We start from the raw sequence: 45,055 nt of genomic DNA on the forward strand, positions 1-45,055 counted from the left end.
TCCTGATCAAGCAGGCCCGCGCCGAACATCACGGTGACAATCAGCGCCAGCTACACCACGCTATGGGACAGCATCCGCTCGCGGCCCTCGCGGCAGGCTTCCCTGCGGAAAGTTGACGACAGCTGAGGAGGCTGAGCATGAACCCGGATATCAGCGAGATCGACGGAGCCTGCCACTGCGGCGCGGTGCGGTTTCGGGTGCGGCTCAGCGACGGGCTGAAGACCGCGCGGCGATGCAATTGCAGCTTCTGCCGGATGCGCGGCGCCGTGGCGGTCAGCGTGCCGCTGGACGGCCTGAGCATCCTTCAGGGCGGCGAGGATCTGGTCCTCTATCAGTTCGGCACCCGGCAGGCCGAGCACTATTTCTGCCGCCACTGCGGCATCTATACCCATCACCGCCGCCGCTCGAACCCGAACCAGCTGGGGATCAATGTCGCCTGCCTCGAGGGGCTGAGCCCGTTCGACTTCGCCGAGCTGACGGTGATGGAAGGCGCGCACCACCCCAAGGACGGCGGCGGCGGCGTTGCCGGGACGCTGCGCTACGTCTCCTCGACCTGAGCCTGCGGCTTGCGGTTGACCCGGCAAGCAATCCCGGCCATATGCGCGCTTGCGCGGAGGGCTGGATGACCGCGTGGGTCGCAAGGCCCGCGAGGAAAGTCCGGACTCCACAAGGCGACGGTGCCGGGTAACGCCCGGCGGGGGCAACCCCAGGGAAAGCGCCACAGAGAACAGACCGCCCGCGTCCGCGCGGGTAAGGGTGAAACGGTGGGGTAAGAGCCCACCGGGGGGCTGGCAACAGACCCCGCATGGCAAGCCCCACCGGGAGCAATGCCGAATAGGGATCTCGCGCCCCGGTAACGGGGCAGGGCGGTCTTGCCCCAGAAGATCCGGGTTGGCAGCTAGATCCCGTCGGTAACGGCGGGGGCAGAGGAATGGTCATCCAGAGGGGGCGACCCCTTGGACAAAATCCGGCTTACAGGCTCTCCGCGCGTCTCTGGAATTAACAAGAGTTTCATATCCATTGCGGCATGAAACTGCTAACCTGCATGAGATTGCTGCTGCATCATCCAGTGAACCGGGGGAGAGAGGCCATGAGCCTGTCAGGTGCCGATGGGGCGAATCTGCATGTCATTTCGGGGACCGACGACAGTTCTCTGCGGTCGGCGCGATCGGGCGACGATGGCGGTCGTCTGGTCGGGGCTTCGCTGGCCCTGGCGCTGCTGCGCACCATCCGCGAGGCCGCCTATGTGATGGATTGCGATGGCCGCGTGACCTTCATCAACGCGGCCGGCCTGACGCGCCTCGGCAATCTGAACCATCCGCAGCGGGTCTATGGCAGCTTCCTCTGGGATCTCTGGCTGGACGCGCCCGCCGAGGATCTGCGGCGTGCCGTCGGCGAGGCCGCCGAGGGCGAGGCGACGCTGCTCGAGGCGGTGGACTGCCCCGGTTCGGGCACCTGCAGCGTCGCGGTCAGCCCGGTCGAGGATGCGACCGGACGGGTGATGAAGATCCTGGTGCTGGTGCGCGAGGACTAGGACGACAGGGCTGCCACAGCCGGCGGGAATGCGGGGTTTTGCTGTTGACTCTGCCGGTTCGGGCTGTAAAAGGCGGGCTTCAATCGAATTCCACGGGGCCGCCATGCGCGCGCTGCCGCAGCAGGAGCAGATGATATGGCGAAGCCGACGACGATCAAGATCCGCCTGAACTCGAGCGCGGGCACCGGGCATTTCTACGTGACCAAGAAGAACGCCCGCACCATGACCGAGAAGATGACGGTCAACAAGTACGACCCGGTCGTGCGCAAGCATGTCGAATACAAGGAAGGCAAGATCAAGTAAGATCGCCTTTCGAGACAGACAGGATAAACCGCGCCAATGGCGCGGTTTTTTCATTTCCTGGTGGCTTGCAACTGGGCAGAAAAAAGGCCGGGCGATCTGCCCGGCCTTTCCTCGGTCAACTCACCAGTTCTCGGCGGTTCTGCTTGTGTCGCACCGCCAGCTTGCGGGCCATGCGCCCCGAAGTCAGCGGCCGGGCTGCGCGCGGCGGATCAGTTCGGAAATCGCGGTCGCGCAATTCAGGGAACAGCATCAGGATCTCGTCGCGGGCCGCCGGCCCGACGGATTTCAGCGCCTCGGGACCAGTATAGAGCGATTCCGTCTCGGCCCCGTCCGACACGATGATCTCGTGCTGGTCGAACAGCAGGTGGAAGTAATCCACCTCTTCCAGATCCTCAGCGATGTCGATCCCGTCGAGCTGCAGCAGCTGCTTGGCTGCGACCAGCACCTCGAAGGTGCCGAACAGCCGCTGCGCGATCTTCGAGCGAACCAGGATCCGGTGCTGCGGCGAGACCACCAGGTCGCGCAGCGGCAGGTTCCGGCCAAGCGCACCGGCGCGGATGCGGATCGGGCGCAGGTTCGGATAGGCCTGCAGATGCAGCGCGCCCAAGTGCCGCGACCCGGTCCAGACCAAGGGCTTGAGGCCGTTGTCGCGGGTCCAGACCTTCATCTCGGGGCACAGCTTCTCGACCGGCAGGGGGCCGAACTCGGTCTCGATCAGCGTGCCGCGGCCGAAGCAGGGAAAGCAGCTGCGATCGGTGAAGACGCTCTTGGTGCAGAGGTCATAGCAGTCCGGGTCCTTGGGGAACTCGACCGAGACGATGGGCTTGCTGGTCATCGCCTCGATCTCTTCGCGCGAGGCGCCTTCGGGGGGCGGCATGATGAAGGTATTGCCGGCATCGTCCTGCATCACCCGGACGGTGGTGCAGATCGTGCTGGTCGTGCCATCCTCGTTCAGCACCGTGACCTCGGTGTTGCGGGCGAGGAAGCTGGTGTCGATCTTGTAGTCGCGGCTTTCCGCCGCCGCGTCATGGGTGATGGTCTCGGATTCGCCGGCATTGTCGGGCCGGATGACGCCATCGCCGTTCTCGTCGTTCATCGTGACCTGCACCAGGTCGTGATACAGCGGGTCGCTGGCACTGCCATAGGTCTGTCCGCCAACGGTCTCCACGGCCCGATCGGCCAGCAGGTTGCTTTCATCCGCATCCATGTCTGGCAGTTTCCCGATATAGATCATCTTCTCGCAGCCGGGCCCCTCGGGACCGCAGGTGCAGCCGTCATGCGGGGGTGTCGGATTGTCGTTCATGGTCATCACTCGCTACTGACTGAGGGGCGCAAGGCCCGGTTCCAAGCCTGAACCCGTGCTTCGCCCAACACGGGCTGAAGCCGGGTGGCAGCCCTGTCGTCCCGGCTCTGCGGGACGCGGTGATTGGCTGCCTTGGAGCCAGTAGAACGCGAATGGTTAACGATTTGTAGGGATGGTTTCCGAACTTGTCAGTTTAAAATGATATAAATCAATAGTTTATGTAAATTGACGAGTCGATGACGGCAAAAAACCGTTAACCTTTTGGCCGCCACTGGGCGAGGTCTCGCCGAACCGTCCGGTCCAGATACAACAAGGCCGGGCGATTGGCCCGGCCTTGTGATTCGGTTCAGTCTGGTCTGCGGCGGGCGATCAGTCGCGCGACTGGCCCATGAACTGCATCAGGAACATGAACAGGTTCAGGAAATCCAGATACAGGGTCAGAGCACCCATGATGGCCGACTTGCCCAGGAAATCCTGGTTCGAATTGGCCAGCGCCAGATAGGTGTTCTTGATGTTCTGCGTGTCATAGGCGGTCAGCGCCGCGAACAGCAGCACACCGATCGCCGAGATCGCGAATTGCATGGCCGAGGACTGCAGGAAGATGTTCACGATCATCGCGACGATCAGGCCGATCAGGCCCATCATCAGGAAGGTGCGCATCCCCGACAGGTCGCGCTTGGTCGTGTAGCCATAGAGCGACAGGCCGGCAAAGGCGATTGCGGTGATCAGGAAGGTCTGGACGATCGAGACCGAGGTGTAGACCAGGAAGATCGAGCTGATGGACAGGCCCATCAGCGCGGCGAAGCCATAGAACACCAGCGTCGCGGTCGCGGTCGACATGCGGTTGATCATCGCGCCGAAGGCAAAGACCACCAGCAGCGGTGCGAACATGATCACCCATTTCAGCGGCGAGTCATAGATCGCGTAGCCCAGCTGCGTCACCTGCCCGTCGGGCCCAACGGCCATCGAGCTGATCCCCCAGGCAAAGGCGGCCGTGACCGCCATGCCCACGGCCATCAGACCATAGACCTTGCTCATATAGGCCCGGAGGCCCTCATCGATCGCCGCCGAGCGGGTCGCATGGCCCTGCGCGGTCCGGATCGTGTTGTAATCTGCCATCGATGTCTCCCCTGGCGGTTGCCGGATGGCCTGTCCGCCACCCAATCATTCATCTCGGAATATTGGCAGAGACAGGCCCGGATTCAATCCTGCGAGGGCGAAAAACGACAGCAAACCGCTAAAATCGGCGTCATCTACAGCCGGATGATGATCTTGCCGACCGCCTTGCGCTCGGCCAGCAGGCGATAGCCCTCGGCGATCCGGTCCAGTTCCAGCACCTCGCCGACATGGGGATGCAACTTCCCGGCGGCATAGAGATCGAAGGCCGTGGTCAGGCTGTCGCGCAGGGCGGCGAGGTCAAGCTGGCGGTAGCCGCCCCAGTAGAAGCCGTGGATGGTGATGTTCTTGACCAGCGCATGGTTCAGCGGCAGGCGCGGCGGCTTGCCGCCGGCAAAGCCGATGACCAGGAAGCGCCCGCCCCGGTTCAACGCACCGAAGGCCGCCAGCCCCGGCTCGTCGCCCACCGGGTCATAGACCACATCGACGCCGCCCAGTTCGCGCAGCCGTGCCTTGAGGTCGGGGGTGGCGTCACTGTCGATCATCTCGTCGGCGCCGGCCTCGGCCACCACGCGCAGCCGCTCGGCCCCGCGCGCCACCGCGATCACGCGCGCGCCCATCGCCTTGCCGATCTCGACCGCCGTCAGCCCGACGCCGCCGGCCGCGCCCAGAACCACCAGCGTCTCGCCGGGGGCCAGCTTGGCGCGGTCGGCCAGGGCCAGATGGCTGGTGCCATAGGCGATCTGCAGCCCCGCAGCCTCGTCAAAGGACATCGCATCGGGGATCCTGAGGCAGCTCCTGGCCGGGACTGCGACGATTTGAGCCATGGTGCCCGGCTGCCAGACCGCGACGCGATCTCCGGCCCGCAATCCGCTGCCCTCCGGCGCCGCGATCACCTCGCCCGCGCCCTCGAGCCCGGGGACGAACGGAAAGGCCTCGGCCTCCTGATACTGTCCCCGGCTCTTGAGAATATCAGCAAAGTTCAGGGCTGCGGCGCGCATCCGCACCAGCACCTGTCCTTTGTCAGGGTGCGGCGCCGGGGCGCTGCTGACCACGGGCAGTGATTCGCGCTCGGGAACATGTGCGATTCGAATGTCTTCCATCATCGATCCTCTCGGCTGTCCTTTTGGACAAGTGCAGCAAAGGCTGCGTCAGAAAGCTTGCAGACTGCGCAGTTTCAAACCTGTCTTTTTGGTCAGAAACAGGGTGCTCCCCCATCATCGGTATCGAAAAGTGAGCGCCATTAAGCTACTGCCCTCATAGATTGAGTGAGGTGAGTTATGAAGCATGGTGTAGATGTTCACGTCGGAAAACGTATCCGTCATCGTCGCTGGATGATTGGTATGACCCAGCAGCAGCTGGCCGAAGCTGTCGGAATCAAGTTCCAGCAGATCCAGAAATACGAGACCGGCATGAACCGCGTCTCGGCCTCGCGCCTGTGGGATATCGGGCGGGCTCTGGAAGTGCCGGTCAGCTTCTTCTTCGATGGCCTGCATGAAGAAAGCATGGCCGCCGGCGTCGAGGGCGACATCCTCGGTGACAAGGAGGCGCTGCAACTGGTGCGCGCCTATTACGCCATGCCGGTCGCACAGCGCCGCCAGATCTTCGAACTCGCGAAGGTGCTGTCGGACGCGGCTTGAATGAGCCGCGGCGCATCTGACGAATAGGGCGCGAACTCCTCGCGCCCTGCGTCTTCCCTGATGCAGCCGCTTGCACTATGGCTGCCCGTGACCGGAAAGCGGAGGCGGGCATGACCGACAGCACTGACATCGTCGCAACCGCCCATCTGATGGCGGAGGCGGCCCGGGCGGCGATCCTGCCGCATTTCCGGGCGCGCGACCTGCAGTCGGACAACAAGCGCGCGGCTGGCTTCGATCCGGTGACCGAGGCCGACCGTGCCGCCGAACGCGCCATGCGCGCGGTGCTGGCCGAACGACGGCCTGATGACGCCATCATCGGCGAGGAATATGGCACGGAGGCGGGTCGCTCGGGGATCAGCTGGATCCTCGATCCCATCGATGGCACCCGCGCCTTCATCTGCGGTGCGACCAGTTGGGGCGTGCTGATCGGCGTCAGCGACGGCGATCGCCCGGTCTATGGTCTGATCGATCAGCCCTATACCGGCGAACGGTTCGAGGGTGGCTTTGGCATCGCCCGACTGACCGGGCCGCGCGGGGTCGAACCGCTGCGGGCGCGGACCGGCGTGACGCTGGACCAGGCCAGCCTGATGACCACCTTTCCCGAGGTCGGCACGGCCGAGGAGGGCGCGGCCTTTCGCCGGGTGGCGGCCGAGGTGCGGCTGACCCGCTATGGCCTCGACTGCTATGCCTATGCGCTGCTGGCGCTGGGGCAGATCGACCTGGTGATCGAGGCCGGGCTGCAAAGCTATGACATCGCCGGGCCGCTGGCGGTGGTGCAGGCGGCGGGCGGGATCGTCACCGACTGGCAGGGCGGGCCGGCGCATCAGGGCGGGCGTGTCATTGCTGCCGCCTCGCCCGAAATTCACGCCGCAGCATTGGATTTGCTGCGCGGCTGACATAAACCCCCGGAAAACCAGTCCCACAGGAGGCCGTCGCATGACCGATCAGACCACCGATCAGCCGACCGAACCCGGGGATGACGAGGATTTCACCCCCCGCCGCGAGCTGTTGCGTCAGATCGACGAGGCGCTGGACGCCGGCGATGCCGCCCGGCTGGAAGCCCTGCTGGAACCGATGCACGGCGCCGACATCGCCGACATCATCGAGCGACTGACGCCGGCAGAACGTCGCAAGTTCCTCGAGCTTTACTCGATCGAGATGGACGGCGAGATTCTGTCCGAGATCGACGAGGCGATCCGCGACGAGGTCATCGACGCCCTGCCCAAGGAGGTGCTGGCCGAAGCCGTCCGCGAGATGGACAGCGACGATGTTGTCGACCTGGTCGAGGACATGGACGAGGGCGAGCGCGAGGAAATCCTTTCCGCGCTGGACGATGCCGACCGGATGGCGGTCGAGCAGTCGCTGACCTATCCCGAATATTCGGCCGGCCGTCTGATGCAATCCGAGGTGGTCACTGCCCCGGAGCACTGGACAGTGGGCGAGGCCATCGACTTCCTGCGGGCCGAGGAGTGGCTGCCGGAACAATTCTACCACGTCATCCTGGTCGATCCGCGCCGGCACCCGGTCGGCTATGTCGCGCTGGGGCGGCTGCTTTCGGCCAAGCGATCGGTCAAGCTGAAAGACATCACCGAAGACAGTTTCCGCACCATCAGCGCCTATGCCGACGAGGGCGACGTGGCCTATGCCTTCAACCAGTATCACCTGATCTCGGCCCCGGTGGTGGATAATGACGACCGGCTGGTCGGCGTCATCACCATCGACGATGCCATGTCGGTGCTGGACGAGGAGCACGAAGAGGACATTCTGCGCCTTGCCGGTGTCGGTGATGAATCGGCCATCACCGACTCGGTCATGGAGACGCTGTGGCAGCGGCTGCCCTGGCTGATGATCAATCTGGTCACCGCAGTAATTGCGTCGCTGGTCATTGCCATCTTCGAGGGCACGATCCAGAAGATCGTGGCGCTGGCGGTGCTGATGCCCATTGTCGCATCGATGGGCGGAAATGCCGGGACGCAGACGCTGACCGTGGCCGTGCGGGCCTTGGCTACCAAAAGTCTGTCGGGCAGCAATGTCTGGCGCGTGGTCCGACGCGAGGCCATCGTGGGGCTGCTGAACGGGCTGGCTTTCGCCGTGGTCATGGGCGTGGTGGCCTGGGTCTGGTTCGACGGGCTGAACCTTGCTGCGGTCATCGCCATTGCCATGGTGGTGAACCTTTGTGTCGCCGCGCTGGCCGGTATCCTCATCCCCTTGGGGCTGGAAAAGGCCGGAGCAGATCCGGCGCTGGCCTCGGGCACTTTTGTGACGACGGTGACGGATGTGGTCGGCTTCTTCGCCTTCCTGGGCCTCGCCTCGGCGGTGCTGGTATGAGCGCGGCGGAAAAGGCGGCACTGCGCAAACAGGCGCTGGCCGCACGCGGGCAGGGCGGCGACCAGTCGGCTATCGACCGGCACCTGATGCAGGTTCTGGCCCCGTTCGAAGGGCAGGTGCTGTCGGGCTATGTCGCCATGCGCGGCGAGGCTGATCCGGGTGCCGCCATGGCCGCGCATCGCGGGCCGCTTTGCCTGCCGGTGGTGACCGGCAAGGCGGTGCCGCTGGTGTTTCGGGAATGGGATGGCGGGCCGCTGGTCCCCGGTCCCTTCGGCACCTCGCATCCGGCCGAAAGCGCGGCGGTGCTGACCCCGCATGTGCTGATCGTGCCGCTGGCGGGCTTTGACCGTCGGGGCAACCGCATCGGCTATGGCGGCGGTTACTATGACCGCACCTTGCAGCTTCTGCGTGGCATGGGGCCGGTGGCCGCCATCGGTCTGGCCTTCGGGGTGCAGGAACTGCCGGATATCCCGGCCGAACCCTTCGATCAGCCGCTTGACCTGATCGTCACCGATCGCGAGATCATCCGCTTCTGAGCGGCGCCCCTTCCGGCCACCTACCAGATTTTGTGTCTGCCCCTGTCACCTTGCCGTCACAGGCCGATTCCAGGGTGATTCCCCGACTTATCCACCGATCCCCGTGGATAAGCCTGTGGAAAACGCGTGAATCCCCCGGCGGAAACCCGCCAAAACATTGAATTTTCCAATCAGGTTAAGGGTTTATTAACAGCTTCGATGCGGCGGCGCAGCATCGTCCGGGCCTCGCGAAGCCCCCGTGATGTCAACAGAAAAGAGTGGTCACGGGGTGTAAAATAACTGTTGAAACGGGGCGAAACACGCGTCAGTTTGTGTGATGCGGCCAAGGCGCACACAAGATGTGGTGGCACCCTCAAGGATCACCAGGCGCGGCACGGCCTATCACGAATTGAGTTCGGATCAGGCGCGATGGTGTCTGAACGGCCCCGGCTTTGCGGGCCGATGGGCCGACTCGGCAGCGCGCGACACACCCGGCAAACGGGACAGGGACAAAGAGGGCAGGCATGAAGATCGAACGGCGTTTTACCACCGAAGCCAGCGGCGCCTATGGCGACATCGAGTTTCGGACCACGGTCAGCGAGATCCGCAATCCCGACGGCAAGATCGTGTTCCAGAACGAGAACGTGGAAGTGCCGAAAAGCTGGAGCCAGGTCGCCAGCGACGTGATCGCCCAGAAATATTTCCGCAAGGCCGGCGTGCCGGCGGCGCTGAAGCGGGTGAAGGAAAAGGGCGTGCCCGAATTCCTCTGGCGTTCGGTCCCCGACGAGGACGCGCTGGCCGCGCTGCCCGCGGATCGGCGCTTCGTGGGCGAACAGAGCGCGCGGCAGGTGTTTGACCGTCTGGCCGGGGCCTGGGCCTATTGGGGCTGGAAGGGCGGCTATTTCACCACCGAGACTGATGCCCGCGCCTATTACGACGAGATGCGCCACATGCTGGCCCGGCAGATGGCCGCGCCGAACTCGCCCCAATGGTTCAACACTGGGCTGCACTGGGCCTATGGCATCGACGGTCCGGGGCAGGGGCATTTCTATGTCGACTACAAGACCGGCAAGCTGGTCAAGTCCGACAGCGCGTATGAGCATCCCCAGCCCCATGCCTGCTTCATCCAGTCGGTCAGTGACGACCTGGTGAACGAGGGCGGCATCATGGACCTGTGGGTCCGCGAGGCGCGTCTGTTCAAATACGGATCGGGCACCGGCACCAACTTCTCGAGCCTGCGGGCCGAGGGCGAGAAGCTGTCGGGCGGGGGCAAGTCCTCGGGCCTGATGGGATTCCTCAAGATCGGCGACCGGGCAGCCGGGGCGATCAAGTCGGGCGGCACCACCCGCCGCGCCGCCAAGATGGTGATCTGCGACATGGATCACCCCGATATCGAGGCCTTCATCAACTGGAAGGTCATCGAGGAACAGAAGGTCGCCAGCCTTGTCGCCGGCTCGAAGATGCACGAGCAGAAGCTGAACGACCTCTTTGCCGCGATCCGGGGCTGGGATGGCAGCATCGAGGATGCCACCGATCCGGCCAAGAATGACGCGCTGAAAACCGCGATCCGCGCCGCCAAGAAGGTGATGATCCCCGAGACCTATGTGAACCGGGTTCTGCAATATGCGCGGCAGGGCTTTGATTCGATTGAATTCCCGACCTACGACACCGATTGGGACTCGGAGGCCTATATCACCGTCTCGGGCCAGAACTCGAACAACTCGGTCCGAGTGACCGATGCCTTCCTTGACGCCGTGCGCGGCGACAAGCCGTGGGAGCTTCTGCGCCGGATCGATGGCAAGGTCGCCAAGACCGTCTCGGCCCGCGAGCTCTGGGACCAGATCGGCCATGCGGCCTGGGCCTGTGCCGATCCCGGCATCCAGTTCCACGACACCGTCAACGCCTGGCACACCTGCCCGGAAGACGGGGCCATTCGCGGCTCGAACCCGTGCAGCGAATACATGTTCCTCGACGATACCGCCTGCAACCTCGCCTCGATGAACCTCTTGACCTTCTATCACGGCGGTCAGTTCGACGCGGATGCCTATGTCCATGCCACCCGGCTCTGGACGGTGACGCTGGAGATCAGCGTTCTGATGGCACAGTTCCCGTCGAAGGAAATCGCGCAGCGCAGCTATGACTATCGCACGCTGGGTCTGGGCTATGCCAATATCGGCGGCCTCTTGATGAACATGGGGCTGGGTTACGACTCGGTCGAGGGTCGCGCGCTCTGCGGTGCGCTGACCGCGATCATGACCGGCGTGTCCTATGCGACCTCGGCCGAGATGGCCGGCGAGCTGGGCGCTTTCCCGGGCTATGCGCGCAATGCCGAGCATATGCTGCGCGTCATCCGCAACCACCGTGCCGCCGCGCATGGCAAGGGCGGCTACGAGGGCGTGAACGTCAATCCGGTGGCGCTGGACGCCGTGAACTGCGCCGACAAGCGGCTGGTCGCCATGGCCCGCGAGGCCTGGGACGAGGCGCTGCGTCTGGGTGAGAAGCACGGCTATCGCAATGCGCAGGCCACCGTCATCGCGCCGACCGGCACCATCGGTCTGGTCATGGATTGCGACACCACCGGGATCGAGCCCGATTTCGCGCTGGTGAAGTTCAAGAAGCTGGCCGGCGGCGGTTACTTCAAGATCATCAACCAGTCGGTCCCGGCGGCGCTGGAAACCCTCGGCTATGGCTCCGCCCAGATCGAGGAAATCGTCGCCCATGCCGTCGGTCATGGCAGCCTTGGCAATGCGCCGGGCATCAACCACACCGCGCTGGCCGGCCACGGCTTCGGCCCGCGCGAGATCGAGAAGGTCGAGGCGGCGCTGGCCACGGCTTTCGACATCCGCTTCGTCTTCAACCAGTGGACCTTGGGCGAGGATTTCTGCAAGGGCACGCTGGGGATCCCGGCGGCCAAGCTGAACGATCCGAGCTTTGACCTGCTGCGCCACCTGGGCTTCACCAGGGCCCAGATCGATGCCGCGAACGATCATGTCTGCGGCACCATGACGTTGGAGGGCGCACCCTTCCTGAAGGCCGAGCATTACGCCGTCTTCGACTGCGCCAATGCCTGCGGCAAGACCGGCAAGCGTTACCTCTCGGTCGACAGCCACATCCACATGATGGCGGCGGCGCAAAGCTTCATCTCGGGCGCGATCTCGAAGACGATCAACATGCCCAACAATGCCAGCATCGCCGATGCGCTGGCGGCCTATGAACTGTCGTGGTCGCTGGGGATCAAGGCCAATGCGCTTTACCGCGACGGCTCGAAACTGTCGCAGCCGCTGGCTGCCGCGCTGGTCGAGGATGACGAGGAGGCCGAGGAAATCCTCGCCACCGGCAGCATCGAAGAAAAGGCCGTGGTCATCGCCGAGAAGGTGGTCGAGAAGATCATCGTCAAGGAAATGATCCGCCACCACCGCGAGAAGCTGCCGCAGCGCCGCAAGGGTTACACCCAGAAGGCCATCGTCGGCGGGCACAAGGTCTATCTGCGCACCGGCGAATATGACGATGGCAAGCTGGGCGAGATCTTCATCGACATGCACAAGGAAGGTGCCGGCTTCCGCGCGATGATGAACAACTTCGCCATCGCGGTGTCCGTGGGGCTGCAATACGGCGTGCCGCTGGAGGAGTTCGTCGATGCCTTCACCTTCACCCGCTTCGAACCGGCGGGGATGGTGCAGGGCAATGACAGCATCAAGAACGCCACCTCGATCCTTGACTATGTCTTCCGCGAACTGGCCGTCAGCTATCTGGACCGCACCGATCTGGCCCATGTGAAGCCGCAGGGCGCCAGCTTTGACGAACTGGGCGAGGGCGAGGGCGAAGGCCGCCCGAACGTGAGCCCGGTCAGCGACAGCGCCGAGCTGAAATCGCTGACCATGCTGAAGCAGATCAGCAGCGCCGGCTATCTGAGAAAGCGCCTGCCGCAAGAGCTGATGGTGCTGCAGGGCGGGGTGTCGTCCGCCGCCGTGGCGACCGGCATGGCCGAGGGTGCCGCCAGCTTCCAGGCGGTCGAGGTTGCCGCCGTCACCACGATGGATGCCCGCGCCAAGGCCAAGATGCAGGGCTATGAGGGCGATCCCTGCGGCGATTGCGGCAACTACACGCTGGTCCGCAACGGCACCTGCATGAAGTGCAACACCTGCGGCGGGACGTCGGGGTGTAGCTGATCCAGACGGGGCCGGGAGACCGGCCCCGATGATTTTGTCAGGCCAAGGTCGCGGTGCCCCTTTATTCCGCGCCCCTATCGCAGCAGCCAGCCGCCCGGCAAGAGGCGCAGCCTGACCCAAGCCCCCCGCCGCGTGGCAGCGCAGCGGGGGGCGATTTTTTGGGGTGACGCGAAGTGCCCGGCCCGGAATCAAGCGCGAGGCGCGCCGGGCCAGCGTCCGACCGCCCCCTCGGGCGGACGCTCTTTCACCGGTCAGCGCCGAACAGCCGTTCGATATGCTGGTGCGATAAAGCGCAGCTGTCCAACCGCCCCAGCGTCCACCCGGCGGTCGCACGCTGACCCTCTGCCGCGACTATGCCCACCGATCCGGATGCGCCGCCGCAAAGGCCGGGATCGCGGCCAGCGTCTCCGCCACCCGCCGGATCTTCGGCATCTCGGACATATCCACCTGCCAGCGTTCCGCATTATAGACCTGCGGCATCAGGCAGAGATCGGCCAGCGTCACGCCCTCGGCCCAGCAGAAATCACCGCCAGGCAGCATCGCCTCGACCGCAGCCAGTCCCCGCCCGATGAAATGCTGCATCCAGCCCTCCATGGTGATCGCGCCATCCGAGGCGCTGACGGCATGGCGCCCGGTGCCGAGATTGCAGATCGGGTGGATGTCCATGGCGACGGCATGGGCGATGGCGCGGACCCGCGCGCGGTCGGCGGGCCTGGCGGGCAGCAGGCCAAGGTCGCGCGTCTCGTCGAGATATTCGACAATGGCCAGCGATTGCGTCAGGCGCAGCCCGTCGATCTCGAGCACCGGCACCAGCCCTTGCGGATTTCGGGCCAGATGCTCGCGTGTCTTGTGCTGGCCCTCGACCAGATTGACCGCCATCGCCTGCCAGTCGAGCCCGGCCAGCCCCAATGCAATCCGGACGCGATAGCTGGCGGATGAGCGCCAGTAGTCATAGAGCGTGATCATGGCGTCTCGGTCTCCAGCCTCGTCAGCGCGGCGTTCAGTGCGGCGAGATGCGGCCCCAGGGCCGCTTCCAGCCGCGCCTGGTAGGCGATGGCGAGCGGCAGCAACTCGGCCATCAGTGCACGGCCCCGGTCGGTCAGCGCGAGGCTGACCAGCCGCCGGTCGGTCTCGTTCACCGTCTTCGAGATCAGCCCGTCATCGGCCAGCCGCGTCGTTGCCCGGCTGACCTTGGATTTCTCGAGGTTCACCCGCGCCCCCAAATCGCCGACCGAGACCTCGCCCGAATCCGACAGGTGCACCAGCACCCGCCATTCCGGGCCCGAAATGCCGTGCCGGTCGCGATAGGCCTGCGCCAGCCCGGCGCTGGTGCGCTGCGCCGCGACCGAGAGGCGATAGGGCAGGAAGGCGGAGAGGTCGAAATCCGGCAGGTCCTGGCTCATGTCGGGCGCATCCTTTCCCTTGGTCTTGGCGGCAGAGTCCCGCGAATTCATCTCATCTGCAACAAATATCTTGACTTCATTGCAAATGCAACGAATACTCGCGGCAACAGATTCAGGCCCGTTCCCGGGCCTCGTGAGGGGGAATCAGGATGACCAGACAGGAACTGCCCTCGGGCATGGTCCGCGCACCGGGCATTGCCGGGCCGCATGACGGCTACATGCCGGGATTCGGCAACGATTTCGAGACCGAGGCATTGCCGGGCGCGCTGCCGCAGGGGATGAACAGCCCGCAGCGGGTGAATTACGGCCTCTATGGCGAGCAGCTGTCGGGCACCGCCTTCACCGCGCCGAGCCATCAGAACGAGCGCACCTGGTGTTATCGCATCCGCCCCTCGGTGAAGCATTCGGGCCGCTATCGCGCGATCGATCTGCCCTATTGGAAGACCGCGCCCCATGTGCCGCAGGGGGTCACGTCGCTGGGGCAGTATCGGTGGGATCCGGTGCCGCTTGGGGCTGAGAAGCTGACCTGGCTGACCGGTATGCGGACCATGACCACGGCGGGCGACGTGAACATCCAGGTCGGCATGGCGAGCCACATCTATCTGGTCACGCAATCCATGGTCGACGCCTATTTCTACTCGGCCGACAGCGAGCTTCTGGTGGTTCCGCAAGAGGGTCGCCTGCGCTTCTGCACCGAGCTGGGGGTGATCGATCTGGAACCGCAGGAAATCGCCGTGATCCCGCGCGGTCTCGTCTATCGCGTCGAGGTGCTGGACGGTCCCTGCCGCGGTTTCGTCTGCGAGAATTACGGCCAGAAGTTCGAACTGCCCGGCCGTGGCCCGATAGGCGCGAATTGCATGGCGAACCGCCGCGACTTCAAGACCCCGGTCGCGGCCTTCGAGGACCGCGAGGTGCCCTCGAAACTGACCATCAAGTGGTGCGGCCAGTTCCACGAGACCGAGATCGGCCATTCGCCCCTCGACGTGGTAGCCTGGCACGGGAATTACGCGCCGGTCAAATATGACCTGAAGACCTATTGCCCGGTCGGCTCGATCCTCTTCGATCACCCCGATCCCTCGATCTTCACCGTGCTGACCGCCCCCTCGGGCGTCGAGGGCACCGCGAATATCGATTTCGTGCTGTTCCGCGAGCGCTGGATGGTGATGGAGAATACCTTCCGTCCGCCCTGGTACCACAAGAACGTGATGTCCGAGCTGATGGGCAATATCTATGGCCAGTATGACGCCAAGCCGCAGGGCTTCGTGCCCGGGGGCATGAGCCTCCACAACATGATGCTGCCGCACGGCCCGGACCGCGACGCCTTCGAGAAGGCATCGACCAGCGCGCTGGAGCCGGAGAAGCTCGACAATACCATGTCCTTCATGTTCGAGACCCGCTTTCCCCAGCACCTGACCGAATTCGCCGGACGCGAGGCGCCGCTGCAGGATGACTACGTCACCTGCTGGGACGGGATCGAGAAGAAGTTCGACGGCACCGCCGGGTTGAAGTGAGCGAAGCCGGGGGGCCTTCAGCCCCCGTCGACGACTGGCGCTTGAACCAATGGCGCGCCAGCCGTCGACCCCCGAGGATATTTTTGCCAAGATGAAAGGGGACAGCATGTCCTTGATCCGGTCATGGGTCGCCAGTGCCAACGGCGCAGACACCGACTTTCCGCTGAACAACCTGCCTTACGGCGTCTTCGACGACGGGCAGGGCGCGCGGATGGGCGTCGCCATCGGCGATCAGATCCTTGATGTCTCCAAGGTCGATCACGGGCAGGACCCGGCGCTGTTCGCGGAACCCGCATGGAATGCCGTCATGGCGGCGGGTCCGGCGGTCTGGGCGGCGCTGCGGGCGCGGCTGACCGGGCTCCTGTCGGACGAGGCCCATCGCGCCGCCGTCGAGCCGCATCTGGTGCCGATGGCCGGGGCCCGACTGCTGATGCCCTTCCGGGTCAGCGAATATACAGATTTCTACGCCAGCCGGCACCATGCCACCAATGTCGGCACAATGTTCCGCGGCGCCGAGAACGCGCTGCCGCCGAACTGGCTGTCGATCCCCATCGGCTATAACGGGCGGGCCTCCTCGGTGGTGGTCTCGGGGACGGATGTGGTCCGGCCCTGGGGTCAGGTCAAGGCACCCGATGCGGACCTGCCGCGCTTTGCGCCCTCGGCCCGCTTCGATCTGGAGCTGGAGATGGGGGCGATCATCGGGAAACCCTCGTCGGGCATGGTCTCGGTGGCCGAGGCGGGCGAGATGATCTTTGGCTATGTGCTGCTGAACGACTGGTCGGCGCGGGATATCCAGGCCTGGGAATACCAGCCGCTCGGGCCTTTCCAGTCAAAGGCCACGGCGACGACGATCAGCCCCTGGATCGTGACCCGTGCGGCGCTGGAGCCGTTCCGCGCCGCGACGCCCGAGCGCGAGCGCCCCCTGCTGCCCTATCTCGGCGAACCGGGGCCGATGCTCTATGACATCGCGCTGGAGGTCGGGCTTCAGCCCGAGGGGAAGCCCGAGACGGTGATCGCCCGGACGAATTACAGCCAGATGTACTATTCCGCCGCCCAGCAGCTGACCCATCACACCACCAGCGGCTGTTCGATGCGGGTGGGCGATCTGCTGGGATCGGGCACGATCTCTGGGCCGGAGAAGGACGCCCGCGGTTCTCTGTTGGAACTGAGCTGGGGCGGGAAGGAACCGATCACGCTGGAAACCGGCGAAAGCCGCAGTTTCCTTGAGGATGGCGACCGGTTGACCCTGCGCGGCGCGGCCATCGGTGACGGCTATCGGGTGGGTTTCGGCGAGTGCACGGGCGTGCTGCGTCCGGCAGTGGACCTGCCGGACTGGGCCAAGGCGTAACGCTCACGCCGCCTGCGTTTCCGCGCGACGCCAGCGCGGGAAGGGGTCGGCCATGCCGGCCCAAGCCTTCGGGTCCTCGCCGGCCTCTTCGCCGATCAGGCAGTCATCGAGACGATGGCGCAACCGGTCCTCGTCCATGTGGTTGCCGATGAAGGCGATCTCGCGCCGGCGATCACCCAATGGCGCGGCCCAGTTCTGCCGGCCGATCTCGACGGCTTCCGGCCCGGCATCGCCGGCCTTGTTCAGCACCACCACATCGGCAAATTCGATCTGTTCGGCCAAGAGCGACACCAGTTCGCGCCGGTCATCCGGCCCTGCCACCTCGCCGCGATCGGCCAGCAGGTCGTGACTGGCGAGGTCCCGTGGCAGTTGGATCGCGTCGACGACAGTGACCATCGTGTCCAGCCGGGCCACATCCGACAGGCTCTCGCCATCCTCATCGGTGAACTCGAAGGTGGTCGCCACCGGCAGCGGCTCCGAGATGCCCGAGCTTTCGATCAGCAGGTAGTCAAAGCGTCCGGTCCGCGCGAGGCGGCGAACCTCGACCAGCAGGTCATCGCGCAGCGTGCAGCAGATGCAGCCGTTCGACATCTCGACCAGCGTTTCCTCGGTCCGGGACAGGTCGCTGTCGGCGCGGATCAGGTCGGCGTCGATATTCACCTCGGACATGTCATTGACGATGACCGCGACGCTCAGCCCGGCGCGGTTGTTCAGCACATGGTTCATCAGCGTGGTCTTGCCCGCCCCCAGGAAGCCCGAGAGCCGGTGACGGGAAGGCGGTTGAAGGTGGTCATGGGATATCCTGTGACTGGGGCGGTTGGGTTATGGGTCGATATCAATATGTGATAATATAACATAACTCGAGATCGAGCGTGACCCACAGGCCAGAAGGCGCCACGGGCCATTGACGACCTGCGCCGCTTCAGCCATGCCCCGACCATCATGTTGCGCATCGACGATATCTCTTATTCGATCTCCGGCCGGCCGCTGTTCGACGGCGCCACGGCCACGATTCCCGCTGGTCACAAGGTTGGCCTTGTCGGTCCCAATGGCGCCGGCAAGACCACGCTGTTCCGGCTGATCCGGGGCGAACTGTCGCTGGACGGCGGGTCCATCAGCCTGCCGAACCGCGCCCGCATCGGTGGCGTGGCGCAGGAGGCACCGGGCACCGAGACCTCGGTTCTCGAGACCGTGCTCGAGGCGGATGAGGAGCGCGCCGCGCTGCTGATCGAAAGCGAGACCGCCACCGATCCCCATCGCATCGCCGAGATCCAGACCCGGCTGGCCGATATCGATGCCTGGTCGGCCGAGGCGCGCGCCGCCTCGATCCTTGACGGGCTGGGCTTCTCCACCGCCGATCAGGCCCGGCCGAGCGGTGATTTCTCGGGCGGCTGGCGGATGCGGATCGCGCTGGCCGGCGTGCTGTTCAGCCAGCCCGACGTGCTGCTGCTGGACGAACCGACCAACTACCTGGACCTGGAAGGCGCGCTCTGGCTGGAAGGCTATCTGGCGCGCTATCCCCACACGGTCATCGTCATCAGCCATGATCGCGGGCTTCTGAACCGCGCCGTCGGCCATATCCTGCATCTCGAGAACCGCAAGCTGGTGCTTTATACCGGCGGCTATGACAGCTTTGCCAAGCTTCGGGCCGAGCGGCGGGCGCTGCAGGCGGCCGAGGCGAAGAAGCAGCAGGCCCGGCGCGATCATCTGCAAAGCTTCGTTGACCGCTTCCGCGCCAAGGCCAGCAAGGCCCGTCAGGCGCAGTCGCGGGTGAAGATGCTGGAAAAGATGACGCCGATCACCGCCCCGGAAGAGGCGAAATTCCATCGCTTCAGCTTTCCCCAGCCCGAGGAGCTGTCGCCGCCGATCATCGCCATGGAGGACGTGGCGGTCGGCTATGGCACCCGCGCGGTGCTGAAACGGCTGAGCCTGCGCATCGACCAGGACGACCGGATCGCGCTTCTGGGCCGGAACGGGCAGGGGAAGTCGACCCTGTCGAAACTGCTGGCCGAGCGCCTGCCGGTGATGGAGGGCACGCTGACCCGGTCGAGCAAGCTGCGCATCGGCTATTTCGCCCAGCATCAGGTCGACGAGCTGTATCTCGACGAAACCCCGCTGGATCACATCCGCCGCCTGCGTCCCGACGAGGCGCCGCCGAAGCTGCGGGCGCGGCTGGCGGGCTTCGGGCTGATGGAGGCGCAGGCCGGCACCAAGGTCGGGCAATTGTCGGGCGGGCAGAAGGCGCGGCTGTCGCTGTTGATCGCCACCATCGACGCGCCGCATATCCTGATCCTCGACGAACCGACCAACCACCTCGACATCGAAAGCCGCGAGGCGCTGACCGAGGCGCTGAACGACTATACCGGCGCGGTGGTTCTGGTCAGCCATGACATGCACCTGCTGGGTCTGGTCGCCGACCGGCTATGGCTGGTCAAGGATGGCGCGGTCAGCCCCTGGCAGGGCGATCTGGACGATTACCGCCAGTTCCTGCTGCAGGGCGATGGCAATGGCAAAACGCGCGCGGCACCGCCGCAACCCGTTGCCGCGCCTGCGCCGAAACGCGCCAGCCGCGACGAGGTTCTGGAGCTGCGCGCCGAGGCGCGCCGGGCCGAAGACCGGGTCGGCAAGCTGACCGAGATGCTGGAGAAGCTGGACCAGAAACTCGCCGATCCGGTCATCTACCAGAACCCGGTCGAGGCCGAGAAATGGGGCCGCAAGCACGCCGAGGCGGTCGAAGCCATGTCACGGGCGGAAAACCTGTGGCTGAAGGCGATCGAGAACCTCGACGTGGCGGAAAAGGGCTAGGGATTGTTGCTAATTTGCGCCGCTGGTCCACGGATCGTGTAAACTGTCGGGGCTGACCTTGCGCGTGTGCCTGATTCGCTTCTAGGACGATTTCAAGTTGCGTAAGACCTTTGCGGGGATAGCCCTATGAAACAGATCCTGATGCTTGCCCTGCTGGCCGCTCCGCTGGCCTCGGTCGCGTCGGCGCAGGACATGAGCCTGGGCAATCGCTGGGGCACGCTGTCGGCCGATGTCGGCCTTGGCGTCAGCTATGGTCCCAAATATCCCGGCGCCGATGATCACGAGGCGAGCCCTTGGCTGATCCTGCGCAATGCCAGCTTTGGCGATCCGGGCAAGGGCAATCTCGACGGCTTCTCGGTCCTGCCGGTGTTCGGCCTTGTGGGCGAGCGCAACGAGGATGACGATGCCGCGCTGGCCGGCATGGGCGATATCAGCCGCGCCTACGAGCTTGGCGGCCAGCTGAGCTATGGCCAGGGTCCAGTGAACGGCTATCTGCGCGCCCGTCAGGGCTTTGGCGGCCATCACGGCGTGACCGGTGAACTGGGCGTGCGCTATCGCAGCGAGGTCAATGACAAGCTGACCATGTGGTCCAGCCTCGAGATGACCTATGGCGACAGCGAATATGTCGAGACCTATTTCGGCGTGACCCCCGACCAGTCGGCCTCGAGCGGCAATGCCGCCTACAGTCCGGGCGGCGGCTTCACCAAGGCGGCGGCGAAGCTGTCGGCGCGCTATTCCCTGAACGACAAGACCGCGCTTCTGGGCGAGATCGAATATGGCCGCCTCGTCGGCGACGCCGCCGACAGCCCGCTGGTGCAGGACAAGGAACAGCCCTCGGTGCGGCTTGGGATCGTGAGGAACTTCAGCTTCGGGTTCTGAGCCGGGCTGAGATTGGGTTGAGAGGGGCGCTTGGCGCCCCTTTTTGTTGCGGTGACGCAAGAAGATCCTAGGCTAAGCTTTTGATCGTGCTTCTGTTCGATCCGGCAGCCCTGACCCGGAACAAGGCGCATTGCGCCGCCGGGTCAGCAGACTGCCGTCCGGGCGGCTGGCCGCTTTGGCGACCATCCACGCCGAACGGCCGTTCGATATAATGGCGCTACAACGCATTCCGAACAAATCGTGGCAGCGGCCATCCAAGGCAGGCCGCTGACCCTCTGTTCCTTGAATGGGGAGGCTCGCAGAAGGCCCGCGCCTCGAGCCAAACGAAAAGGCCGCCCCGAGGGACGGCCTTTCGTAGCTCGCGCAGAGGAACCGGATCAGTTCTTCGCGTAATATTCGACGACCAGGTTCGGCTCCATCACGACGGCATAAGGCACGTCGCCGAGGGCCGGGGTGCGCACGAAGGTGGCGGTCAGCTTGTTGGTGTCGACTTCCAGATAGTCGGGCACGTCGCGCTCGGCCAGGCCCACGGCTTCCAGCACGATCGCCAGCTGCTTCGAGCGGTCGCGGACGGCGATCACGTCGCCTTCCTTGACGCGGTAGGAGGCGATGTTCACGCGCTGGCCGTTCACGGTCACGTGGCCGTGGTTCACGAACTGGCGGGCGGCGAAGATGGTCGGGACGAACTTGGCGCGGTAGACGACGGCATCCAGGCGGCGCTCGAGCAGGCCGACCAGGTTCTCACCGGTATCGCCCTTGACGCGCTCGGCCTCGGCATAGATGCGACGGAACTGTTTTTCCGTCAGGTCGCCGTAATAGCCCTTCAGCTTCTGCTTGGCGCGCAGCTGGGTGCCGAAATCCGACAGCTTGTTCTTGCGGCGCTGGCCATGCTGGCCGGGGCCGTATTCGCGGCGGTTCACCGGGGATTTGGCGCGGCCCCAGATGTTTTCGCCCATGCGGCGGTCGATCTTGTACTTGGCAGACGTGCGTTTGGTCACGGCTGATCTCCTTTTGTGTGTTTCAAAAGGGCGTTGTCCTTTGGGTTTCCCCCGACAGGCATCCCCTTGCAGGGGCCACCAACACCAATGAAGGCTGCGCTTATAGAGGGGATTCGGGTGGTGTCAAGATGCTGCGGCTGCACGGTAAACCGCGTCAGCCGCGCAGCTTCGGCAGATCGGCCAGCGCATCTGCCCAGGACCCGGTCAACGCCGGGTCGGGCTGGAATTCGGCGGCGGTATCGGGCGGGGTCAGCACCTCTTCCCCGGCGCCGGTCGCTGCCATCAGGCCAAGACGGGCGGCACCGAAGGCGCCCCCGGCCTCTGCCCCGGCGGGGCGCAGGATCGGCAGGCCGGTCGCCTGCGCCAGCATCGACAGCCACAGGTCGGATCGCGCGCCGCCGCCCATGGCGATCAGCGCATCGGCACCGCCGCCTGCAGCCTTCAGCGCAGCCATGTTCTCGGCCAGCGCTAGCGCCACGCCTTCAAGCACCGCGCGGGTCAGGTCGTTGCGGCGATGCGCGGCGGCGAGGCCCTGGAACTGGCCGCGGATCGCGGTGTCGTTCAGCGGCGTCCGCTCACCCGAGAGATAGGGCAGGAAGCGCACCGCACCCGGCGCGGCCACCGGGCCAAGCCCGGCCAGCAGATCGCCGGGCTTGCCGCCCACGATCCGCGCCCACCAGTCCAGCGCCGAGGCGGCGGACAGCATCACCCCCATCTGGTGCCAGCGCCCCGGCAGGGCATGGCAGAAGGCATGGACGGCGGTTTCGGGGGCGGGGCAGAAGCGGTCGGTCGCGGCGAAGATGACGCCCGAGGTGCCAAGCGAGACAAAGCCGAGACCGGGGCCGGAGATGCCGGCGGCGATGGCGGTGGCGGCATTGTCGCCCGCACCTCCCGCGACCGGGATGCCGGCGGGCAGACCCAGCTCGGCTGCCAGATCGGCGCGCAGCCGGCCCGAGGGCGCGCTGCCCTCGACCAGCGCCGGCATTTGGGCGCGGGTCATGCCTGTGGCGGCAAGCAGTTCGTCGGACCAGTCGCGGGCGGCGGGATCGAACCAGGCCGTGCCCGAGGCGTCCGACATCTCGCCCACATGTTCCCCGGTCAGCCACAGCCGCAGGTAATCCTTGGGCAGCAGCACCCGGGCGGTGCGGGCAAACTGGTCGGGCTCGTGCCGGGCCATCCAGACCAGCTTGGGCGCGGTGAAGCCGGCAAAGACGATATTGCCGCTGATCCGGCGAAAGCGCGGGTCGGCGTCCAGCGCCGCCGCCTCGGCATGGGCGCGGCCATCGTTCCACAGGATCGCCGGGCGCAGCACCGTGTCGCCCGCGTCGAGGCAGATCGCGCCATGCATCTGGCCCGAAAGGCCGATGCCCGCGACCCGGTCCAGCGCCACGCCCAGTTCCGCGATGGCGCTGCGGCAGGCGGCGATCCAGTCGGCAGGGTCCTGTTCGGACCAGCCGGGTTGCGGATTGCTGACGGACAGCGCGGCGTGGCCGGTGGCAATGATGGCCTGATCGTCACCGATCAGCGCCGCCTTTACCCCCGAAGTGCCAAGATCAAGACCCAGAAACATGCTGACGGTTATCGGCGATTTGCGCAGCCTGCGCCAGAGGGTGCGGCAGCGACAGCGCGCCATCGGGGAGGAAGACATGCGACAGGGGCAGGGCCGCCGCGCCCAAGGTTCGGGCAGCGCGGCCAAGCGTGCCGGTCAACACCGGCAGCGGGTCCAGGCCGGCCGCAGGCAGGCGAGTGATCGCCGCGCGGGTTTCCTCGACCAGCAGGGTTCGCGTGTCGGGCGGAAGAGCGCCATCGAGCACCACCGCGCCCAGATCGGCAAGCGCGGCGCTGGTCACGGCGGCCCAGGCCATGGCCTCGCCCGCCTGCCGCGCCCAGTGCCGTTCCGCTTCGGGGGGGGCACTCCAACCGGCATTGTCCGGGGGCAGGTGATGCCCGATCATCCCCTCGAGTTGCAGGACCGAGGCATGGTCCAGCACCTGTCCGCCGATCGGTGAGGGCATCGAGCCGATGGCCCCGGCATTGCGATGCGGGCCAAAGCGCAGCTTGCCATCCAGCACCAGCCCGCCGCCGGCGAAATGGGCGATATAGATATAGAGGAAATCCTCGGGCAGATCGCGGCGGCCAAAGGTCAGTTCGGCCGCGCAGGCGCAGGTGCCGTCATTTTCCAGCCAGACCGGGAAGGGCAAGCCTGCCGCCAGCTCGGCCCGCAGGTCGCGCCCGCGCCAGCCCGCCATTTCCGCGCCCCAGTCCCACAGCTGAAAGGGACTAGCAATGCCAAGACCGGCGATCCGGCCTCGCTGATCCGGGGGCAGGGCGTCGATGAAGCTGGCGATGGCATTGCGGGCGAAGCCGGCCACTCGGTCGGGGTCGGGATGGGGATGCACCTCTTGCCGGTGCATCCGGATGGTGCCGGTGAAATCGACCAGCGCCAGTTCGGCCAGCCGCCGGCCAACCTTGAGGCCTAGGAAGAAGGCGCCATCCGCCGCAAGCGACAGCGGCGTCGAGGGTTGGCCTACGCGACCGCGAATCGCCGCGCCCTCGCCAATCAGACCCAGATCAATCAACTGTCTTGAGATATTTGTTGCAGACTGCGCGGAAAGCCCGGTGGCTGCGGCAATTTCCGCGCGGGATTTTGGACCTTCGCGGCGCAGCAAAGCCAGAACAAGCCGTTCATTATTGCTGAATTTTGCCTCTGTCATGGTCGCTTGCGGCATGGTCTGTCCTCCTCTCAACATTAATTCAACCGAATTGATTTATTGACAAGAGGGAATCGAATGTGGTTGCTTGTTCCTGTCGCGGGACAACGATTCCCGTATCGGGTTGGAGGAGAGAACATGACCCTGAAGACGATTTTCCGCGCCTCGCTGGCCGGTTCGATCCTGGCTTTCACGGCCAGCGGCGCCTTTGCGCAGGATGCGGTGAAGGCCTGCCTCATCACCAAGACCGACACCAACCCCTTCTTCGTGAAGATGAAGGAAGGGGCCGAGGCCAAGGCGGCCGAGCTGGGCGTCGAGCTGAAATCCTATGCCGGTCAGGTCGATGGCGACAACGAGGCGCAGGTCGCCGCGATCGAGGCCTGCATGACCGATGGCGCCAAGGGCATCCTGATCACCGCCTCGGATACCGCCGCCATCGTCGACTCGGTCAAGGCCGCGCGCGATCAGGGTATACTCGTTATCGCGCTCGATACGCCGCTTGACCCGATCGATGCGGCTGACGCGACCTTTGCCACCGACAACTTCGCCGCCGGCGAGCTGATCGGCAAATGGGCCGCCGCCACCATGGGGGCCGAGGCCGCCAATGCCAAGATCGCGCTGCTGGATCTTGCGATCTCGCAACCCTCGGTCGACGTGCTGCGCGACCAGGGCTTCCTGCAGGGCTTTGGCGTCGACCTGGGCGATGCCTCGAAATGGGGTGACGAAACCGATCCGCGCGTGGTCGGCCATGAAGTCACCGCCGGCAACGAAGAGGGCGGGCTGAAGGCGATGGAGGCGCTGCTGGCCAAGGATCCCGAAATCAACCTCGTCTATACCATCAACGAACCTGCCGCTGCCGGTGCCTACGAAGCGCTGAAGGCCGTGGGCAAGGAAGGCTCGACCCTGATCGTGTCGGTCGATGGCGGCTGCCCGGGCGTCGCCAACGTCAAGGACGGCATCATCGGCGCCACCTCGCAGCAATACCCGTTGCAGATGGCCTCGCTGGGGATCGAGGCCATCGCCGCCTATGCCAAGGACGGCACCAAGCCGGCACCGACCGAGGGCAAGGACTTCTTCGACACCGGGGTGACGCTGGTCACCGACAAGCCGGTCGATGGCGTCGAGTCGGTCGATACCGCCAAGGGCACCGAACTCTGCTGGGGCTGAGCCCGGCGGACCGCGCAAGCGGTCGCGCATGAATCGATGAAAGGGCGGCCATCGCGCCGCCCTTTGCACAGGGTCCGGGGTGCAGAAGAAGGAGGGCTCCCATGACGGATAATACCAAGCCGGCGACAGGGTTCGAGGAGGGGCTGAAAGGCGCCTCGGAGACCGTCGCGGAATTTCGCGAGGAGAAATCCCTCGTCAAGAAGATCCAGCACTGGCTGCACCAGACACCCTCGGCCGTGCCGATGATCGTGCTGGTGGTGTCAGTCATTGTTTTCGCTCTTTTGTCGGATAACTTCTTCCGCGCCACCACCATGTCGACCATCCTGCAGCAGATCGCCATTGTCGGCATCATCGGCTGCGCCCAGACCATCGTGATCCTGACCGCAGGCATCGACCTGTCGGTCGGCGCCATCGCGGTGTTTTCCTCGGTGCTGATGGGGCAACTGACCTTCCGCTTCGGCATTCCCGCGCCGCTGGCCATCGTGATCGGGCTGGCGCTTGGCACGGCGATGGGGGCCTTGAACGGCTATCTCATCTCGCGTCTGAAGCTGCCGCCCTTCATCGTGACGCTGGGGACATGGCAGATCTTCCTGTCCTCGAACTACATCTTCTCGAAGAACGAGACCATCCGCAGCCAGGACATCGCCGAGGCCGCACCGGCCCTGCAATTCTGGGGTAACGCCATCCAGCCGGGCGGGGTCAAGGTGCTCTATGCCGTGTTCCTCTTGATCGTGCTGGTGGCGGTGATGGCCTATGTGCTGCGCCATACCGCCTGGGGCCGTCATGTCTATGCCGTGGGCGATGATGCCGAGGCCGCGAAGCTCGCCGGGGTGCAGACGAACAAGATCCTGTTGCAGGTCTATGCGCTGGCCGGGCTCTTCTGCGCGATCGCGGGCTGGGTGATGATCGGCCGCTTCGGTTCGGTTTCGCCCACCGCCTCGACCGGGGTTCTGGGCAACATCCAGTCGATCACCGCCGTGGTGATCGGGGGGATCTCGCTCTTCGGCGGGCGCGGCTCGATCGTCGGCATGTTCTTCGGGGCGCTGATCGTCGGCGTCTTCGAGATGGGCCTGCGGCTGGTCGGCACCGACCCGCAATGGACCTTCTTCCTGATCGGCGTGCTGATCATCTTCGCCGTCGCCGTGGACCAGTGGATCAGAAAGGTGTCGTCATGACCGAACCCATTCTTTACGCCCGCAATCTCGTCAAGCGCTATGGCAAGGTGACGGCGCTGGATCATTGCGACTTCGACCTGATGCCGGGCGAGATCCTTGCCGTGATCGGCGATAACGGCGCGGGCAAGTCCAGCCTGATCAAGGCGCTGTCCGGCGCGGTCCAGCCCGACGAGGGCGAGATCACGCTGGAAGGCCAGAAGGTGCAGTTCGGCTCGCCCATCGACGCCCGCGCCCATGGCATCGAATGTGTCTATCAGACGCTGGCCATGTCGCCCGCGCTGTCCATCGCCGACAACATGTTCATGGGCCGCGAACTGCGCAAACCCGGCATCATGGGCCAGTGGTTCCGCCAGCTTGACCGCCCGCGGATGGAGGCCTTTGCCCGGGCCAAGCTGAACGAGCTGGGGCTGATGACCATCCAGAACATCAACCAGGCGGTGGAAACGCTGTCCGGTGGTCAGCGCCAGGGCGTGGCGGTGGCGCGTGCGGCGGCCTTTGGCTCGAAGGTGGTGATCCTCGACGAGCCGACGGCGGCGCTGGGGGTTAAGGAAAGCCGCAAGGTGCTGGAGCTGATCCGCGATGTGCGCTCGCGCGGCATTCCGATCATCCTCATCAGTCACAATATGCCGCATGTGTTCGAGGTGGCGGACCGCATCCACATCCACCGGCTTGGTCGGCGCTTGGCGGTGATCCGGCCGAACGATTACTCGATGTCGGACGCGGTGGCGTTCATGACAGGTGCCAAGGTCCCGGAAGAGGTCGCGGCATGAGGCAGGCGGGGGACGGGGGGCAGGTGCCCCCGTCCCTCGGACTTGCCTCGGATTATTTCGAGCAAGGCGAGGGACAGTCGCTGCTGGCGCGGCTCGGGCACATGCCCGGGCCGCGTTCGGTCATCGCGCTGGCGGGCGCACCGGGTTCGGGAAAATCGACCCTGGCCGAGGCGCTGGTCGCGCGCCTGCCCGGCGCGGTGCTGCTGCCGATGGACGGGTTCCATCTGGATGACCGGGTGCTGGACGCGCGCGGTCTGAGGTCGCGCAAGGGCGCGCCCGAGACCTTCGATGCGGCGGGCTTTGTCGCGCTGCTGGGCCGGGTGCGGGCCGGGGGCGAGGTGGTGTTCCCGATCTTCGACCGCAGCCGCGAAATCGCCATTGCCGGGGCGGGGGTGATCGAGGCCGACACCCGGCTGGTGGTGGTCGAGGGGAACTACCTGCTGCTTGATCGCGACCCGTGGCGGGGGGCCAGCTTTGACCTCACGGTCATGCTGGACGTGCCCGAGGCCGAGCTGCGCCGACGGCTGACGGCGCGCTGGCAGGGTTATGGCGCGGATGTCGAGGCACATCTGCAGAATGACATGACCAATGCGTTGACCGTCATCCGCGAGTCGCGGAAGGCCGATCTAGTCCTCTAGCCGGGTCATCAACAGCCAGGCCAGCCCCGAACAGATCAGCGTTGCCGTCATGATCGGCAGCGCCGTGCCGTTGTAGAGCAGGCCGATCGGTGCCGCGATCAGCGTGGCAAGGATGGTCGAGATCGCCGCGACGATCGAGGCCGCCATGCCGGCGATATGGCCCATCTGTTGCAGCGCCAGCGCGTTGAGGTTGCCGAAAGTCACCCCGGCCATCGAAAAGACGCTGACTGCCCAGAAGAAGAAGAACGGGAACTCCAGCCCCGGTGGCAGCAGTCCACCGGCGAACAGGACCAGCATGACCGAGGACACGATGGTCTGCATGACATAGGCCCATTTCGCCATGCGCCGCATGCCGACCTTGACCACATAGACCGCGTTCAGCACCGTGCCGAGGCCCGAGATCAACGCCATGGCCGCAAACCAGGCGGGGAACTGGTCGCCGCGCCCGTAAGCCTCACCGAACAGCTGCTGGGCGCTGCTGAGCAGGCCGAACATCTGGCCGAAGCCGAGGGTCATGATGATCGTGGCCAGCATCACCTGTCGGTTCGACAGCACCTCGCGCGCGGCGCTGGCCAGCGTCGCGACCTTCAGCGGGCGGCGGCGGGAGGGCGGCAGGGTCTCGGCCTGACGCAGGTTCAGCCACAACCCGCCGACCAGCGCAAAGACGAGGAAGGCGCCGAAGACGCCATGCCAGCCGGCGAACCAGATGATCCCCTGGCCCATGGCCGGGGCCAGCGCCGGCACGATGATGAAGATCATCATGACGAAACTGGTGATCCGCGCCATCTCGCGCCCCTCGTAGAGGTCGCGCACCAGCGCCAGCCCGACGATGCGCGGACCGGCCGCGCCCAGACCCTGCACGAAGCGGCAGATGAGCAGGAATTCCAGCGAATTGGCGAAGATCGCGGCAATGGCGGCGGCGGCATAGATGATGAAGCCGAGCGTGATCGCCCGCTTGCGGCCAATGGCGTCCGAGATCGGGCCGGCAAACAGCGTGCCGATGCCCATGCCCGCCACGAAGGAGGTCAGGATCAGCTGCGCGCGGTTCACGTTGTCGGGTGTCAGCGCCGTCGCGATCTCGGGCAATGCGGGCAGCATCGCGTCGATGGAAAAGGCGATGGTGGCGAAGAGAAAGGCCAGCATCGCGATGAATTCAGGCAGCGGCAGCCGTTCGACCGGATGCGCCTCGAAATGGGTTTTATGGGACGAGTCCATGGCAATCGCCTTTCGGATAGACCGCGGCACTTACTTCCGGATTGCAGATTCTGCAAGTCCTGTCGTGTCAGCCGGGATTTTGGGCCGTCTCGGACAGCTCGTCGATGACATTCTGCCAAAGGCTCGCAGGCTGGGCACCGCTGACCGCGTGGCTGTCGGCGATGATGAAGGTGGGGACCGAGTTGATGCCACGCTCACGGGCATGCATCTCGCGCGCGGCGACCGTGTCGCGGTCGGCATCGCTGGCCAGAAGCCGGGCCAGCATCTCGCCGTCCATGCCGGCCTTGGCACCGATCTCGGCCAGCACGCCCGCGTCGCCAATGTCGCGGCTTTCCTGCCAGTGCGCCCTGAGAAGCCCCGACATGACCCGGCTTTGCGCGCCCTCGATCCCGGCCCAGTGCATCAGCCGATGCGCGTCGGTGGTGTCGGGCTGGCGCAGCACCGGGGCGAGGTTGAGGCCCAGTGCCGCCGCGCGCTCGGCCACCGGACCCATGACCTCGGCGGCCCGGTCGCCGAACTTGGCGCGCAGGTAATCGCCCCGGTCCATGCCCTCGCGCGGGAATTGCGGGTTCAGGCGGAAGGGATGCCAGATCAGCTGGAACGGGTGATCGGGGCGCGATTCCAGCGCCCGGTCCAACTCGGCCTTGCCGATCAGGCACCAGGGGCAGACGGGATCGGCGAAGATGTCGAGGGTGACGGGCTGGGTGGTCATGACAGGGCCTTGCTATGGGCGTCGCGCAGGGCGCGGCGGTTGATCTTTCCGGTCGGCGTGCGGGGCAGCGCGTCGAGATGGATATATGCGCGCGGCTGCTTGTAGCGGGCGAGGGCGGATTGTGCCAGTTCGCGCAGCTCGGCCTCGGGCGCCGGGCCTGTCCAGAAGGCGGCGATGATGGAACTGCCGGGGCCGACGGCCAGCTCGGCTGCGGCCAGATCACCGGCGCCGGGATGGCTGGCCAGCAGCTCCTCGATCTCGGGCGGGGCGACGCGGAAGCCGCCGGCATTCATGATGTCATCGGCCCGGCCCAGCATGGTGATGGCCCCGTCCGCATCCATCTGCGCCTGATCGCCGGGAATGAACCAGTCGCCGCGAAAGCGGGCGGCGGTCTCGTCGGGCTGGTTCAGGTAGCCGAGAAACAGGCCCGGATCGTCGCGCGCGACCGCCAGCAGGCCGGGTTCTTCGGCGGGCAGGGGCTGGCCGCCCTCATCGACCACGGCGACCTGTCGGCCGGGCTGGGCAAAACCCGCCGTGCCGTCGCGCGCGGGCCTTGCGGGGCTGCCCGAGATGAAGGTCGACAGTTCCGATGCCCCCATCGCTTCGTGCAGATCGGTGCCGGTGCGCGCCTGCCAGTCGCGGCGCAGCCCCGGATCCAGCCGCTCGCCCGCCGTCAGCCCGTGGCGCAAGGCGGCGGGTGTGGCCCAGTCTGCGCGCAGCATCCGGCGGAAGATGCCGGGCGCACCGGCAAGGATGGTCGCCCCGTGGCGCGCCGCCAAAAGCGGGATCTGTTCGATCGCCACGCCCTCGGCCGGGATCAGCGCGGTGGCGCCAAGCGTCCAGGGATCCATCAGCCCGGTGCCGAGGGTGAAGGTCCAGTTGAAGGCGCCGCCATGCATCAGACGGTCCGAGGCGGTCAGCCCGTACCAGCCATCGAACATCATCTGCCGGGCCAGAATGGCGCGATGAGCGTGCATCACCGCGCGGGGTTTGCCGGAACTGCCCGAGGTGTAGATGATGTAGGCCAGCCGCTCGGGATCGCCCTCAGCAAACTCGGCCGGGGGCAGCGTGGCGAATTCGGACAGCGCGGCTTCGGTCAGGACCGGGGCCGGATGGTCGGGCAGGGCGACACCCTCGCCCGCGACGACCAGCGCGGGGTCGATCTCGGCAGCGAGCTTGGTGATCTCGGGACCGGTCAGCATGGCCGAGGTCGGCACCGGCACGATGCCGGCGGCGATGGCACCCAGATAGGCAATGGGGAAAGCGGGGCGATTGCCAAGGCGCAGCAGCACCCGGTCGCCGGGGCGCAGACCCGCCTCAAGGAACCCGGTCGCCGTGCCGCGCACCGCCGCGATCAGCCTTGTATAGGACCAGCGATCGGCCCGCGACAGCCCCACCACAGACAAGGCCAGCTTGTCAGGCGTTGCGGCGCCGGCGCGGAGGACATGTTCGGCCAGGTTCATGCGTGATCATCCCGTTGACTGCGCCGCGACCTTGGCAAAGATTTTCGCGGCCTGCAAATGCACCCGGCTGCAGAGGCCCCCAAAAGCGAACGGCCCGCGGGGGGGCGGGCCGTTCAGTGTGAAGAATTCGGCTGGTTTGGATCAGAGCAGCTGAAGATCGCTGGCCGAGGCCCGGCCATCGCGGCCCGCCTGCAGCTCGTAATTGACCTTCTGATTGTCCTGCAGTCCTTTCAACCCGGCGCGCTCAACCGCCGAGATATGAACGAACACATCCTTGCCGCCATCATCAGGGGCGATGAAACCATAACCCTTGGTGGCGTTGAACCATTTCACAGTGCCGGTAGCCATTACCCGTCTCTTCCTTTTCAGTGTTCCCCCGGCGAAATTGCCGAAGGCCGTGCAGCCAGTCTTTCGATCGTCCGGCTGCCCAGTCAAACGGGAGGCGGTATGGTAGAAAGGCGCTCACAGGGCCGCAGGATGACCGAATCGTGATAAAACGCAAGCAATAATGGCGCCGCGAGTTACCTCGCGACGTTAACAACTGTTCATCTCGGCGCAATTCAGCGCAGGTCAGGCGGCGTGGCCTCGGACGCAAGCTGATTTGTAACTTCTTCCAGGGACAAGTTCTGACTGCCCTGATTATCCAGCCGGCGCATCGAGACAGTGCGAGTCTCGACCTCTTTCATTCCAATTGCAAGAATTACAGGAACTTTCGCTACGGAATGTTCACGCACCTTGTAGTTGATCTTCTCGTTCCGCGTGTCAGCCTCGGCCCGGATGCCCTTCGCCTGCAATTGGGCGACGATCTCGTGAACGTAGTCATCGGCGTCCGAGACGATCGAGGCGACCACCACCTGACGCGGTGCCAACCACAAAGGCAGCTTGCCGGCGAAGTTCTCGATCAGGATGCCGATGAAGCGTTCGAAGCTGCCAAGCGTGGCCCGGTGCAGCATGACCGGGCGGTGCTTGGCCCCGTCCTCGCCGATATAGCTGGCATCCAGACGCTCGGGCAGGACGAAATCGACTTGGTGCGTGCCGCATTGCCAGTCGCGGCCGATGGCGTCGGTCAACACGAATTCCAGCTTGGGCCCGTAGAAGGCGCCTTCGCCGGGATTGATCTCGGGTTCGATGCCGGCGGCGCGGGTGGCCGAGAGCAGGGCGGATTCCGCCTTGTCCCAGGTTTCATCGCTGCCGGCGCGGTGTTCCGGCCGCGTCGCGAATTTCACCCGGAAACTGTCAAAGCCGAGGTCGCGGTAAATCGCCGAGAGGAATTCAATAAACCGTTTCGTTTCGGCTTCGATTTGGTTCTCGGTGCAGAAGATATGCGCGTCGTCCTGCGTAAACCCGCGCACCCGCATGATGCCGTGAAGCGCACCCGAGGGTTCGTAACGGTTGCAGGATCCAAACTCGGCCATGCGCAAAGGCAGGTCGCGATAGGATTTCAAACCGACATTGAAGATCTGCACATGGCAGGGGCAGTTCATCGGCTTCAGCGCATTGACCGTCTTGGTCTTTGCGTGTTCCTCGTCCACCTCGACGATGAACATGTGGTCCTGGTAGTTTTCCCAGTGACCGCTTTCCTCCCACAGCTTGCGGCTGACCACCTGCGGCGTGTTCACCTCGACATAGCCGCCGGCGCGCTGGCGGCGGCGCATGTAATCCTGCAGCGCCACGTAGATGTTCCAGCCGTTCGGGTGCCAGAAGATCTGGCCCGGCGCCTCTTCCTGCATGTGGAACAGGTCCATCTCGCGGCCCAGCTTGCGGTGGTCGCGCTTGGCGGCCTCTTCCAGCATGGTCAGATGGGCCTTGAGGTCATCGCGGTTGCGGAAGGCCACGCCGTAGATGCGCTGCAGCATCGGCCGCGTGGCATCGCCCAGCCAATAGGCGCCGGCCAGATGCGTCAGCTTGAAGGCGTCGGCGGGCAGTTGCCCGGTATTCTGCAGATGCGGACCACGGCAGAGATCCTGCCAGTCGCCATGCCAGTACATCCGCAGATCCTCGCCCTCGGGGATGCGATCGATCAGCTCGAGTTTGAACGGCTCGTTCTGGTCCTCGTAATAGGCGATGGCGCGGTCGCGGTCCCAGACCTCGGTGCGGACGGGGTCACGGGCGGCGATGATCCACTTCATCTCGGCCTCGATCGCGCCCAGATCCTCGGGCGTGAACGGCTCGGCGCGGTCGAAATCATAGAACCAGCCGAAATCGCGGACCGGGCCGATGGTGACTTTCGTGTCCGGCCACAGCTTCTGCACCGCGCGGGCCATGATATGGGCGAAGTCGTGCCGGATCAGTTCCAGCGCCGGGGCCTCGTCCTTCATCGTGTTGATGGCGATCGTGCCGCTGGACGTGATCGGCCAGGCCAGGTCGATATGCTTGCCATCGAGGCTTGCGGAAATGGCGCGCTTGGCAAGGCTGGGCGCAATGCTTTCAGCCACTTCGGCGGCGGTGATGCCAGCCGGATAGTCGCGCGCATTGCCATCGGGGAAAGTCAGGGAGATCTGGGACATGAAAGTCCTCCTCGTCGGTTTGGCGCCCACGGAACGCCCGGTTGCGGGTTATGTCGGCGGGCGTCTTGCGCGCTGCGGCGCGGAAAGTCAACATGACCGAAAGACGGGGCGGGCTGGCGCGGAACAGCCGGAGGCGCGAGACAGAGGATGGACGATGGTTGATTTCCTGAACGGACCCGAGGGGCGGCGCATCGCCCATGAGCATATGCCGGGGCAGGGGCCGGGCGTGGTGTTCCTGGGCGGGTTCAAATCCGACATGGAGGGGACCAAGGCGCTGTTCCTGAAGGACTGGGCCGCAGCGCAGGGCCGCGCCTTCCTGCGCTTCGACTATTCGGGCCACGGGCAAAGCAGCGGCGATTTCGAGGCTGGCAGCATCGGCGACTGGTTTCAGGATGCGATGGCGGTGATCGCGGAGCGGACCGAGGGGCCGCAGGTTCTGGTCGGCAGTTCCATGGGCGGCTGGATCAGCCTGCTGGTGGCGCGCGCCATGCCGGACCGCATCGCCGGGTTGGTCACCGTGGCAGCGGCACCGGATTTCACCGAGGACGGCTATTGGGCAGGCTTCTCCGAGGCGCAGCGCGAGGTGGTGATGCGCGATGGCCGGATCGAACTGCCAAGCGAGTATAGCGACGAGCCCTATGTGATCACCCGCCGGCTGATCGAGGATGGCCGCGACCAATTGGTTCTGCGCAGCCCGCTGTCATTGCCCTTCCCGGTGCGCTTCCTGCAGGGCACGGCGGACGAGGACGTGCCGATGGGCTGGGCGCTGCGTCTGCTGGACCATGCCGAGGGGCCGGACCTGCGGCTGGCGCTGGTCAAGGGCGCGGATCACCGCTTCTCGACCCCGGACAACCTGGCGCTGATTGCCGCTTCGGTAGAGGAGGTGCTGGCGCGTGGCTGACCGGCGGGGCAGGTCGTGACCAAGCTTATCCTGCTGCTGGCGCTGGTTGCGCTGGCACTGTGGCTCCTTGGGCCGCGCGAGCCGGTCCAGCTCGAGCCGGTGTCGGTGGACTTGCCGGGTGATCTCGATGGCTGGCTGAGCGCGCGCGAGGCGGGGATCCGGCCGGATGTTGCCGCAAGGCTCATCTGGGCCGGTGAGCCGGGGATGCAAACCGATTTGTCGATCGTCTATCTGCACGGCTTCTCGGCCTCGCCACGGGAGCTGTCACCGGTGCCCGAGCGGCTGGCGGCGGAAATCGGGGCGAACCTCTTCATCACCCGGCTGACTGGGCACGGACAGGATGGCGCGGCACTGGCCGGGGCCAGCGTGGCCGACTGGTGGCGCGACACTGCCGAGGCCATTGCGGTCGGCCAGCGGCTGGGGCGGCGGGTGGTGGTCATCGGCACCTCGACAGGCGCGACGCTGGCGGCGGAGGCCGCGCGCGATCCCGCGCTGGGGCAGGGGATTGACGGCGTGGTGCTGATATCTGGCAATTTTCAACTGAAGGCACGGGGGGCGCAGCTGCTGACCTGGCCTTTCGCGCGCTGGTGGCTGCCGCGGGTCGCCGGCGAGACGCGCTGTTTCGAGCCGCGCAGCCCCGATCACGCGGCGGCCTGGACCAGCTGCTATGCCACGGTCTCGGTCCTTCCGATGGCGGCGCTGGTGCGGCACGCGCGGGGCCGAGACTACGCCGCGGCCAAGCAGCCCGCCCTGTTCATCTGGGCCGAGCAGGATCAGGTCGTCGATCCGGCGGCGGCGATGCGGGTGGCGCAGGGCTGGGGCGGGGCGGTCACAAAGGCGCCGGTGGTGCCGGGACCGGGTGACGATCCCTCGCGGCATGTGATCGCGGGGGACATCATATCGCCCGGCATGACCGGGCCGGTCACGGCGATCATCGCTGACTGGCTGCGCGCGAACCTGAACTGAGCCGCGCTGGCCGCGCAAAAGAAAACGGGCGGCCCGAGGCTGCCCGTTAAATCTGGCAGTCCGAAATCCTGTCAGATCGCCATCTTGTGGGTATCGGTCGGGCCGCCCGGGCCGGTGCCGTCCTTGCCGGAATCGATCGGCCGCAGACCGGCGCGGCGGCGATGGGGACGCCCCATGTTCTCGTCGATGAAGTCGAGAACCAGCGGGCGGATGTTCAGCCGCCAGCTCTTGCCGGCGAAGATGCCGTAATGGCCCGCGCCCTCTTCCAGGTGCTGGACCTTCTTGGCCGCCGGCACCCCGGTGCAAAGCTTCAGCGCCGCAACGCATTGACCCGGCGCCGAAATGTCATCTTCGGCACCCTCGACGGTCATGATGGCGACATCGGTGATCTTGCCGATATCGACCTGCTTGCCATGGACGGTAAAGCGGTTCTCGGCGATCTCGAGGTTCTTGAAGATGCGCTCGACGGTCGAGAGGTAGAACTCGGCCGTCATGTCCATGACCGCCAGATATTCGTCATAGAAGCGGTTGTGCTTGTCGCTTTCGCTGCCCTCGCCGCGCGCATCGGCCAGAACCTTGTCGGTAAAGGCCTTGGCATGGGTCTCGGCATTCATGGCGATGAACGAGGTCAGCTGCGCCAGACCCGGATAGACCATGCGTCCGGCACCGGCATATTTGAACCCGACCGACTGGATCGCCAGATGCTCTAGCTGGCCCATGGTCAGGCGGTTGCCGAAATCGGTGACTTCGGTCGCGGCCGCGTCGGGATCGACGGGCCCACCGATCAGGATCAGTGCGCGCGGCTGCGACTTGGGGTCTTCCTCCGCCAGGATCGCGGTCGCGGCCAGGGCCAGCGGGGCCGGCTGGCAGACCGCGATGACATTCGTGTCCGGGCCCAGATGGCGGATGAAATCAACGAGGTAGCCGGTATAGTCCTCGATGTCGAACTTGCCCTTGCTGACCGGGATGTCGCGGGCATTGTGCCAATCTGTCACATACACATCGCAGTCCGGAAGCAGTGATGTGACGGTCGAGCGAAGCAGGGTGGCATAGTGACCCGACATCGGTGCGACCAGCAGGACCTTGCGCGGCATCGGGTTGCGGCGGGCAACGCGGAAATGGACCAGATCGCCGAAGGGACGCCGCAATTCCGGCTCCACATAGACGATATGATCCTGCCCGTCCTCGCCGGCGATCGGCGGGATTTCCCAATCGGGCTTGACCACCATGCGCGAGAAACTGCGCTCGACCACGCTGCCCCAGGCGCTGAGCACGCGGAACATCGGGTTGGGGATCAGCGCGAAGGTGGGGTAGGACGCAAAGGCTCGGGTGGTCGCACCCAGCCATTCATTGGTATTTCGAATCGTTTCCAATGCGTCGTAGGAAACGATCCCTTTGATGTTCTTGGTCGCCACGTCGTCCCCTTTCTGCGCTGCAGAGCCGGATTCGCCGCTGTTTTGCCGGGTTTCGTTGCGGAAACCCGCCTTTACGGTTCCTGCGCTCTGCGCATATGATCCTAGAGAGGTTAGGGGGGAGTTTGTTCCATGGCAAGCAAGCGCGACGGGTCCAGTACTAAAGTGTCGCGGCAGCGCGGCGTTGCCGCAACATCCGCAAAGCCCCTGAAGGAAAAAGTGAAAAATTCGGACAATAGTGACGTTGCGTCACAACGCCGCGCTGCGGCGAAGCCGGCAGAATCATCTGCCGAGTCTGCAAGCAAATCCGCTCGAAGCGCCCGCTCGACCGCGAAGGCCGGGGCGAAATCGGCCTCCGGGGCCGGTGCGGCACCTGAAGCCAAGGCTGCGACTGCAGAAAAAACCGGCCGTAGCGGCGTGAAGACACGGGCAGCGGCCGCCCGCAAGCCGGCCTCGCCGGCCGCCAGCAAGGCGGCAGAGGCGAAACCGGCGCGGAAGACGGCCGCCAAGACCGCCGAGAAACCGGCCAAGACCAGCGCCCAGCCAAAGCCCCGCGCCGCGAAGCCGGCCGCGCCCCGGGCAGCTGCGACCAAGGTCGTGGCTGCGCCGGAGAAAGAGGTGGCCGAAGCCGCCTCGACCCGCGCCAGCGAGGCCGTGACCGAGCAGGCCAAGCCCGCCGCCGGGGCCAGGGCTGAAGCCGCCGCCTCCGCGACCGATGCGGCGACCGATGCGATGGAATCGGCCTTTGCCCGGCTGATGCCCGGAAACGGCTCGCTCGCGGCACAGAACCTGACCCAGAACCTCGAGCGGATCGAGACGCTGAGCCAGCGGCTGGTCAGCGCCATGTCGCAGCGCGGTATGCCCAACCCCTCGGTCGAGATGCCGGGGCCGGATCTCTATGTCGCCACCGCCGGCGCCTTCATGAAGACGCTGACCGAACAGCCCTCGCGGATCATCGGCCAGCAGGTCAACTTCTGGGGCGAGACACTGAAGCATTACGCGCAGGCTCAGGCCGCGCTGGCGCGGGGTGCCGCACCGAGCGAGGACGAGGACGGGCCGAAGGACAAGCGCTTCAAGAACCCGCTCTGGCGCAGTCATCCCTTCTTCAGCTTCGTGCGCCGGCAATACGAGATCAACGCCAAGGCCATGTCCTCGGCCACAGCCGATCTGGACATGCCGGACGAGACCGCGCGGCGGCGGCTGAACTGGCTGACCGGGCAAATCATCGACATGATGGCGCCGACCAATTTTCTCGCCACCAATCCCGACGCGCTGGAAAAGGCGGTCGAGACCGAGGGCGAGAGCCTGGTGAAGGGGCTGGAGAACCTGGTCCGCGATGTCGAACAGAATGGCGGCGAGATGCTGGTCTCGCTGGCCGACCGCGACGCCTTCACCGTGGGCGAGAATATCGGCACCGCCGAGGGCACGGTTGTGCACCGCACGCCCCTCTTGGAACTCATCCAGTACAAGCCCACCACGGAATCGGCCCATGCCCTGCCGCTGGTGATCTTCCCGCCCTGGATCAACAAGTTCTACATCCTCGACCTGAAGCCGCAGAACAGCCTGATCCGCTGGCTGGTCGATCAGGGCCATACGCTGTTCGTGGTCAGCTGGAAGAACCCCGATGCCAGCTATGCCGAGACCGGCATGGATGACTATGTCTCGGCCTATCTCGACGTGTTCGAGAAGGCGCTGACCCTGACCGACCAGAAAAAGCTGAACGTCGTCGGCTATTGCATCGCCGGCACCACCCTGTCGCTGACGCTGGCGCTGATGGCCAAGCGCGGCGACACGCGGGTGAACAGCGCCACCTTCTTCACCACGCTGACCGATTTCTCGGAGCAGGGCGAGTTCACCACCTTCCTGCAGGATGATTTCGTCGACGGGATCGAGGCCGAGGTGCATCGCCACGGCATCCTGCGCTCGCAGATCATGTCGCGCACCATGAGCTTCCTGCGCGCCAATGACCTCGTCTGGGGTCCGGCGATCCGCAGCTACATGATGGGCGAGACGCCGCCGGCCTTTGATCTTCTGTTCTGGAACGGCGACAGCACCAACCTGCCGGCCAAGATGACCATCGAGTATCTGCGCGGCCTCTGCCAGCAGAATGCCTTTGCCGGCGACGGCTTCCCGGTGCTGGGCGAGATGGTGCGGCTGTCGGATGTGACCCTGCCGCTTTGCTCGGTCGCCTGCGAGACCGACCATATCGCGCCGTGGAAGGATTGCTGGCGCGGCGTGGCGCAGATGGGCAGCCCCGACAAGCGCTTCATCCTGTCGGAATCGGGCCATATCGCCGGGATCGTCAACCCGCCCTCGAAGAAGAAATACGGTCATTATGCCGGGGGCAGCGATTTCAGCCATGACGACCAGGGCTGGAAGGACAGCGCCACCTTCCGCGAGGGCAGCTGGTGGCCGCTCTGGGGCGAATGGCTGGACGAGCGTTCGGGCGAGATGATTCCCGCGCGCGACCCGGGCAAGGGCTATGGCCCGGCGCCCGGCACCTATGTCCACGAGCGGGGCGGGGTAAAAAGCGACGACTGATCAGGGGGTTGGTCCGTGGCGACCGCGGTATCGGCAAGATTTTGCTGCGTTGCAGCGAAAAAAACTTGAAATGCCGCGGCGCAGCATTCATATTGGCCTCACAGACGAACAACCCCCCGCGGTTTAGGGCAGTGACCCGGTCGAACCGCACCTCTAATGGAGACCATCATGGCCAAGACCACTGATTACACCAAAGCCTTCCAGGACATGTTCGCCAACTTCCCGGTTGACACCTCGTCCTTCACCGAAGCCTTCAAGTCGCAGAGCGCGCTGGGCGAGAAACTGTCGAAAGTGGCTCTGGAAGCTGCCGAGCGTTCGACCGACATCTCGGCTCGCTGGGCCAAGGACAGCATCGCCCGCGTTGGCGAGCTGGCTGCTTCGAAGCAGGAACCGGCCGAGTACACCAAAGCCGTGACCGACTTCGCTTCGGCCTCGGCCGAACTGGCCGCCGAGCACCTGGCTGCCTTCGCCGAAGTCGCCAAGAAAGTCCAGATGGACACCGTCGACCTGATGCTGTCCTCGGGCAAAGACTTCGCTGCCGACGCTCAGAAAGCCGCTGAAAAAGCGACCAAAGAAGCCCAGTCGGCCGTCAAGAAAGCCACCGCCGCTGCCAGCAAGTAATCGCTGCGCGAGACGGATGTTTCGGGAAAAGGGGTGCGCAAGCGCCCCTTTTTCTTTGTGCTGTAGGCTGCTGGCGCGTAGCGAAATGGTCAGTTCCTCCCGGCGCAGCCGACTGCAGCAAATTCGGCGACGCCTTCGTCCTGCCCATCCGTAAAGCTCGCGACGGTTACTGGCCTCTCAAGATCCGGAAAGTGGTAGACCGCATTCGCGCTGAAAGGACCGCCGCCCGAATGGCCGATGGTGCGACCGATCTGGCCACAGTGACCGCTCATCAGGCCAAGGGCGTAACCGCATTCGGTCCAGGGCCGTCCCTCGATGGCGCCGCCGAGGGGAACGCGGTCCAGCATCCGGGTCAGGGTTCGAGGACTGAGAAGCCTGCCGGTGAAGAGTGCGTGCAACAACTGTGCGGCATCCGCTGCCGTTCCGACAAGGCAACCGTGATAGACCCAACCGGGATGATAGCTGCGGGCGGCGTCCCAATGGACTTGGGCGAACTGTTCTCTCGTCAGGGCAAGTTCTATGCTGTGCAAGCCGAGGGGGCGGCAGATTAGGTCCTGCACCAAATGCGAGAACGGGCGGCCCGCTACCTCTTCGATCAGCTCGCGGGCAAACATAGAACCGAGATTCGAATAGGACCAGCCGGCCCCCGGTTCGAATAGCATTCCCTGCGCCATCGCAGCCGTGACAAGGCCGTCGCGTGGCCACGGTTCTTCATCATTCGCGACTGCCTGCCTGTATCGCGGAAGCCCGGTATAGTCGGGCAACCCGGCAGTATGGTTCAGAAGCTGACCGAGGGTGAAGTCTCGCTCGGACAGGCGCGTCTCGAGATCGATGAGGCCCTGTTCGACGAGCCGCAAGGCGCAGATTGCGATCGCCGTCTTGGTGAAGCTCCAGTAAGGAAACTTCTCCCCGTTCTCGTCAGAGCATCGGTCGGGATCAGTGCCGGTCACTCGGCAGCAGAAGATGCGTTGAGCGCGGGTCAACCTCGCGTCTTCTGAACGGGCGTTCCCCCTCACAACACCGGCCCTGCAATCGCCAGCGTGTTGTTCCACAGCCTCCTGCCCATGCCCCAGGCCTCGACCTCGACCAGCGTCACCTCGCGGCTCTGGCCCAGATAATCCTGTTGCCGCGCGCGCATGGCGGCGGTGGTCGCGGGGTCGGCCAGCAGGATGTTGTTCTCGTAATTCAGGTCAAAGCTGCGGCGGTCCATATTGGCCGAGCCGATCAGGGTGATCTCGCCGTCCAGCGTCATCGACTTGGTATGCAACAGCCCGGGCTGGAACTCGAACACCTTCACCCCCGCCGTCAGCAGGTCCTGGTAATAGCTGCGGCTGGCGGCGCCGACGGCGAAATCGTCGTTGCGGGCGGGGAAGATGATGGTGGTGTCGACGCCGCGATTGGCCGCGGCGCAGAGACCCGCCTGGATGGCGCGGTCGGGGACGTAATAGGGCGTGGTCACGAACAGCTCGCGCCGGGCGGCATACATCAGGTTCTCGAACATCTCGGGCATGGCCGAATGGCGCACCGTCGGGCCGGTGCCGACGGCCTGCGCGGTGAAGCCCGGACGGGCAGGGGGCATCGGCTGGCGCAGCAGCGCCGACAGGTCCTCACTGACATTCACCATCCAGTCGCTGCAGAAGAGATGCTGGTTCTGGCGCACCACCGGCCCCTCGAAACGCATGACCGCATCGACCCAGGGGCCGAATTTCGCCTTGGGCAGAAAGGCCGGATCGGCACAGTTCTGGCTGCCGCAATAGGTGATCGCATTGTCGATGACGACGATCTTGCGGTGATTGCGCAGGTCGATCCGCCCGGTGAGGAAGGGCAGGAGTGGGTTGCCGGTCTTCAGCGCGATCGCCGTGTGCACCCCCGCCGCCGTCATCGCCGCCCATTCCGGGCTGCGGGTCATGTCGCGCGAGCCGATGGCGTCGACCATCGCCCGGCAGGTCACGCCGCGCGCCGCCGCACGCTTCATCGCCTCGACCATCTTGGAGCCGTTGTGGTCGGTCAGCCAGATGTAGAACAGCAGGTGCACATGATCCTTCGCCGCATCGATATCGGCGACCATTTCGTCAATGGCGGCATCGGAATTGGCCATCAGCCGGGCGCTGTTGCCGCCGACCGGCTCATAGCCGCTGATCGAGCGGCCTACGGCAAAGAGCGGGCGGTAAAGCTCGGGGATCGCGGCGGCGTTCTCGGGCGCGTCCCAGCCCGACGCCGCATCCGGCCGGGGCAGGCCGGCCATCACCTTCTGCATCCGCGCGACCCGCCTGTGGCCGATATCGGTCTCACCCAGCAGCACGTAGGCGATGGCGCCGATATAGGGCAGGGCGATGACGACGAGCAGCCAGGCGGCGCGGGAATCGGGCTGGCGGTTCTGGCGCAGCAGGATGCGCAGGCCCACGGCAATGACGATCAGCACATGCAAGAGAACGAAGATCATGGGTCACAACTCCATCTAACCAACCACAACCGCAGCGGACACGGCCCCTAGCTTAGCGATCCGACCGTGTCGGCCAGCTGATCCAGCGCCGCGCCCCAGCCAGGCTCAAAACCCATCTCGTCATGCTTGCGCGCCTCCTCGGCACTGCGATGCAGCACCCGGGCGGCATAGCGGGTGCCGCCGGCCTCGGGCGTGAGATCGAGGATCGCCGTCAGCGCCAGCCAGGGTTCTATCGGCCGCCAGCCCTCGGCCAATTGCGTGGTGAAGACCAGCCGGCGCTCGGGGATGGCTTCCAGAAAGCAGCCCTCGACATGGGGCTGGAAGGGGCCGTCGCCCTCGCGCATCAGCGTCTCGAACCCGCCGCCCGGCCGCAGGTCCAACTTGACCACCCGGCAAGCATAGGGCGCGGGGATCCACCAGCGGGCAAGGATGGCCGGATCGCTCCAGGCCCGCCAGACCACCGAAGGCGGGGCCGGGATCAGGCGCGAGATGGTCAGTTCGGCGGTGGCGTCAGTCATCGGCTTCTCCTCTCGCGCGCGGCTGTGGTCCCGAGAATGACAGCGCCGCGCGCCGTCGCAATGGAAATTTCGCCGGGGTCGGGCAGTCGGGACCCCGTTGCCGATTGCTACGGTCCGGTGGCACGCTGCGACAAAATGGTGCTTTTCTTTTGCCTTTTCGCTGCACTGCGCCCATCATGCTGCAAATGCATCAAGACGGGGCTCAGTCCATGGCCGCAACCGAAACGCCGCTGCTGATCAAGCGCTATGCCAGCCGGCGGCTCTACAATACCGAGACCAGCGATTACGTCACGCTCGAGGATATCGCGGTCTTCGTCCGCGAGGGCCGCGAGGTGAAGATCGTCGACCTGAAGACCGGCGATGACCTGACCCGGCAATACCTGCTGCAGATCGTCGCCGATCACGAAAGCCGTGGCGAGAATGTCCTGCCCATCGACGTGCTGACCGACCTGGTGCGCAGCTATACTACCCAGGCGCAATCCGTGGTGCCGCAATTCCTGGCCGCGAGCTTCGAGATGCTGCGCGAGGGCCAGTCGAAGATGATGGAGAACATGGCGACCATGCCGAACCCGATGGCCAACATGCCAGGATTCGACGCGCTGCAGCGCCAGCAGCAGATGTTCCTGAAGGCGATGATGGGCGGCTGGCGCGGCGGTGCCTCGGGGCCCGACCCCGACGAGGCCGAGGAGGCCGACCCCGCGCCGATGCCCGCGGCCCGCAAGGGCAAGCCCGCCCCCGCGCCCCAATCCCCGTCCGCTGGCGACGGTGTTGGTGACGGCGACGACATGGTCGAGATCCGCCGGCAACTGGCCGAATTGCAAAACCGCATCTCGAAGCTCTGATCCCGGTCTTGCGCGCCTGACGCCACCACGCTACACCCGCCGACGGAGAGGTGGCCGAGTGGTCGAAGGCGCACGCCTGGAAAGTGTGTAGGCGGGGAACCGTCTCGAGGGTTCGAATCCCTTCCTCTCCGCCACTTGCACATTGCAAACCCGAAAACAGGTCCCTCGCGGGGCCTTTTTCTTTATGTGCCAAAGGGGTTTGCAGGCACCATCCGCCCTTCGGAGACAGACCCGCCGCGCAAGATCGGTCTCCGAACGCCCACCGTCTCTTTCCACCCGCCTTTCGCTCTCGGCGAGACGGGTTCAAAAGCCCCATATATTTCAGTAAACTGACGGGGTCGCGCTGCGCCCCTGTTTCGCTGGTTCCGGCTTGTTTCGATGAAATCAGAGGCGCGACACGGGCGGCGTGGTCGTTGGCACGTCTGAGGAGTTTTGCGCGAAGTCTCTGATGATAAACGCAGTTTCCGCCGCTAGCCTGGCGCAATGTCAAACGGGGCCTGGACCGATCAAGAGAACGACCTGATGGATGCTGTCCCATAGCGTGGTGTAGCTGGCGCTGATTGTCACCGTGATGTTCGGCGCGGGCCTGCTTGATCAGGAT

At 65.3% G+C, this 45,055-nt stretch carries 38 protein-coding genes, 1 tRNA gene, 1 other RNA gene and 1 pseudogene; 23 read left to right on the plus strand and 18 right to left on the minus strand.

What is annotated here, in order from left to right:
* Nucleotides 1–137 precede the first annotated feature (137 nt).
* The 4 genes from Q1A36_RS18405 to rpmG all read left to right on the plus strand — a co-directional run bounded on the left by Q1A36_RS18405 (nt 138) and on the right by rpmG (nt 1,837).
* Nucleotides 138–557 carry a GFA family protein gene (locus Q1A36_RS18405; RefSeq protein WP_299847149.1) on the plus strand — a complete coding sequence of 140 codons (420 nt, stop codon included), beginning with the start codon at nt 138–140 and terminating at the stop codon, nt 555–557.
* Between the two features lie 53 nt (nt 558–610).
* Nucleotides 611–991: RNase P RNA component class A (gene rnpB, locus Q1A36_RS18410), an RNA gene on the plus strand.
* Nucleotides 992–1,090: 99 nt separating this feature from the next.
* Complete coding sequence (locus tag Q1A36_RS18415; protein ID WP_299847151.1) at nt 1,091–1,534, plus strand: PAS domain-containing protein; 444 nt, start codon at nt 1,091–1,093, stop codon at nt 1,532–1,534.
* Between the two features lie 135 nt (nt 1,535–1,669).
* On the plus strand, nt 1,670–1,837 hold the full coding sequence (gene rpmG, locus Q1A36_RS18420) for a 50S ribosomal protein L33 (RefSeq protein ID WP_101752137.1): 168 nt from the start codon (nt 1,670–1,672) through the stop codon (nt 1,835–1,837).
* Between the two features lie 115 nt (nt 1,838–1,952).
* On the opposite strand, the gene Q1A36_RS18425 is transcribed toward rpmG, so the two are convergent.
* The 3 genes from Q1A36_RS18425 to Q1A36_RS18435 form a co-directional block, all read right to left on the minus strand.
* A complete protein-coding gene (locus Q1A36_RS18425) occupies nt 1,953–3,146 on the minus strand; it encodes a Hint domain-containing protein (protein WP_299847157.1) in 1,194 nt (397 codons plus the stop codon).
* A gap of 363 nt (nt 3,147–3,509) precedes the next feature.
* Nucleotides 3,510–4,259 (minus strand): Bax inhibitor-1/YccA family protein, encoded by a 750-nt coding sequence (locus Q1A36_RS18430; protein WP_299847159.1) that lies wholly within the window; start codon nt 4,257–4,259, stop codon nt 3,510–3,512.
* Nucleotides 4,260–4,393: 134 nt separating this feature from the next.
* Entirely contained in the window at nt 4,394–5,359 is a 966-nt protein-coding gene (locus Q1A36_RS18435; RefSeq protein ID WP_299847161.1) for an NADPH:quinone oxidoreductase family protein, read from the minus strand.
* Nucleotides 5,360–5,536: 177 nt separating this feature from the next.
* Between Q1A36_RS18435 and Q1A36_RS18440 the strand changes: the two genes are divergently transcribed.
* From Q1A36_RS18440 to Q1A36_RS18460, 5 genes are all read left to right on the plus strand, one after another.
* Nucleotides 5,537–5,896 carry a helix-turn-helix transcriptional regulator gene (locus tag Q1A36_RS18440; RefSeq protein ID WP_299847163.1) on the plus strand — a complete coding sequence of 120 codons (360 nt, stop codon included), beginning with the start codon at nt 5,537–5,539 and terminating at the stop codon, nt 5,894–5,896.
* Nucleotides 5,897–6,006: 110 nt separating this feature from the next.
* Entirely contained in the window at nt 6,007–6,792 is a 786-nt protein-coding gene (locus tag Q1A36_RS18445) for an inositol monophosphatase family protein (RefSeq protein ID WP_299847165.1), read from the plus strand.
* Nucleotides 6,793–6,832: 40 nt separating this feature from the next.
* Nucleotides 6,833–8,224 (plus strand): magnesium transporter, encoded by a 1,392-nt coding sequence (gene mgtE / locus Q1A36_RS18450; protein ID WP_299847167.1) that lies wholly within the window; start codon nt 6,833–6,835, stop codon nt 8,222–8,224.
* Nucleotides 8,221–8,760, plus strand: a complete 540-nt coding sequence (locus tag Q1A36_RS18455) for a 5-formyltetrahydrofolate cyclo-ligase (RefSeq protein ID WP_299847169.1) — start codon at nt 8,221–8,223, stop codon at nt 8,758–8,760. The genes mgtE and Q1A36_RS18455 overlap by 4 nt, the downstream gene beginning before the upstream one ends.
* A 503-nt stretch (nt 8,761–9,263) precedes the next feature.
* On the plus strand, nt 9,264–12,908 hold the full coding sequence (locus Q1A36_RS18460; RefSeq protein ID WP_299847171.1) for a vitamin B12-dependent ribonucleotide reductase: 3,645 nt from the start codon (nt 9,264–9,266) through the stop codon (nt 12,906–12,908).
* A 351-nt stretch (nt 12,909–13,259) separates the two neighbouring features.
* On the opposite strand, the gene maiA is transcribed toward Q1A36_RS18460, so the two are convergent.
* Together maiA and Q1A36_RS18470 are read right to left on the minus strand one after the other, a co-directional pair.
* A complete protein-coding gene (gene maiA, locus Q1A36_RS18465) occupies nt 13,260–13,874 on the minus strand; it encodes a maleylacetoacetate isomerase (RefSeq protein ID WP_299847173.1) in 615 nt (204 codons plus the stop codon).
* Complete coding sequence (locus tag Q1A36_RS18470; protein ID WP_299847175.1) at nt 13,871–14,362, minus strand: MarR family winged helix-turn-helix transcriptional regulator; 492 nt, start codon at nt 14,360–14,362, stop codon at nt 13,871–13,873. The genes maiA and Q1A36_RS18470 overlap by 4 nt, the downstream gene beginning before the upstream one ends.
* Before the next feature lie 98 nt (nt 14,363–14,460).
* Between Q1A36_RS18470 and hmgA the strand changes: the two genes are divergently transcribed.
* On the plus strand, nt 14,461–15,822 hold the full coding sequence (hmgA, locus tag Q1A36_RS18475) for a homogentisate 1,2-dioxygenase (protein WP_299847177.1): 1,362 nt from the start codon (nt 14,461–14,463) through the stop codon (nt 15,820–15,822).
* Nucleotides 15,823–15,928: 106 nt separating this feature from the next.
* Complete coding sequence (gene fahA / locus Q1A36_RS18480; protein WP_299847214.1) at nt 15,929–17,170, plus strand: fumarylacetoacetase; 1,242 nt, start codon at nt 15,929–15,931, stop codon at nt 17,168–17,170.
* Between the two features lie 3 nt (nt 17,171–17,173).
* Here fahA and Q1A36_RS18485 read toward each other — a convergent pair.
* Nucleotides 17,174–17,964: pseudogene (locus Q1A36_RS18485) on the minus strand (GTP-binding protein).
* 148 nt (nt 17,965–18,112) lie between these two features.
* Here Q1A36_RS18485 and Q1A36_RS18490 point away from each other — a divergent pair.
* Nucleotides 18,113–19,975 (plus strand): ABC-F family ATP-binding cassette domain-containing protein, encoded by a 1,863-nt coding sequence (locus Q1A36_RS18490; RefSeq protein WP_299847179.1) that lies wholly within the window; start codon nt 18,113–18,115, stop codon nt 19,973–19,975.
* A 126-nt stretch (nt 19,976–20,101) separates the two neighbouring features.
* Entirely contained in the window at nt 20,102–20,854 is a 753-nt protein-coding gene (locus tag Q1A36_RS18495; RefSeq protein WP_299847181.1) for a MipA/OmpV family protein, read from the plus strand.
* Between the two features lie 377 nt (nt 20,855–21,231).
* Here the strand turns inward: Q1A36_RS18495 and rpsD are convergent, their stop codons facing one another.
* The 3 genes from rpsD to Q1A36_RS18510 form a co-directional block, all read right to left on the minus strand.
* Nucleotides 21,232–21,852, minus strand: a complete 621-nt coding sequence (rpsD, locus tag Q1A36_RS18500; RefSeq protein ID WP_101752123.1) for a 30S ribosomal protein S4 — start codon at nt 21,850–21,852, stop codon at nt 21,232–21,234.
* A gap of 154 nt (nt 21,853–22,006) precedes the next feature.
* Nucleotides 22,007–23,422 (minus strand): xylulokinase, encoded by a 1,416-nt coding sequence (gene xylB, locus Q1A36_RS18505; RefSeq protein WP_299847184.1) that lies wholly within the window; start codon nt 23,420–23,422, stop codon nt 22,007–22,009.
* Entirely contained in the window at nt 23,406–24,602 is a 1,197-nt protein-coding gene (locus tag Q1A36_RS18510; RefSeq protein ID WP_366141609.1) for an ROK family transcriptional regulator, read from the minus strand. Before Q1A36_RS18510 ends, xylB begins: the two co-directional genes overlap by 17 nt.
* A gap of 99 nt (nt 24,603–24,701) precedes the next feature.
* Between Q1A36_RS18510 and Q1A36_RS18515 the strand changes: the two genes are divergently transcribed.
* From Q1A36_RS18515 to Q1A36_RS18530, 4 genes are all read left to right on the plus strand, one after another.
* Entirely contained in the window at nt 24,702–25,730 is a 1,029-nt protein-coding gene (locus Q1A36_RS18515) for a sugar ABC transporter substrate-binding protein (protein ID WP_299847187.1), read from the plus strand.
* Nucleotides 25,731–25,831: 101 nt separating this feature from the next.
* Nucleotides 25,832–26,905: an ABC transporter permease gene (locus tag Q1A36_RS18520; protein ID WP_299847189.1), complete on the plus strand. Its 1,074-nt coding sequence runs from the start codon at nt 25,832–25,834 to the stop codon at nt 26,903–26,905.
* Entirely contained in the window at nt 26,902–27,675 is a 774-nt protein-coding gene (locus tag Q1A36_RS18525) for an ATP-binding cassette domain-containing protein (protein WP_101752118.1), read from the plus strand. The genes Q1A36_RS18520 and Q1A36_RS18525 overlap by 4 nt, the downstream gene beginning before the upstream one ends.
* Before the next feature lie 101 nt (nt 27,676–27,776).
* On the plus strand, nt 27,777–28,313 hold the full coding sequence (locus Q1A36_RS18530; RefSeq protein WP_299847218.1) for an AAA family ATPase: 537 nt from the start codon (nt 27,777–27,779) through the stop codon (nt 28,311–28,313).
* Here the strand turns inward: Q1A36_RS18530 and Q1A36_RS18535 are convergent.
* The 5 genes from Q1A36_RS18535 to thrS all read right to left on the minus strand — a co-directional run bounded on the left by Q1A36_RS18535 (nt 28,302) and on the right by thrS (nt 34,210).
* Nucleotides 28,302–29,528: a multidrug effflux MFS transporter gene (locus Q1A36_RS18535; RefSeq protein ID WP_299847192.1), complete on the minus strand. Its 1,227-nt coding sequence runs from the start codon at nt 29,526–29,528 to the stop codon at nt 28,302–28,304. The genes Q1A36_RS18530 and Q1A36_RS18535 overlap by 12 nt on opposite strands.
* Nucleotides 29,529–29,595: 67 nt before the next feature.
* On the minus strand, nt 29,596–30,240 hold the full coding sequence (locus tag Q1A36_RS18540; protein WP_299847194.1) for a DsbA family oxidoreductase: 645 nt from the start codon (nt 30,238–30,240) through the stop codon (nt 29,596–29,598).
* The gene (locus Q1A36_RS18545; RefSeq protein ID WP_299847196.1) at nt 30,237–31,703 is read right to left on the minus strand and encodes a class I adenylate-forming enzyme family protein; all 1,467 of its coding nucleotides are present in this window, start codon (nt 31,701–31,703) and stop codon (nt 30,237–30,239) included. Before Q1A36_RS18545 ends, Q1A36_RS18540 begins: the two co-directional genes overlap by 4 nt.
* Before the next feature lie 141 nt (nt 31,704–31,844).
* Nucleotides 31,845–32,051 (minus strand): cold-shock protein, encoded by a 207-nt coding sequence (locus Q1A36_RS18550; protein ID WP_101752115.1) that lies wholly within the window; start codon nt 32,049–32,051, stop codon nt 31,845–31,847.
* 212 nt (nt 32,052–32,263) lie between these two features.
* Complete coding sequence (gene thrS / locus Q1A36_RS18555; RefSeq protein ID WP_299847199.1) at nt 32,264–34,210, minus strand: threonine--tRNA ligase; 1,947 nt, start codon at nt 34,208–34,210, stop codon at nt 32,264–32,266.
* A gap of 154 nt (nt 34,211–34,364) precedes the next feature.
* On the opposite strand from thrS, the gene Q1A36_RS18560 reads away from it, so the two are divergent.
* Together Q1A36_RS18560 and Q1A36_RS18565 are read left to right on the plus strand one after the other, a co-directional pair.
* Complete coding sequence (locus Q1A36_RS18560) at nt 34,365–35,111, plus strand: alpha/beta hydrolase (RefSeq protein ID WP_299847201.1); 747 nt, start codon at nt 34,365–34,367, stop codon at nt 35,109–35,111.
* A 15-nt stretch (nt 35,112–35,126) separates the two neighbouring features.
* Nucleotides 35,127–36,077, plus strand: a complete 951-nt coding sequence (locus Q1A36_RS18565; RefSeq protein WP_299847203.1) for an alpha/beta fold hydrolase — start codon at nt 35,127–35,129, stop codon at nt 36,075–36,077.
* A gap of 71 nt (nt 36,078–36,148) precedes the next feature.
* On the opposite strand, the gene phaZ is transcribed toward Q1A36_RS18565, so the two are convergent.
* Nucleotides 36,149–37,477, minus strand: a complete 1,329-nt coding sequence (gene phaZ / locus Q1A36_RS18570) for a polyhydroxyalkanoate depolymerase (RefSeq protein WP_299847220.1) — start codon at nt 37,475–37,477, stop codon at nt 36,149–36,151.
* Between the two features lie 429 nt (nt 37,478–37,906).
* Between phaZ and phaC the strand changes: the two genes are divergently transcribed.
* Entirely contained in the window at nt 37,907–40,030 is a 2,124-nt protein-coding gene (gene phaC / locus Q1A36_RS18575; RefSeq protein ID WP_366141610.1) for a class I poly(R)-hydroxyalkanoic acid synthase, read from the plus strand.
* Nucleotides 40,031–40,198: 168 nt separating this feature from the next.
* On the plus strand, nt 40,199–40,651 hold the full coding sequence (locus tag Q1A36_RS18580; RefSeq protein WP_101754206.1) for a Phasin: 453 nt from the start codon (nt 40,199–40,201) through the stop codon (nt 40,649–40,651).
* Nucleotides 40,652–40,740: 89 nt separating this feature from the next.
* On the opposite strand, the gene Q1A36_RS18585 is transcribed toward Q1A36_RS18580, so the two are convergent.
* The 3 genes from Q1A36_RS18585 to Q1A36_RS18595 form a co-directional block, all read right to left on the minus strand.
* Nucleotides 40,741–41,601: a serine hydrolase domain-containing protein gene (locus Q1A36_RS18585; RefSeq protein WP_299847206.1), complete on the minus strand. Its 861-nt coding sequence runs from the start codon at nt 41,599–41,601 to the stop codon at nt 40,741–40,743.
* Nucleotides 41,602–41,663: 62 nt separating this feature from the next.
* Nucleotides 41,664–43,094, minus strand: coding sequence for a cardiolipin synthase (gene cls, locus Q1A36_RS18590; RefSeq protein WP_299847208.1), 1,431 nt, complete (start codon nt 43,092–43,094; stop codon nt 41,664–41,666).
* 47 nt (nt 43,095–43,141) lie between these two features.
* Nucleotides 43,142–43,612 (minus strand): SRPBCC domain-containing protein, encoded by a 471-nt coding sequence (locus Q1A36_RS18595; RefSeq protein ID WP_299847210.1) that lies wholly within the window; start codon nt 43,610–43,612, stop codon nt 43,142–43,144.
* Nucleotides 43,613–43,821: 209 nt separating this feature from the next.
* On the opposite strand from Q1A36_RS18595, the gene phaR reads away from it, so the two are divergent.
* Both phaR and Q1A36_RS18605 read left to right on the plus strand, forming a co-directional pair.
* The gene (gene phaR, locus Q1A36_RS18600; RefSeq protein ID WP_299847212.1) at nt 43,822–44,454 is read left to right on the plus strand and encodes a polyhydroxyalkanoate synthesis repressor PhaR; all 633 of its coding nucleotides are present in this window, start codon (nt 43,822–43,824) and stop codon (nt 44,452–44,454) included.
* A gap of 44 nt (nt 44,455–44,498) precedes the next feature.
* Nucleotides 44,499–44,588 (plus strand) — tRNA-Ser (locus Q1A36_RS18605).
* The last annotated feature ends 467 nt before the right edge of the window (nt 44,589–45,055 follow it).

Origin of the sequence: uncultured Paracoccus sp. (genome assembly GCF_947487305.1) — a bacterium.
In the GTDB taxonomy this organism is placed as follows: Bacteria; Pseudomonadota; Alphaproteobacteria; order Rhodobacterales; family Rhodobacteraceae; genus Paracoccus.

Excerpts from the sequence above, each read along its gene's own strand:
- Q1A36_RS18405 (WP_299847149.1), top strand. The coding sequence starts at position 138 with ATGAACCCGGATATCAGCGAGATCGACGGAGCCTGCCACTGCGGCGCG.
- Q1A36_RS18415 (WP_299847151.1), top strand. The coding sequence starts at position 1,091 with ATGAGCCTGTCAGGTGCCGATGGGGCGAATCTGCATGTCATTTCGGGG.
- rpmG (WP_101752137.1), top strand. The coding sequence starts at position 1,670 with ATGGCGAAGCCGACGACGATCAAGATCCGCCTGAACTCGAGCGCGGGC.
- Q1A36_RS18425 (WP_299847157.1), bottom strand. The coding sequence starts at position 3,146 with ATGACCATGAACGACAATCCGACACCCCCGCATGACGGCTGCACCTGC.
- Q1A36_RS18430 (WP_299847159.1), bottom strand. The coding sequence starts at position 4,259 with ATGGCAGATTACAACACGATCCGGACCGCGCAGGGCCATGCGACCCGC.
- Q1A36_RS18435 (WP_299847161.1), bottom strand. The coding sequence starts at position 5,359 with ATGGAAGACATTCGAATCGCACATGTTCCCGAGCGCGAATCACTGCCC.
- Q1A36_RS18440 (WP_299847163.1), top strand. The coding sequence starts at position 5,537 with ATGAAGCATGGTGTAGATGTTCACGTCGGAAAACGTATCCGTCATCGT.
- Q1A36_RS18445 (WP_299847165.1), top strand. The coding sequence starts at position 6,007 with ATGACCGACAGCACTGACATCGTCGCAACCGCCCATCTGATGGCGGAG.
- mgtE (WP_299847167.1), top strand. The coding sequence starts at position 6,833 with ATGACCGATCAGACCACCGATCAGCCGACCGAACCCGGGGATGACGAG.
- Q1A36_RS18455 (WP_299847169.1), top strand. The coding sequence starts at position 8,221 with ATGAGCGCGGCGGAAAAGGCGGCACTGCGCAAACAGGCGCTGGCCGCA.
- Q1A36_RS18460 (WP_299847171.1), top strand. The coding sequence starts at position 9,264 with ATGAAGATCGAACGGCGTTTTACCACCGAAGCCAGCGGCGCCTATGGC.
- maiA (WP_299847173.1), bottom strand. The coding sequence starts at position 13,874 with ATGATCACGCTCTATGACTACTGGCGCTCATCCGCCAGCTATCGCGTC.
- Q1A36_RS18470 (WP_299847175.1), bottom strand. The coding sequence starts at position 14,362 with ATGAATTCGCGGGACTCTGCCGCCAAGACCAAGGGAAAGGATGCGCCC.
- hmgA (WP_299847177.1), top strand. The coding sequence starts at position 14,461 with ATGACCAGACAGGAACTGCCCTCGGGCATGGTCCGCGCACCGGGCATT.
- fahA (WP_299847214.1), top strand. The coding sequence starts at position 15,929 with ATGTCCTTGATCCGGTCATGGGTCGCCAGTGCCAACGGCGCAGACACC.
- Q1A36_RS18490 (WP_299847179.1), top strand. The coding sequence starts at position 18,113 with ATGTTGCGCATCGACGATATCTCTTATTCGATCTCCGGCCGGCCGCTG.
- Q1A36_RS18495 (WP_299847181.1), top strand. The coding sequence starts at position 20,102 with ATGAAACAGATCCTGATGCTTGCCCTGCTGGCCGCTCCGCTGGCCTCG.
- xylB (WP_299847184.1), bottom strand. The coding sequence starts at position 23,422 with ATGTTTCTGGGTCTTGATCTTGGCACTTCGGGGGTAAAGGCGGCGCTG.
- Q1A36_RS18510 (WP_366141609.1), bottom strand. The coding sequence starts at position 24,602 with ATGTTGAGAGGAGGACAGACCATGCCGCAAGCGACCATGACAGAGGCA.
- Q1A36_RS18515 (WP_299847187.1), top strand. The coding sequence starts at position 24,702 with ATGACCCTGAAGACGATTTTCCGCGCCTCGCTGGCCGGTTCGATCCTG.
- Q1A36_RS18520 (WP_299847189.1), top strand. The coding sequence starts at position 25,832 with ATGACGGATAATACCAAGCCGGCGACAGGGTTCGAGGAGGGGCTGAAA.
- Q1A36_RS18525 (WP_101752118.1), top strand. The coding sequence starts at position 26,902 with ATGACCGAACCCATTCTTTACGCCCGCAATCTCGTCAAGCGCTATGGC.
- Q1A36_RS18530 (WP_299847218.1), top strand. The coding sequence starts at position 27,777 with ATGCCCGGGCCGCGTTCGGTCATCGCGCTGGCGGGCGCACCGGGTTCG.
- Q1A36_RS18535 (WP_299847192.1), bottom strand. The coding sequence starts at position 29,528 with ATGGACTCGTCCCATAAAACCCATTTCGAGGCGCATCCGGTCGAACGG.
- Q1A36_RS18540 (WP_299847194.1), bottom strand. The coding sequence starts at position 30,240 with ATGACCACCCAGCCCGTCACCCTCGACATCTTCGCCGATCCCGTCTGC.
- Q1A36_RS18545 (WP_299847196.1), bottom strand. The coding sequence starts at position 31,703 with ATGAACCTGGCCGAACATGTCCTCCGCGCCGGCGCCGCAACGCCTGAC.
- Q1A36_RS18550 (WP_101752115.1), bottom strand. The coding sequence starts at position 32,051 with ATGGCTACCGGCACTGTGAAATGGTTCAACGCCACCAAGGGTTATGGT.
- thrS (WP_299847199.1), bottom strand. The coding sequence starts at position 34,210 with ATGTCCCAGATCTCCCTGACTTTCCCCGATGGCAATGCGCGCGACTAT.
- Q1A36_RS18560 (WP_299847201.1), top strand. The coding sequence starts at position 34,365 with ATGGTTGATTTCCTGAACGGACCCGAGGGGCGGCGCATCGCCCATGAG.
- Q1A36_RS18580 (WP_101754206.1), top strand. The coding sequence starts at position 40,199 with ATGGCCAAGACCACTGATTACACCAAAGCCTTCCAGGACATGTTCGCC.
- cls (WP_299847208.1), bottom strand. The coding sequence starts at position 43,094 with ATGATCTTCGTTCTCTTGCATGTGCTGATCGTCATTGCCGTGGGCCTG.
- Q1A36_RS18595 (WP_299847210.1), bottom strand. The coding sequence starts at position 43,612 with ATGACTGACGCCACCGCCGAACTGACCATCTCGCGCCTGATCCCGGCC.
- phaR (WP_299847212.1), top strand. The coding sequence starts at position 43,822 with ATGGCCGCAACCGAAACGCCGCTGCTGATCAAGCGCTATGCCAGCCGG.